This window comes from Microbacterium ureisolvens (assembly GCF_015278315.1).
In the GTDB taxonomy this organism is placed as follows: domain Bacteria; phylum Actinomycetota; class Actinomycetes; order Actinomycetales; family Microbacteriaceae; genus Microbacterium; species Microbacterium ureisolvens.
Genome location: NZ_JADIJE010000005.1, coordinates 228,839 through 286,509 on the forward strand (window position 1 = coordinate 228,839; position 57,671 = coordinate 286,509).

Sequence of the window (57,671 nt, forward strand, 5' to 3'; positions counted from 1 at the left end):
GCTCAGCGTGCCGGCCTGGTACACCGGCCCGAGCGGCGCGAGAAGCTCCATGAGCGCCGCGGAGCCGCCGAGCGCGGCGAGCGGCAGTCCGCCGCCGACCACCTTGCCGAAAGTGATCAGGTCGGCGGAGAAGGGGACGGGGTCGATGCCGTACCAGCCCGCCGGACCGACGCGGAACCCGGTCAGCACCTCGTCCAGGATCAGGAGCGCGCCGTGCTCGTGCGCGATGTCGGCGAGGGCTGAGTTGAAGCCGTGCGCCGGGGGCACGATGCCCATGTTGGCGGGAGCCGCCTCGACGATCACCGCGGCGATGTCGTCGCCGCGTGCGGCGAAGACCTCCCGCACGGCGTCGAGGTCGTTGTAGGGGATGACGAGGGTCTGCGCGGCGATCGACGCGGGGACACCCGCGGAGCCCGGCATGGCGAGCGTGGCGACGCCGGACCCGGCCTCGGCCAGGAGGCCGTCGGAGTGGCCGTGGTAGTGGCCGGAGAATTTCACGACGAGGTCTCGCCTGGTCGCCCCCCGCGCGAGCCGGATGGCGGTCATCGTCGCCTCGGTGCCGGTCGAGACGAGCCGGACGCGCTCCACCGGGTTCGCCACGCCGTCGCGGGTCACGCGTGCGGCGATCAGCTCGGCCAGCTCGGTCTCGCCGGGCGTGCTCGCGCCGAAGCCGAGACCATGGGCCGCGGCATCCTGCACCGCCTTCACGACGGCGGGGTGGGCGTGCCCGAGGATCGCGGGACCCCACGAGCCGACCAGGTCGACGTACTCGCGCCCCTCGACATCGGTGACGTACGGCCCCGAGGCCGCGACGAAGAAGCGCGGCGTCTCGTGCACCGATCCGAAGGCGCGCACGGGCGAGTTCACGCCGCCCGGCATGGCGCCCCGGGCGCGGGCGAATTCCTGTTCGTTCGTCGTCATCGGATCCACTCCGCAAGCTCCAGGGCCCAATAGGTCAGCACGGCATCGGCGCCGGCGCGGCGGATGCCGATCACCGACTCCTCGATCGCACGGCGGCGGTCGATCCAGCCGTGGGCGGCGGCGGCCTCGATCATGGCGTACTCGCCCGAGACCTGGTACGCCCAGACGGGCACGGGGCTGGCGGCCGCGGCGTCGGCCAGCACATCGAGGTAGCTCATCGCCGGCTTCACCATCACGATGTCGGCGCCCTCGGCGATGTCGAGGTCGAGCTCGCGCGCGCCCTCGCGGCGGTTCGCGGGGTTCTGCTGGTAGGTGCGGCGGTCACCCTGGAGCGAGGACTGCACGGCCTCGCGGAACGGGCCGTAGAAGGCCGATGCGTATTTCGCCGCGTACGCCAGGATCGGCGTGTTGCCGAAGCCGGCGTCGTCGAGCGCGTCGCGCACCGCGGCGACCTGGCCGTCCATCATTCCGCTGAGGCCGAGCAGCTGGGAGCCCGCCTCGGCCTGCGCCACACCCATCTCGCGGTAGCGCTCGAGCGTCGCGTCGTTGTCGACGTAGCCGTTCGCGTCGAGCACGCCGCAGTGGCCGTGGTCGGTGAACTCGTCGAGGCAGAGATCCGTCTGCACCACGAGCGCGTCGCCGACCTCGGAGGCCGCGACGCGGGTGGCGACGTTCAGGATGCCGTCGGGATCGGTCGCACCGGAGCCCACCGCGTCCTTGTGCTCGGGCACGCCGAACAGCATGATGCCGCCGATGCCGGCGGTCGCGGCATCCGTCACCGCCTTCTTGAGGCTCTCGGTCGTGTGCTGCACCACGCCCGGCATGGACGAGATCGGCACGGGATCGCCGGCGCCTTCGCGCACGAACATCGGCAGGATCAGCTCGGCCGGGTGCAGGCGCGTCTCGGCGACGAGGCGCCGCATCGCGGGCGTCTGCCGCAGGCGGCGCGGACGGTCCACCGGGTTGTACGTCACGGGCGTTCTCCTGTCAGGCCGGCCGCGCCGGCGTCGAGCAGTTCACGGGCGACGGCCGCCGCGATCTCGCGCGCGGGGTCGCCGTCGTCGGGCCAGACGCCCGCGTGCGACGACGTGAGCTTCGTGGAGCCGTCGAGGCTGTACACGCTCGCCGAGAGCAGCAGGAGTCCGGCGTCGACGACCGCGCGCGCGCCGACGGGCGCCGAGCAGCCCGCTTCGAGCAGGGCGAGCACTTCGCGCTCCGCCTCGACGGCGACCCGGGTCTCGGCGTGGTCCAGCCGGTCGACGAGATGCTCCTCGCCGCGGCGCACCTCGACGGCCAGCGCGCCCTGCCCCGGCGCGGTCGGCCACCGGTCGGGGTCGAGGAACTCGGTGACGACGTCGGTGCGGCCGATCCGGGTGAGTCCGGCAGCCGCGAGGATGATGGCGTCCAGCTCTCCGCCGGTCACCTTCCCCAGGCGCGTGTCGACGTTGCCGCGGATGTCGACCACGTCGAGGTCGGGGCGGCGCGCACGCAGCTGCGCCATGCGGCGAGGCGATCCGGTGCCGACGCGGGCACCGGCCGGAAGCACGTCGAGCGTGAGGCCGTCGCGTGCGATCAGGGCGTCGCGCGGATCTTCGCGCACCGGGATCGCGCCGACCACGAGCTGGTCGTGAGGCGCCGTCGGAAGGTCCTTCAGGGAGTGGACGATGACATCGCACTGCCCGGCCAGCAGCGCGTCGCGCAACGCGCCCGTGAAGAGCCCGGTGCCACCGGCGCGCGACAGCGGCTCGTTGGAGCGGTCGCCGTCGGTCGTGATCGTGACGAGCTCGGTGGAGACGCCGTACGCGTCGGCGAGGTCGTCGGCGACCATGCCGGTCTGCGTCAGCGCGAGCGTGCTGCCGCGGGTTCCGATACGCAGGGTGGTCACGCCAGCACCTCGGCGAGCTCGTCGAGGGAGATGCGCCGCCCGGTGTAGAACGGCACCTCCTCGCGCACGTGGCGGCGAGCCTCGGTCTGTCGCAGGTCGCGCATGAGGTCGACCAGCTCGACGAGCTCGGGAGCTTCGAGCGCGAGGATCCACTCGTAGTCGCCGAGCGCGAACGACGCCACGGTGTTGCTCAGCACGCTGCGATGAGCGGCGCCCTTGCGGCCGTGGTCGGCGAGCATCTGGCGACGCTCGTCATCGGGGAGGATGTACCAGTCGTACGAGCGCACGAACGGGTAGACGGTGAGCCACGCCTCGGGATCCTTGTCGCGCATGAACGCGGGCAGGTGGCTGGCGGTGAACTCGGCGTCGCGGTGCACGCCCATCGCGTTCCAGACCGGGACGAGGGCGGCGAGCGGTTGGGCGCGGCGGAGCGTGCGCAGTGCCGACTGCAGCACCTCGGGGGCGATGCCGACTCCGGTGAGCCAGATCATGAGGTCGGCGTCGGCCCGCAGGCCCGACACGTCGTAGAACCCGCGGACGGTGACTCCGGATGCCTCGACCTCGGCGACCGCCGCGGCGAGGTCGCCGCTGGTCGCGGGCCGGGAGGCGTCCCGGCGGAACACGGCCCACAGGGTGTAGCCGAGGGTTTCAGTGGGAGAGCTCGCCGAGACGTCGGTCATAGCTCTATCTTTTCACCCCGTCCGTCCAAGGTTTCCCGGAAGGCCGTTTCAATCCACGGGTCAGCGGGCGAGGAGCTCGGCGGCAGTGCGCTCGGCGTGGGCCACGATCCCGGCGAGGCCGGATCCGGCGACGGTCTCACCGACCGCCGCCACATCGGAGGGAACGGATGCCGCGGCCGGCCGCACCCAGAACACGTGGGCGGCGTCCACCACGACGGGCAGTTCCACGCCGAGCAGCGTCCCGGCGTCGGCGACGGCCGCGGCCACCGGGTCGGCGGGGGTCTCGTCGTACGACAGGCGCACCACGTGGCGCCCGTCGGCGGCCTCGCGCAGCCACGCCCACTTGGCCGTGGCGTGCGTGAGTGCGCGGGCCCCCACCGGTGCGCCGGCTGCCACGAGGAGTCCGGTGCCGCGGGGTGCGGCATCCAGCTCGTCCTGCTCCACGACGAGGGTCACAAGATCTATGCGCCGACCCGGTGCGGCGGGAGCCGCCACTCCCGGCGCGGCGACGATCACGGTTCCGCCGAGTGCGCCGAGGTCGTCGATGCGCGTTCCGAGGCGCACGTCGCCGCCTCGCCGCACGAAGTCGTCGGCCAGGGCGGGCACCAGCCGGTTGATTCCGCCTCGGATGCCCGCCACCGCCGCGCCGGGAGGGGCGGCGGCCCGCAGTCGCGCGACCGCCCCGCCGAGCGACCCTGCGCTCACGACCGCGTCGGCGAGCCCCGGGTGTGCGCGGGCGACGGCGAGCTCGTCGGGGTGCTGCGAGTGGACGCCGTGCACGATGGGCGCGACGAGGAGGTCGACCATGTCGTCGCCCATGCGCTGGCGCACCAGCGCGCCGAGGGTCGCCGGCACGTCGTCGACCGGCCGCGCATCGAGCAGTGCAGCTTGCTCGGCAGCTGCGAGGCCGACAACACGCACCACGTCGTCGGCGAGCGGATCCGAGGGGATCCCGAGAAGAGCGGTGGCCGGCAGCGGCACGGCCGTGCCGGTCACGGGCTGCAACCACGCCGGTCCCGGAGCGGGCGCGACGATGTCCTCCTGCATGCCCAGCTCGCCCAGCAGGGCCGCGACCGCGCCGCCGCGGACGGCGAAGCTCTCGGCACCGGCATCCAATCCGATGCCGCCCACTTCATGCCGCGCCACCGTGCCGCCGAGGTGATCGGATGCCTCGAACAGCGTCACGGTCGCGCCGGAGTCGGCGAGCCGCCGGGCGACGACGAGCCCCCCGACGCCGCCGCCGACGACGGAGAAATCACTCATGCGCGTGGACGAACTCCACGATGCGGGTGAGGACCGCCGGATCGGTGTCGGGCGGCACGCCGTGGCCGAGGTTGAGCACGTGCGCGCGGGCCGACCGGCCGCGCTCGAGCACGTCGCGGATGTGAGCCTCGAGCACGGGCCAGGGCGCGCGCAGCAGTGCGGGGTCGATGTTGCCCTGGACGGACACGTCCGGGCCGAGACGGCGGACGGCCTCGTCGAGCGGGAGCCGCCAATCGACGCCGACGGTGTCGACGCCCACGTCTCGCATCGCGGCGAGGAGCTCGCCTGTTCCCACCCCGAAGTGCACGAGCGGCACGTCCAGATCGCGCACAGCATCGAGCGCCCGCGACGAGAAGGGCGCGACGTGCTGCGTGTAGTCGGCGAGGCTGAGCGAGCCCGCCCACGAGTCGAAGAGCTGTCCGGCCGAGGCACCGGCCTCGAGCTGGGCGCGCAGGAACGCGCCGGTGATCTCGGCGCACCAGGTCAGCAGCGCGGCCCACGTCTCAGGGTCGGAGTGCATGAGCGCCCGGGTCTTCAGCTGCTCCTTCGACGGACCGCCCTCGACGAGGTACGACGCGAGCGTGTAGGGGGCGCCGGCGAAGCCGATGAGCGGCGTCGTGCCGAGACCCGCGACCGTGAGCGCGACAGCTTCCCGGATCGGCGCGAGCGATGCGGGGTCGAGCGGCGGCAGCGCTGTGACGTCGGCTGCGGTGCGCACCGGGTTCTCGAGCACCGGCCCGCGTCCGGCGACGATCCGCACGTCCACGCCCGCAAGGCGCACCGGGATCACGATGTCGCTGAAGAAGATGCCCGCATCCACCCCGTGCCGCCGCACCGGCTGCAGGGTGATCTCGCTGGCCAGCTCGGGGTTCAGGCACGCGTCGAGCATGTCGGTGCCGACCCGCAGCTCTCGGTACTCCGGCAGCGACCGGCCTGCCTGCCGCATGAACCACACGGGCGTGCGCGACGGCCGTTCGCCGCGGTAGGCGCGTATCAGCGCGGGCGGATCGTTTCTCTGGAGAACGGAAGGGTGAGAGTCATGCAAAGACACACGTTAAGATTAGAGTCGTGCTCCTCTGTCTGACCGCGAACCATCGGAACGCGAGCCTCGACGTCCTGGAGCGCCTCTCCGTGGGAGCGCCCACGGCGACGCGCGCTCTGGTCGAGGACGAGTTCTTCGTCTCGGGTGCCGTCGTGCTCGCGACGTGCAACCGGTTCGAGGCGTACCTCGACATCGACGAGCCGCTCACCGGCGGCGAGGCTGTCGCCGTCGAGTCGGTGGTCGAGGCGATGGCCGAAGCCTCCGGGGTGGCCGTCGATCTCCTGCGCGCGTCCGTCGCGGTGCATCAGGGGGCGGATGCCGCAGCCCACCTCTTCGCGGTCACCAGTGGTCTCGAGTCGATGTCTGTCGGCGAAGACGAGATCTCCGGCCAGGTGCGTCGCGCTCTCGACGCCGCCCGCGCCGACGGCCTGACCTCGAGCGAGCTGGAGCGCCTGTTCCAGAAGGCCACCCACACCAGCCGTGGCGTGCGCAACCGCACCCAGCTGCGCGGAGCGCACCGCTCGCTCGTGCGCCTCGCCCTCGAACTGGCATCGAGCCGCGTCGCCGACTGGGCCGCCGCGAACGTCGTGGTCGTCGGCACCGGCAAGTACGCCGTCCGCACCGTCGAGGCCCTGCGTGCCCGCGGCGCCGGTGACATCCACGTCTTCTCCCCGTCCGGCCGCGCTGAGGCTTTCGCCGCGCAGCACGGGCTGATCCCCGTGTCGGACTTCGCCGCAGCGGCGGCCGAAGCCGACGTCGTCATCACCTGCACCGCGGAGGCCGTCGTCCACGCGGAAGCGTTCGTGCCCGGACACCGCGTGCTCGTGATCGACCTGGGCCTGCCCCGCAACGTCGATCCCGCCGTCGGGGCCGTCGAGGCTGTGGAGCTGCTCGACCTCGAGACCATCCGACTGCACGCGCCGCTTCAGGAGTTCAACGCGCACGCCGACGCGCGCGCGATCGTGGGCGATGCGGCGACCGAGTTCCACGCTGACCGCGAGGCCGGCCCGGCCATCACGGCGCTGCGCAGCGACGTGCTCAAGATCGTCGAGGACGAGATCGCTCGGGCCCGCTCCCGCGGCGCCGGCGACGAGGTCGAGGCCGCTCTGCGTCACCTGGCCGGCGTGCTCCTGCACCGCCCCTCGGTGCGCATCAAGGAACTGGCCGTCGAGGGCCGCATCGATGACGCGCGCGCCGCGCTCGAGCTGCTCCACGGCCTCTCGGTCGATGCCCCCGGCCCTGCGGACGCCGACGACGACGGGCTCTGGGCCACCGCCTGACCCCACCGCGCATCCAGCGACGGTCTTCGATCGACGTCGGGCGTTCCTTCGCTGCGGTGTCGACTGCCACCCGCTGCGCCCTCGTGCATCTCGGATGCGGCGGCGGTGCCGGGCCCAAAGTGCAAGCTGGCGCAAGTCTTGCGGATATCGAGCGTGATCCTGCAAGCCATCAACACATCCACGCAAGAAGCGAACATGTTGTTGAGAACGCGCGCATCACGCCCCTAGGGTGAAGCACGAGCGGGCAGGGCGGCCCGTCCCGACCCCGGATGAAGCGAGTCGACGATGACACGACCCCGAACCCTCGCCGCGGCTGTGGCCGCGGCATCCGTCGCCCTCGGCGCATTGGTCGCCCCACCCGCGGCCATGGCAGCGCCCCCGGGATGGAACACGCCGGCGCCGATCGTGACGCGCGCCGGCCTCGATCCGGCGCTCGTCGCGGGCCGCGGTGCCGACGTCGCCTTCCTCGAGCAGGAGGCCGAGAATGCCGTCACGAACGGCACCGTCATCGGCTCGGGTCGGGAGGCTTACACGATCGAAGCGGAGGCTTCGGGTCGCAAGGCGGTTCGTCTCGCGCCCGGGCAGTACGTCGAGTTCACGCTTCCTGCGGCGGCCAACGCGATCACCGTGCGCTACAGCATCCCGGACGCCCCGGGCGGCGGGGGCTTGACGGCGCCACTCGCCGTCAAGGCGGGTTCGCAGACAACGTCTCTCACGATGACCTCGGAGTACGCGTACCTCTACAACCAGTACCCCTTCACGAACGACCCGGACGCGGGGCTGCTGCACCCGGACTGGTGGCTCGCAGAGTGCGCCTGCGTGCCGCAGTTCGACCAGCCGGGCTTCGAGCCGGCGAAGCCGTTTCGCACGATGAAGTTCTACGACGAGGAGCGGCTGCTCCTGCCGAAGACCTACAAGGCCGGCGACAAGGTGCGCCTCACCGCGCCCCACCAGGTCGCCTGGACCGTGATCGACCTCATCGACACCGAGCTCGTCGGACGGCCTTACGTGAAGATCAAGGCGTCGAACGTGCTGGCGTTCGGAGCGGACCCGACGGGGCGCAAGGACTCCGCCCCGGCGATCGAGAAGGCCATCGCGTTCGCGAAGAGGGCCGGTCTGACGGTGTATCTCCCGCCGGGGACGTACCGCGTCGACCGTCACATCGAAGTCGACGACATCACCATCGAGGGGGCGGGTCACTGGTACACCAAGGTCAAGGGATCGGAGGTGGCGCTGGCAGCGCCCGCCGCCGACGGCTCGACGCACACGGGAGTGGGCTTCTACGGGAAGGATGCCGCCGCCGGCGGCAGCCATGACGTGCACCTGCGCGGATTCGCGATCGAAGGCGATGTGCGTGAGCGCATCGACACCGATCAGGTCAACGCGATCGGCGGCGCCTTCCACGACTCCTCGTTCGAGGATCTGCACATCCAGCACTCCAAGGTCGGGCTGTGGTTCGACGGCCCGATGTCGAACGTCGTGGTGTCGGGCAACATCATCGTCGATCAGATCGCCGATGCGCTGAACTTCCACATCGGGGTCACCGACTCCGTCGCGCGCCACAACTTCGTGCGCAACTCGGGCGACGACGCCCTGGCGATGTGGGCGGAGTCGAAGGGCGGCACGACCTCGACGAACGCCCGCAACGTCTTCGAGCACAACACCGTGCAGACCCCGACGCTGGCCAACGGGATCGCGATCTACGGCGGCACCGACAACGTCGTCTCGGGCAACCTTGTCGCCGACACGATCCGTGAGGGGAGCGCCCTGCACGCCGGCTCGCGATTCGGGGCACACCCGTTCAGCGGGACGCTCACTTTCCAGGACAACACCACCGTCCGCGCCGGGACGCGCGAGCTCAACTGGAACATCGGCCTGGGCTCGCTGTGGGTGTACGCCCTCGAGGGCTCGATCTCGGGGATCCGGGTCTCGGGCGACCACTACCTCGACAGCACGTACAACGCGATCCTGCTGGTGTCGGAGTGGGGCGTGAAAGACCTCTACTCGATCGACGGCGTGTCGTTCGCCGACGTCCGGGTCGACAGCACGGGGACGTCGGTGCTGAGCGCCCGGGCGAAGGGCGGAGCTTCCTTCGAGGACGTCGACGCCCGCGGCGTCGGGGCGGTGGGCATCAACAACTGCGGGTCGTTCGGGTTCACGCCGGCCGGGTCGGAGTTCTCGGTGACCGACCTCGGCGGCAACGACGGCGGCGGCACCGCAGGACCATGGATGGCCGCGTGGCAGCTCCCGAACACGATCACGTGCGACGACCGTCCGCCTGTGGTCCCGCCTGCCGCGCCGTCGCCGTGGGTCCAGCCTTGAGGTGGTGCGGCTGAAGGCCGGTCTTCAGCCCGGCGCGCAGCGGTGACGGATGCCGCGTCCCGAGGACGCGGCATCCGTCACCGTGCTCGCTGTCAGGTGAGTTCGTGGAGCAGGAAGGCGCCGAGGAAGCCGATCGTCGCCCAGAGGCCGGTGAGCGCGTGCTGCTCGTCGAAGGCCTCGGGGATCATGGTGTTGCACACCATGGCGAGGAGACCGCCGGCGGCGATCGTCGTGATCAGGGCGATGAGGCTCGGTGACGCCGACTGGAAAGCGACATAGCCGAGCACCGACGCGATGACGGTGATCAGCGCGATGCCGCTCCACAGGAGCGCGACATAGCGCCCGCCGGTGCCGCCGCGCTTGAGGGCGGCGGTGGATCCGAGACCCTCGGGGAAGTTGCTGATCGCGATCGCCGCGACGATCGGGATGCTGATCCCGCCTTGCAGCACCGACAGACCCATGACGATGGACTCCGGGATGCCGTCGATCAGGGCGCCGACGGCGATCACCAGGCCTGCGCCGCCGATGGCGCCGGTGCCGGCGCGGCGGGCGACGATGCTGGCGGGCACGTCCTGGACGTCGGGTGCGTCGACCGCTCCCACGCCGCCGGCAGGGGAGCCCGAACCTTTCGGCTTCTTCCTTCGGCGCGAGATCAGCTGGTCGGCCACGATGTAGAGGATCGCGCCGCCGAGGAACCCGAACGTGGTGGGGATGAGCCCGCCGTCGTCGGCGGCCTCCTCCACCAGCTCGAAGGCCAGCGTGGAGATGAGCACGCCCGCGCCGACGGCCATGATCCCCGCGACGATCCGCTGCGGGATGTCGACGAACCACGCCACTGCCGCTCCCACGAGCAGCGTGCCGCCGCCGATCAGACCGCTCAGCGCCGCGAGCCAGAGTCCGTCCATTGCGCCAACCTAGTGGCCCGGACAGCGGATGCCTCGGCGAAACGCGTTCGCCGAGGCATCCGTCCGTTTGTCAGTCACGGGGATCAGACGGTCGCCGCCTCCCGCGCGCGCAGGTCCTTGCGCAGGATCTTGCCGGCGCTGGACTTCGGGATCGCGTCGATGAACTCGACGCGGCGCACCTTCTTGTGCGGTGCGACCTGATCGGCGACGAACGCCATGACCTCGTCCTCGGTGAGTCCGGAGTCGGGTGCCGGCACGATGAAGGCCTTCGGGATCTCCTGCTTGTCGTCGTCGAGCACGCCGATGACCGCGGCATCCATCACCTTCGGGTGACCCAGGAGCAGCGCCTCGAGCTCGGCCGGCGCGATCTGATAGCCCTTGTACTTGATGAGCTCCTTCACCCGATCGACGATCGAGAAGTAACCGCCCTCGTGGTAGACGGCGATGTCGCCGGTGTGGAGGAAGCCGTCGGCGTCGAGCGTCGCGGCCGTCGCCTCGGGCTGGTTCAGGTAGCCGAGCATGACGTTCGGTCCCTTGACCCACAGCTCGCCGGCCTTGGTGACGCCGTCCGGGCCCACCTCGGTGATCTCCTCGCCCGTCTCGGTGTCGACGAGCTTGTTCTGGCTGTTCGGCAGCATCACGCCGACCGAGCTCACCGGGATGTCGAAGCGGTCGTTCGGCATGGCGTGCGAGACGGGGCTGAGCTCGCTCATGCCGTACCCCTGCATCATCCGCGCGTTGATCCGGCGGCCGGCCGTCTCAGCCGTCTCGCCGTCCAGCGGCGCCGCGCCGGAGAACACCGTGTGCACGCTCGAGATGTCGAACTGGTCGACGACCGGGTGCTTCGCGAGGGCGACGGCGATGGGCGGCGCGATGTACAGATACGTGCACTGGAACTTCTGGATGTTCGTCAGGAACTCGACGAGGTCGAACTTCGGCATCGTCACGAGGCTGGCCCGCTGGCGGAGCGCCAGGTTCAGCAGCACCGTCATGCCGTAGATGTGGAAGAACGGCAGCACCGCCAGCACGCGATCTGTCTCGGCCAGGTCGAGGGCGACGCGGCACTGTGCGACGTTGGCGACGAGGTTGCGGTGCGACAGCATGACGCCCTTGGGTACGCCGGTCGTTCCGGACGAGTACGGGAGCACCGCTACGTGCGTCGCCGGGTCGAACGACACGTCCGGCGCGGGGGACCCCTCCGTGAGCAGCTGCCGCAGGTTCGGGTGCCCGGAGGCGCCGTCCAGCACGATCACGCGCTCGTGCGGGATGCCGACGGCCTCGGCGGCGGTGGATGCCTGGGCGAGGAGCGGGCTCACGGTCACCAGCCATGTGGCTCCGGCATCCCGCAGCTGCTTCTCGATCTCGCCCGCGGTGTACAGCGAGTTGACGGTCGTGACGGTCGCCCCGGCGCGGAGGATGCCGTGGAACACGGTGGCGAACGCGGGAACGTTCGGGCACAGCAGGCCCACGACGGTCTCGACCCCCACGCCGCGGGCAGCAAGCGCACCGGCGAAGAGGTCGATCTGCGTGCGCAGCGCGCCGTAGGTGGTCTCGGCGCCGGTGGCGGGATCGATGAGCGCGACGCGCCCCAGATCCTCCTCCGTCAGGCTCGCGAACAGGTAGTCGTAGATGCTGAGCTCGGGGATCTCGACATCGGGATGCGGACTGGTGAACACCGGATCTCCTTCGATCGGGCGGCAGGGCGGTCGATCGGCGCGCCCGGGGCGCGCCGTGCGACCATCATGCCATCGCGCTGCCGGATTTTGGCACGGGATTCCGCGACCTGTGGAACGCAGTCTCAGTGCTCGCGCCTTCGAAGCGTGCTGCCCGGCGGACACCGGTCTCGCCGGACGCCCGGTCACCGAGAGGGTGACCGGGCGTCCGGGCGCTGCGAGCGGTCTGTCGGTCAGTGGGTGAGAGCGGGCTGACGGCCGCCGGCGGCCAGCCGTTCGGCGGCGAGGCCCTCTGCAGCCTCGAGCGGCGTCACACTCCGCGCCTCGGCCTCGTCGAAGATGCGGCGGACGGTGTCGCCGATGTGGCCGACGCGCTCCATGATCTCGGCGCGCGTGCCGAGCTTCTTCGCCTCGAGGTCGAGGTAGATCACGCCGCCGGCGTTCACCACGAAGTCGGGGGCGTACAGGATGCCGCGCCCGGCCAGCCGGTCCGCGCCGCTGTGATCGGCGAGCGGGTTGTTGGCGGGACCGCAGACCGCCTTCGCATCGAGGGCGTCGATCACCTCGTCGGTGAGGAGCCCGCCGATGCCGGCCGGAACGAACACGTCCGCCGGGACGAGGTGCTCCGATCCCGGGGCCACCCAGTCGGCGCCGAGCTCGGTCGCCAGGTCGCGCTTGGCGGGGTTGACGTCAGTCACGGTGAGCCGCGCGCCCTCGGCCGAGAGTCGCACCGCGAGGCGGCTGCCGACCTGACCGAGGCCCGAGATCGTGATGTGGCGGCCCTGGACGTCTGCGGCGCCGGCGACCCGCTCCAGCGTGGCGCGCAGGGACTCGTAGACGCCGAGGCTCGTCGGGCCGGCGGGCTCACCCGATCCGCCGACGGCGTCGGGGAGCCCGACGACGTGTTCGGTGCGCTCGCTCACGACGAGCATGTCCTCGGTCGTCGAGCCGACGTCCTCCGCGGTGCGGTACAGGCCGTGGAGCGACTCGACGGCATCGCCCAGGTCGAGGAAGGCGGCGCGACGGCGGTCGGCGTCGAGCATCGTGCCCGGAGGCAGGGCGATCACGGACTTGCCGCCGCCCGCATCGAGGCCTGCCGCCGCGTTCTTGAGGGTCATGGCGGCGGAGAGCCGCAGCGCGTCGCCGAGGGCATCGCTCCAGTGGGGGTACGTCCACAGGCGCGCGCCGCCGAGGGCGGAGCCGAGGACGGAGGAATGCAGCGCCACAGCGATGAACAGGCCGCTGCGCCGCCCGGTGATCACCTCCACCCGCTCATGCTGGAAATCGGGCAGGGGCAGGGAGGGCACAGTGTGCGTCATCGCGATACTTCCTTCGGCGGGCCTCGTGGGCGGTGCGCTGCGGATGGCGCGGCTTTGCGGCATCCGTCTCCCATTGCACACCGGTTCGGCGGATTGTTCAACCGCGTCCACGGCGAGTGCGCACATTGCATCGCGCGCGCCGCGGCGCCTGCGCAGTCGTCAGCACAGTGCGCGCCGTCGATAGCATCGGGGGATGCCCGACGCCTACACCCACGGTCATCACGAGAGCGTGCTGCGCTCGCACCGCTGGCGCACCGCCGAGAACTCCGCCGCCTACCTGCTTCCGCACCTGCGTCCCGGCGTCTCGATCCTCGATGTGGGGAGCGGTCCCGGCACGATCACCGCGGATCTCGCGGCCGTCGCGCTGCCGGGTCGCGTGGTGGGGACGGATGCCTCCGCCGACGTCGTCGCCCAGGCCGCGGCCGACCACTCCGCGTCGAACCTCTCGTTCGAGGTCGGCGACGCTTATGCCCTGGCCTACGGTGACGGCGAGTTCGACGTCGTGCACGCGCATCAGGTGCTGCAGCACGTGGACCGGCCGGTCGACATGCTGCGGGAGCTCGGCCGGGTCGCCGGGCCCGACGGCCTGGTCGCCGCGCGCGACGTCGACTACGAGGGCGTCATCTGGTATCCGCTGATCCCCGCCCTCGACGAGTGGCTCGCCCTCTATCTCGCCACGCACCGCAGCGTCGCCGGCGAGCCCGCCGCCGGACGCCGGCTCAAGGCCTGGGCTCGCGAGGCCGGCCTCGCCGACATCCGCGCCACGGCGTCGCTGTGGCTGTTCGAGGGCGAGGCCGACCGGTCGTGGTGGGGAGGCATGTGGGCCGACCGCGTGCTGCAGTCCGCGTTCGCCGATTCGGCCCGCGCGACGGGCGCCGATGACGCGCTGCTCGAGCGCATCTCGGAGGGATGGCGCGAGTGGGCTGCGGCCGAGGACGGCTGGCTGCTCATGCCCCACGGCGAGATCCTCGCGCGCGGACCGCGTCGTTAGGCTGAGCCGGTGACCACGCCCGCCTCGCTTCCCGCCCGCAGTCGTCTCGTGCACGACGCCATCCGCGCCGCCGGCATCACCGGCGACATCGTGGTGCTGCCGGATGCCGCCTCCACCGCGGCGCTCGCCGCTGAGGCGCTGGGGGTCGAGGTGGGTGCGATCGCCAACAGCCTGGTGTTCTTCAGCGACGGCGAGCCGCTTCTGGTCATGACCAGCGGCGCGCACCGCGTCGACACGGCAGCGCTCGCCGCGCGGCTCGGCCGCGCGAAGATCCAGCGCGCGACGCCGGAGCAGGTCAGGGAGGCGACCGGCCAGGCGATCGGCGGCGTCGCACCGACGGGGCATCCGTCACCGCTCGCGACAGTCGTCGACGAGGACCTCGCTGCGTTCCCCGAGATCTGGGCCGCCGGCGGCACGCCGCACACCGTGTTCCCGATGACCTACGACGAGCTCGTGCGGCTCACCGGCGGCGCTGTAGCCAAGGTGGACTGAGGCGAGGCGCAGCGCCGTCCATCGCAGCGACCTCCCTTGACGGCCCGTCCGTCGAGGGGTAGAAGTTGACCGTTCGTGTCGCGCCGAGCGGGATTCCGACGCGACCCGGGTCTTCGCGCATGCGTGACAAGGGGAAGCACATGATCCGTAAGCTCGCCGTCGCCACCACCGCAGCCCTCGTGCTCACCGGTCTGGCGGTGACGCCGGCTTTCGCCAGCCCCGAACCTCCGCCCCCCGCCGACGACGTGCTCGCGGTCTACACCGGAACCGTGGATGCCGCCGGGATGGGCGCGATCGTCGGGCTGGGCGTGGACCGGCACGAGATCGTCACCACCGAGAGCGAGACGCCCGGCCAGATCGGCGTGCAGGTGATCCTCAGTCCCGATCAGGCGGCGGCGCTCGCCGAGGAGGGCGAGCCACTCGAGCGCAAACAGCCTGGCGCGCAGCGCCGGTCGCTGGCTGCGGGCGATGGTGTCTTCCGTCGGTACAGCGGTGACGGCGGTCTGCTGGAGGAACTCCAGGGCGTCGCTGCGGCCTATCCGAAGATCGCACAGTTCCGCGTCATCGGGCGGACCGTGCAGGGGCAGGACATCGGAGCCGTCCGGCTGACGGGCAACGTCGCCCGGCAGAAGCGAGATGGTAAGCGCCCGACCACGGTCTACGTCGGAGCCCAGCACGCGCGGGAGTGGATCACCCCCGAGATGGTGCGCCGTCTGCTCGACCACATCGCGACGTCGTACGGCAGCGACGGCCGCATCACCGACATCGTGAACACCACCGAACTGTGGTTCGTGCCCGTCGCCAACCCGGACGGGTACGATTTCACGTTCGAGGAGGGCCGGCGGCTCTGGCGCAAGAACCTGAGCGACAACAACGGCGACGGGCAGATCACGGCGGGCGACGGCGTCGATCTCAACCGCAACTTCCCGACGCGCTGGGGCTACGACAACGAAGGATCGTCGCCGTCGCCGTCATCGGACACGTATCGTGGCCCGGCGCCTGCGTCCGAGCCGGAGACGCAGGCGCTCGACGGACTCTTCGCCGACGTCACGCCGGAGTTCCTCGTCAACTATCACTCCGCGGCCGAACTGCTCCTGCACGGCATCGGCTGGCAGGTCGCAACGCCCTCGCCGGACGACGTCATCTACGAGGCCATGGTCGGCGACGACGCCGACCCTGCCGTCCCCGGCTACGACCCGGACCTCTCGGCCGAGCTCTACACGACGAACGGCGACACCGACTCGCACGCGCAGGAGGCATACGGCACGCTGGGGTTCACGCCCGAGATGGCGACCTGCGAGTCGGCCTCGAACTCCGTGCCCGACGACGAGTGGGAGGCGGACGCCTGTGAGAGCGGGTTCAACTTCCCCGACGACGAGGAGCTGATCCAGGCGGAGTTCGAGAAGAACATCCCGTTCGCGCTCGCCGTGGCCGAGTCGGCGAAGGATCCGAACGACCCGGTCTCCGTCGTCGGTCGCGACGCCGAGGACTTCCGCGTCGACTCGTTCTCGGTGTCATACGGCGATCCGCAGACGGTCGCCGTATGGGCGAAGCGCGACATGCTGCTGAAGATCGCGAACTACCGCATCAACGGCGGACCCACGAGGTACGCGCTCCTCAGGGAATGGGACGGCGGCGAGCGCTACGGCGACGAGAACGTCGATTATTACGGCGAGTACCGCGCCACGGTGACCGGCGCCGAGCCGGGCGATTCGGTCGAGGTCTGGTTCACCGCGCGACCCTCACCACGCGACATCCTCGCCAATCGATCGATCAAGAAGATCGAAAGCGAGCACTTCACGTACGAGGTGGTGCAGGACACCGGAAGCTCGGTGCTGGTGATCGCCAATGAGGACTACAGCGGTGCCCGCAATGACGGCGAACCGCCGCAGGCGGACGGACCGAAGTACCTCGACGCGCATGTCGCCGCCCTCGAAGCCAACGGCGTCACGCCCGACGTCTGGGATGTCGACGCCGACGGCGTGCCCCACGACCTCGGCGTGCTCAGTCACTACGACGCGGTGCTGTGGTACCTGGGCGACAACAGGCTCACTCAGGACGAGGAGGACCTGCTCACCGACACCTACCTCTTCGGCGAGGTCACCGATCTGTCGGTCGCGGAGCGCCAGCAGTACCTCACGATCGCCGTGCGCGACTTCCTCAACGAAGGCGGCAAGCTGGCCTTCGCGGGGGAGACCGCCGGCTACTACGGTCAGCTCGGTGCGGCTCTCGGCGGCATCTACTACGGCCTCGACGGTGCGCCGGACGAAGACTGCGTGGTGACCTCGGACTTCTTCGCAGACTGTCTGCTGCTGGCCGACGACTTCACCCAGTACTGGCTCGGCGCCTACGACCGCACCCCGGTCTCGGGCGCGGGCATCTCGGGAATCGCCGAGCCGCTGACGGGCCTCGAAGCGCTGTTCGGCGGTCCCGCCGTCGCCGACAACCCCGTCGACGAGGCCGGCCAGCTCACGGTGACCAGCGACGTGCTCCCGGTCGAGGAGTTCCCGCAGTTCGAGAGCTGGGCCGCGGCCGAGTACCTTTCGCCATCGGGACCGTTCATCCCGGTCGGCGGTGAGTGGGCGATGTTCGCCTCGCACATCGACGACGGCTATCAGCGGCTGTCGCGCACCTACTCGGTGCCCGCGCTCGGGGCCGGCGAAACGGCGATGTTCGACGCGAAGATGTCGTACTGGACCGAGCTCGGCTACGACCACGTGATCGTCGAGGCGCGCGCGGTCGGAACCGACGAGTGGACGACGCTGGCAGACGAGAACGGCGCCACCTCGAGCGATCCGCCCGCGGAGTGCGAGGTCGGGTTCCTCCTCGAGGAGCACCCGCAGCTGGCGAACTACCTCACGCTCGGCAACCCGTGTCTGCCGACCGGGGCCACCGGTGAGTGGAACTCGTTCACCGGCAACTCCGGTGGCTGGATCCCCGTCTCGTTCGATCTCTCCGCGTACGCGGGGTCCGAGGTCGAGATCGTCGTGAGCTACGTGACAGATCCGTTCACCGGTGAGGTGGGGCTCATGCTCGACGACACGGCGCTCGTCGTCGGCGGCGCAGCCACCGAGGTCGAGGGCTTCGAGACCGGCACCGGGGCTTGGCAGGTGCTGACCGCACCGGAGTCGAGCCCGGGCAACGCGGCGGAGTTCTTCCGCTACGACGCGGTCGGCCCGTTCTACAGCACGACGGCCACGCCCGACACCCTGATGTTCGGCTTCGGTCTCGAGCAGCTCGAGTCCGACGAGGCACGCGCGGAGGTGGCAGCCCGGATCCTGGCGCACTTCGCAGGCTAGCGAGCGAGGCGCCCGGCCGACCCGGCCGGGCGCCTCAGCCGCGAAGGATCTCGCGGCAGGTCACCGCCGCGGCGGCCGACCACGCCTGCGGACGGCACGCGGCCGGGTAGGCGGTCGGTCGCGAGGTGACGGATGCCGCATCCCCGGCGTGCAGCTCGGGCACGCGGTAGTCGAAGCCCTCGGCCGCGCTCAGGAGCTCGTCCACGACTCGCAGCGCCGGCCCGCGGAGGCCCGCGCGCGCCATGCCGTGGGCGCAGATCGCGGTGTCGTGGGTCCAGACACTGCCCCCGTGGTACGACAGCGGCCAGTATCCGGCGGACTCGGTCGACATCGTGCGGATGCCGAAGCCGCTCGACATCGTCGGCCCGACGAGCAGCTCCGCGACATGCGCCTCGTCGTCCGCGTCGAGCAGGCCGGTGCCGATCAGATGCCCGATGTTGCTCGTGAGCGTGTCGACCGGCCGCTTGTCGCGGTCCAGCGCGATGGCGGGATAGCGACCCTCCGGCGTCTGCACCCAGAACTCGTCCGCGAAGCGCCGCCGCAGTTGCGCCGCCCATGTCCGCAGCTCGGCGGGCGTCGGGACGCCGAGCGCGGGATCCAGGTCGGCGTCCCCGAAGGCCTCGAGGATCTCGGCTCCGGCGCTCACGGCCTCGTAGGCGTACGCCTGCACCTCGCACAGCGCGATCGGTCCCTGCGCGAGCCGGCCGTCGCGCCATTGGATCGAGTCGCCGGAATCCTTCCAGCCCTGATTCGCGAGGCCCCGGCCGGTGCGGTCGACGTAATCGAGGAAGCCGTCGCCGTCGCTGTCGCCGTGATCGAGGATCCATCGCAGTGCGCGGACGAGCGGCGGGAGCAGGTCGCGCACCTCGGGCTCCGGCATCCCCGCCCGCCACGCATCGGCGAGGAGGCACACCCACAGCGGCGTCGAATCGACGCTCCCGTAGTACAGGGGCGGCAGCACGATGCCCTCGCCGGGCATCGCGAGCGCGGTCGCGCGCAGCTCGTGGAGGATCTTTCCCGGGTCCTGCGCGGTCTCAGCATCGTCCTTCGTGCCCTGCAGCCGCGCGAGGACGCGCAGCGTGGAGGCGGCGATCCCCGGATCGAGGGGGAGAGCCAGACGTGCGGCCCACAGCGAGTCGCGCCCGAAGAGCGTGAAGAACCAGGGAGCACCGGCGGCGAAGAACTCGTCGCCGGGGTCGTCGGGAAGGCTGAGGCGCAGGGCTCCGAGGTCGCCGAGGGCGACCTCGAGCCACCGTCCGAGCCGGGGGTGCTCGTCGCGCACCTCCGCGGCGATCCCTCTCGCCTCCCACGGCTCGGGGCCAGAGGCCCCCCGCACCACCAGGGAGTCGTCCTCCAGCTCGATCGACCAGGCGACCTCGGTGAGACCGTCGGCGGGAACCTTCACCGGCCAGGTGGCGACGACGTCTTCGCCGTCGACGTCGACCGCGGCGCCGGGCGTGCGCAGGACGAACCGCTGAGCGCCGGCCACGACTCGGGTCGCGGCATCCGTCCCGGAATCGCCCTCGGCCGCGATCTCGAGCGCGCGCGTGCGGGGGATGCCCGCCTTCACGTCCTGCAGCGGCGCGAATTCGGGTGTGAGGCGCACGGACAGCCGCGTCGTGATGGGCGTGTCGAGGCGGGATGCCACGCGGAGCGTCTCGGTGAGGCGCCCGGCCGAGACCCGGCGATCGCGCATCAGCCGCACCTTGGGATCGGGCGTGGGGTCGTCGAGGCCACGAAGGACGCCGCCGAACACGACGCGGTCCGGCCCTTCGGCGGACGCCGAGATCCACTCGATGCGGGAGCCCGCACACGACAGCCTCAGCGCCCGCACGTGACGCACGTCGCCGTGATACACGCCGTGGATCGCCGCGTCGCCGAGATCCCCTTCCGGACCGGACCACGTCTGGGTCGGCGCGCGGAAGACGATCGTCGCCTCGTTCAGCAGCGGCTGCAGCGGCGGCGCTGACGTGTCGCCGGAGACCTGGCTCATTCCTTCACCGCTCCTTGGCTCGAGTTCATGATTCTGCGCTGGAAGATGAAGAACAGCACGGCGACCGGGATCGTCATGATCAGTGCCGCGGCCAGCTTCAGGGGATACTGCGTCCCCTGGCTGAGCTGGCCGGACGCGAGCCCCGCCACACCCTTGGTGAGAGTCGTCAGCTCGGGCGACTGCGTCGAGACGATGAAGTGCGACAGCTCGTTCCACGACCCCTGGAACGACAGGATGATGATCGTGATCAGCGCCGGTCTCGCCATGGGGAGGACGACCGACCAGAAGATCCGGAAGGTGCCCGCACCGTCGATCCGCGCCTGCTCCTCGACCGAGACCGGTATCGACTCGAAGAAGTTCTTCATGATGAACACGCCGGCCGCGTCGACCAGCAGCGGCAGGATCATCCCCGCATACGAGTCGTAGATGCCGAGCTGGTTGATGACGAGGAACCGCGGGATGAGGAGCACGACGCTCGGCACAGCCATCACGGCGATGACGGCGGCGAACACGACGCCGCGCCCGCGGAAGTTCAGCCGTGCCAGGGCGTAGCCCGCGAGCGACACGAAGAACACCCGCAGGATCGTCACGCTGATCGTCACGATCGCCGAGTTGCGGAACCACACCGGGAAGTCGCTGCGCAGGAACAGGCGTTCGTACGCCGCCGTCGACCAGACCTGGGGGATGAGCGACACCGGGTTGACGGCCGCTTCGGCGTCCGTCTTGAACGAGGTCGAGAGCTGCACCAGGAACGGATAGATGTAGACGAGCGAGATGAGGATGAGCACGGCGTACAGGACGATCTGCCATCCCAGTCCCGAGGTGCGGCGTCGCCGCTTCGGAGAATCCGCTCGGGGGCCGGGCTGACCGGCCGCGGCTGTCCGCGTCGCGCCGACAGTTGTCTCGGTCATCATCGGCCTCCGTTCTCGCGTTCGCGGTCCGCGCCGCCCGGAGCCTGCGACGGATCAGGCGGACTGGGCACCTGGCCGGCCGCGACGGTCGCGGGGGTCGCGGTCGCCGGACGGGCCGGCAGCTCGTACTGGCGGGCTCGGCGACGCGACACCGGCCGCTCGCGCAGCACCCACCGCTGGAGCAGCGTGAACAGGACGATGATCGCGAACAGGATGAAGGCGATCGCCGCGCCCTGCCCCCAGTCCTGGTCGAGGAAACTGGCGTCGTAGGAGAGATACGCGGGGGTCAGGGTGGTCTTGGCCGGCGCGCCACGCGTGCCGGTGTAGATCTGATCGAACACCTGCCAGCAGCCGATCAGGCCCAGGGTCAGCACGGTGAACAGCGCCGGGCGCAGCTGTGGAAGGGTGACGCGCCAGAACCGCTGCCAGGCATCGGCCCCGTCGACCATCGCGGCCTCCTGGATCTCAGGGCCGATGTTCTGCAGTGCGGCGAGGAACAGCAGCATGAAGGTGCCGCTCGTCGTGAAGATCGCCATGAGGATGAAGGCCGACATCGCGACGGACGGCCCGGCCAGCCAGTTCCACCACGACACGGCGATGAAGCCGCTGTCGGTGAGGAAGGCGGGTCCTTCCCGCACGCCGACACCCGACAGCAGCACGTGGAAGATGCCTCTCGGGTCGGCGAACCAGTTCGGGCCGTCGACGCCCACCACGCCGAGCACCGCGTTCACGACGCCCCGGGGGTTGAAGAGGAACAGCCACAGCACCGTGATCGCCACGGTCGCCGTCACGGACGGGAAGTAGAAGGCGGTGCGGAAGAACCCGCGACCGCGCAGGATGGCGCCGTTGACGAGCAGGGCGAGGAACAGCGACAGCGCCGTCTGCAGCGGCACCACCAGCAGCACGTACCAGGTGTTGTTGCGCATCGCGATCCCGAAGTCGCGCGCGGTCAGTCCGTCGCCGGTCGTCACGTCGCCGTAGTTCTGCAGGCCGACGAAGTTGACGTTGCCCGAGAAGGGGCTTCCGCGTCCGCTCCAGTCCGAGACGCTCACCCACAGCGCCATCAGCACCGGGATGAGCAGGAAGATTCCGAGGATGATGATGACGGGCAGGGTGAAGACCCAGCCCGCCAGCGTCTCGCCGCGACGGATGCCCGAGCGGGCGTTCCGTGCGCGACGAGGCGCCGGGGCGGTGGCAGTCATCGCGGTCTCCTCAGCCCACGATCGCCTCGAAGTTGGACTGCACGGTGTCGAGGATCTGCTGCGGGTCGCCGTCCTTCAGCCCCTGAAGCTGGGAGTTGAAGTCGGTGATCGCGTCAGAGCTGCCGTCGTAGGTCGGGAAGCCTTGCGCGTAATCGGCTCCGGCGAGGAAGGCGGCGAGTGTCGGATTCGCACTCGTCCACTGGTCCGCGGCCGATTGCGCCGACGGCATGGGCCCGAACGCCTCCGAGAAGGCCAGCTGCTGGTCGGCGCTGGTCATGTACTCGACCAGGTCGAGCGCCGCCTGCTGGTTGGGGCTGTCGGCTGCCATGCCCCAGCAGTTCGTGAACTGCAGGGTTCCCTTTCCGCCCGGTCCTTCCGGCAGCTCGGCGACGACGTACTCGACATCGGGATAGTCGTTCGTCATGGCGCCCGTGATCCAGTTGCCTTCGATCGTCATCGCGCTCAGCTGCTTGCCGAACGCCTCGCCGCCCCAGCCCGCGCCGAGGTCCTGGGCGTACGCGAACGTGCCCGCGACCATCTGCTCCTGGACGTAGGTCAGCGCGTCGACGTTCTCCTGGCTGTTGGCGATGACCTCGCCGTCCTCGACGAGGCCGCCCCCCGCCTGGGCCATGAACGTTCCGATGCGCTGCCACTCCCAGCCGAAGCTGAGGCCGACGACGCCGTCCTTCGTCAGCGTCTGGGCCACCGTCGACAGCTCGTCCCACGTGGTCGGGATGTCGTCGTCCGTCAGGCCTGCGGCATCCCACAGCCCCTTGTTGATGATGAGGGCGAGCGTGGAGAAGTCCTTCGGCGCGCAGTAGAACTGGTCGTCGTAGGTGAAGTTCTCGACCAGGGAGGGGTAGAAGTCGTCCTTGTTCTCGAGCTGGTCGCCGTACGCCACGAGGGAGCCGTTGTCGGCGTAGCCCGCGAGGAACTCCGGGGCCAGGTAGAACAGGTCAGGCGGGTCGCCCGCGGCGAATCCCTGCGAGAGCTCCTGGGCCTGGTCGGTGGCGACCTTCACCTCGACCTCGACGCCCGACTCCTCCGACCACGCCTGTGCCGCCTCCGTCACGGCGTCGGTCTCGGCGTCGCCGCTGGAGCCGAAGAGGATCGTCAGGCCTTCGTCGGAGCTCGTGAGCTCGCCGTCGGCTGCGCCGCCGCCGGTGCCCTCGGAATCGTCGAAACCTGAGCCGCAGCCCGTGAGGGCCAGCGCCCCGGTGACGAGGAGCGCCCCGGCCGCGAGGCCGGCGCGCGGGATGTGCCGTGTCATGTCTCTCTCCTTTGATGAGTCAGGCGTGACGGCCGGCGAGGGGAGGTCTTCGTGTGCGCTCGTCCAATTTGAACGATCAAAGTCCGCCGTCAAGGGTCACGGTAAGACCGGGGAGGATCTACTGTCAACCCGTTTGACGGGGTCGTAGGATAACGATTTGAACGCTCAACGGCCGCCGGGAGGTGCCATGGCGAAGTCGCCGACCGTCGAGGACGTGGCCCGCGCGGCGGGGGTGTCGCGGCAGACCGTCTCGAACGTTCTCAACAGCCCCGAGATCGTCCGAGAGGTCACCCGCGAGCGGGTCCGCGCGGCGATCACGCAACTCGGCTACGCGCCCTCGATGGCGGCGCGACGGCTGCGCACCCAGCGCAGCGCGACGATCGGCATCCACCTGGATCCCTACGCCGGAGGGATCTCCGGCATCGTCCTGGACCGGTTCATCCACGCCCTCACCGACCGGGCGACACCTCGAGGACTCCGCATCCTCGTCTACGCCGCGAACGATGCCGAGGAAGAGCTGCGCCGCGTGCGGCAGCTGCGCGAAGGGGGAGAGATCGACCGGATCGTGCTGACGGGCACCTACCAGGGCGATCCCCGAGCGGACTGGCTCTCGGAGCACGGGATCCCGTTCGTCGCGTTCGGGCGCCCCTGGGGCGAGCCCGGGGCGGGGGCGGCGATGGGGAACCCCGATCGGCCATGGGTCGACGTCGACGGCGCCGCCGGAACCCGCGCCGCCACCGTGCACGCGCTCGACCATGGCCCGCGAGTGGCATTCCTCGGCTGGCCGACGGGATCCGGCACCGGCGACGACCGCGAGCGCGGCTGGCGCGAGGCGATGTCCATCGATTCCGACGAGCACTCGGATCTGCGCTGGACGGCGGTCGATACCGTGGCCGCTGCGCGCGACGTGGTGGAGCACGAGCTGTCCGCCGGCGCCGTAGACGCCATCGTGTGCGTGAGCGACACCCTGGCGGTCGGCGCGCACCTCGCCGCATTGCACGCCGGTCGCGCCGACATGCCGGTGGTCGGGTTCGACAACACACCGGTCGCCGAAGCGCTGGGAATCTCGAGCGTGGAGCAGCGACCCGAGCACGTTGCGGAGGCCGTGCTCGACCTTCTCGTCGCCGAAAGCGGGACGCACGACGGCGACTGGCATCGGCTGATCGAGCCCGAGTTGATCGTTCGCACCCGCGAGGCGTCGTAGCGCTCTCCGCGTCCGCTCAGCCCGGACGCACCCGGCCGATCCGGCGTTCGAGCTCTCGCGCCGCCGCACCCGTCGCGACGCTGAGGTCGGGTTCGGCCTCGTCCGCGTCGGCGGGCCAGGTCAGCGCGATGGCGGCCGCCGGCCATCCGGCATGGTCGCGCACGACGACGCCGATCGACCGCATGCCGAGAGTGACCGCGCCGTCCTCCACGGCGTACCCGCGCTCGCGCACCTCGCGCAGCAGTTCGCGGAGCTCTCCCGGGCGCCGCGGCCCGCGGCCCGTGCGGTCGGCGAAGGCTGCGGCATCCGGGAACAGCGCCCGCACCTGCTCGCGGGGAAGTGCCGCCAGCATCGCGCGACCCGTGGCGGTGAGGTGCGACGGCAGACGTACGCCGACATCCGTGACGAGAGCGGGCCGGCGGGGCGCGCGCTCCTCGACGATGTAGAGGACGTCGCGTCCGTGCATGACGGCGAGGTGCGCGCTCTCGCCGGCGCGATCGACGAGGTCGGCCAGCACGGGCCGGCCGAGGCGCGCGAGCGGCTCCTGCCGCGAGTAGCCGCCGGCCAGCTCGAATGCGGCGATGCCGAGACCCCACCGCTGCTCCTCCGGGAGGTGGACCACGAACTGGTGCTCCTGGAGAGTCGCCAGGAGGTGGTAGACGCTCGAGCGCGGGATGCCGAGGCCCGTGGCGACGGTCCGCGCGGGCACCGGTCCACGCTGACGCGCCAGGAACGAGAGGATCCGCAGGGTCTGATCCGCCGCCGGCACTTGCGGGCGCAGCGGCGGCGTGGGCGTGGTGTCTGGCATGGCAGACACAGGATCGCACGACGGCCTGCCGCCCGGTAGCCCGCCGAGGTGGAATCGGAGCATGACCGTATCGACCGAGACCGTCGTGAGCGTCGGTGCCGCCCCGCTCGAGCCCGCGGACGTCGTCGCCGTCGCCCGCCATGGCGTCCGCGTCGAGATCGCGCCCGAGGCGATCGAACGCGTCGCCCGGACGCGCGCCCTCGTCGAAGGGCTCGCCGATGACCCCGAGCCGCATTACGGCATCTCGACCGGCTTCGGCGCACTCGCCACGACCTTCATCGCGCCCGAGCGCCGGGTGCAGCTGCAGGCGAGTCTCATCCGCTCGCACGCCGCCGGCACCGGCCCCGAGGTCGAGCGCGAGGTCGTCCGGGCGCTGATGCTGCTGCGACTGCAGACCCTCGCGAGCGGCCACACGGGCGTACGACCCGTGGTCGTGGAGACCTACGCGGCCATGCTCAACGCGGGCATCACCCCGATCGTGCGGGAGTACGGCTCGCTGGGATGCTCCGGCGACCTCGCGCCGCTCTCGCACGTCGCGCTCGCCGCGATGGGGGAGGGCCGGGTGCGCGACGCCTCCGGCGAGGAGCTCGATGCCGCCGAGGCGCTGGCCGCGGCATCCGTCTCTCCTCTCGTCCTTCGCGAGAAGGAGGGGCTCGCGCTCATCAACGGCACCGACGGGATGCTCGGGATGCTGCTGCTGGCGCTGCACGACCTGTCGGTGCTGCTCGATACGGCCGACGTCGCCGCAGCCATGTCGGTCGAGTCGCAGCTCGGCACGGATGCCGTCTTCGCCGCGGATCTGCACGCGCTGCGGCCGCAGGTCGGACAGGCGGCGTCGGCGGCGAACCTTCGCGCGATGCTGACCGGGTCGCCCATCGTGGCCTCTCACCGCGATCCGTCGGTGTGCACGCGCGTGCAGGACGCGTACTCGCTGCGATGCTCGCCGCAGGTGCACGGGGCCGCGCGCGACACCGCCGATCACGCGCGCCTCATCGCCGTGCGCGAGCTCGCCTCGGCCGTCGACAACCCCGTGATCACCGACGACGGGCGCATCGAGTCCAACGGCAACTTCCACGGCGCGCCCGTCGCCTACGTGCTGGACTTCCTCGCGATCGCCGTCGCCGACGTCGCCTCGATCTCGGAGCGCCGCACCGACCGCGCGCTCGACCCCGCCCGCAGCAACGGGCTGCCGCCGTTCCTCGCGCATGAGGTGGGCGTCGACTCCGGCCTGATGATCGCGCAGTACGCCGCCGCGGGGATCGTGTCGGAGCTCAAGCGCCTGGCGGTGCCGGCATCGGTCGACTCGATCCCGTCTTCGGCGATGCAGGAGGATCACGTCTCAATGGGATGGGCGGCGGCGCGCAAACTGCGCCGTGCGCTCGACGGGCTCTCCCGCGTGCTCGCGATCGAGGTGCTCACGGCCGCGCGCGCCCTCGACCTGCGCGCGCCGCTCGAGCCGGCAGCCGCCACCGGCGCCGTGCGCGAGCTCGTGCGCACGGTCGCCGGCGGGCCGGGACCTGACCGCTTCCTGTCGCCCGACATGGAGGCCGTGGCGGAGCTGGTCGCTTCGGGCGCGATCGCGGACGCGGCGCTCGGACACGCCGGGCGCTGAACGAGGCGGCGCGGGGTAGCGCGCCGCTCCCGGGCGCCGAGCCAGGTGGCAGCCCTTCGGGAGCCGGCACCCCGGCCGCGTCAGGCGAGGTGCCGGTTCGCCACCTTCAGCCACGGCACCGACGCGTGCCGCGTCAGGCGAGGTGCCGGTTCGCCACCTTCAACCACGGCACCGGAACGCCGGCCGCGTCAGGCCAGGTGCCGGTTCGCCACCTTCAGCCACGGCACCGACGCGTCCGGCCGCGCCGCCGAGCCGCGCGCATCGCCGTCGCATCGCACCACCACGGCCCAGTCCTCGATCGACGTGCCCGCCTCGGCCAGGCGATGCTCGAGGCGCCGCACCGCCTTCGCGCTCGGCGCGCCCTGGAGCCCGACGTGCGCCATGTGGGTCGCGACGATCTCGGCGACCGCGCGCACGAGCGCGGGCGGCAGCTCGAGCCGCGCACCGAGGTCGCGTGCGATCTCCGCGCCGCGCTCGGCATGACGGTAGGAGGTGATGCGGCCGTTGCGCGGGCGCGTGGTGTCGGGCTTGCCGATGTCGTGCCACAGCGCCGCGAGCACGAGTCGCTCGCGGAGGTCTGGTGAGGCATCCGTCCGCTCCGCGTGCTCCGCGGCGAGATCGGCGGTCCACAGCGAGTGCACGAGCACATCGCCTTCGGGGTGCCACGCGGGATCCTGCGGTGTGCGGGCGAGCGCGGCGTGCTCCGGGATCTGGTCGATGAGGCCCTCGGCGCGCAGCGCCTCGGACGGCACGGGGTGCTCGCGCAGGATCGCGCGCAGCCGGCGCCCCCGCTCCGGGTCCGTGCGTGCGGCGGCGGCGCTCATGGTCCCATTGCACCAACAGGAGGGGTGCCGGGCAAGGCCGATGTGTCTGCCATGCCAGACACCACGGGCTCGAGGGCCGTTGTCGCGGGCGAGCGGGGCGTGTGGAATCTCCTCATGACCACGATCGACACGCCCACGGGCACGGCGCGGCCGGCCGTCCGCGCACCGCGCGGGCCGGAGCGGACCGCCAAGAGCTGGGGCGCCGAGGCCGCCAAGCGGATGCTGATGAACAACCTCGACCCCGAGGTCGCCGAGCACCCCGAAGCCCTCGTCGTCTATGGCGGCACAGGCCGGGCGGCGCGCAGCTGGGAGGCCTTCGACGCGATCGTGCGCACGCTCGACGAGCTGGAGCCCGACGAGACCCTTCTCGTGCAGTCCGGCAAGCCCGTCGGCGTCTTCCGCACGCACGAGTGGGCACCGCGCGTGCTGATCGCCAACTCCAACCTCGTGGGGGATTGGGCGACGTGGCCCGAGTTCCGCCGACTCGAGGAGCTCGGTCTCACGATGTACGGCCAGATGACGGCCGGGTCGTGGATCTACATCGGCACGCAGGGCATCCTCCAGGGAACCTACGAGACGTTCGCCGCCGTCGCCCGCTCGCTCGGGCGCGACGACCTGGCGGGAACCCTCACGCTCACCGGCGGCGCGGGCGGCATGGGCGGCGCGCAGCCGCTCGCGGTCACCCTCAACGGCGGTGCGGTGCTGATCGTCGATGTCGACGAGTCGCGCCTGGCCCGCCGCGTCGAGCACGGCTATCTCGACGAGTACACGACCGACCTCGAGGCCGCGCTCGCACGCGTCGTCGCGGCGAAAGCGGCCGGCGAGGCGCTGTCGGTCGGCGTGGTCGGCAACGCCGCCGAGGTCTTCGGCGACGTGCTGCTCCGCCATCGCGCGAATGAGCTCACCGTCGACATCGTGACCGATCAGACGAGCGCGCACGACCCGCTGGCCTACCTCCCGGTGGGCATCGCGTTCGAGGATTGGAAGGCCGAGGCATCCGGCGATCCCGAGGGCTTCACCGCGCGGGCACGGGGCAGCATGGCCAAGCACGTGGCAGCGATGGTCGGATTCCAGGATGCCGGCGCCGAGGTCTTCGACTACGGCAACTCGATCCGCGCTGAGGCGCAGCTCGGCGGCTTCGAGCGCGCGTTCGCGTTCCCCGGCTTCGTGCCGGCGTACATCCGTCCGCAGTTCGCGGAAGGCCGCGGACCCTTCCGCTGGGTCGCGCTCTCGGGTGACCCCGAAGACATCCGCAAGACCGACCGGGCCGTCAAGGAGCTCTTCCCCGACAACGCCGGTCTCGTGCGGTGGCTCGACAAGGCCGGCGACGCCGTGCACTTCGCAGGCCTGCCGGCGCGCATCTGCTGGCTCGGCTACAAGGAGCGCCACCTCGCCGGGCTGAGGTTCAACGAGATGGTCGCATCCGGCGAGCTGTCGGGTCCGATCGTCATCGGACGCGATCACCTCGACGCCGGGTCGGTCGCGAGCCCCTACCGCGAGACCGAGGCCATGGCCGACGGCTCCGACGCGATCGCGGACTGGCCGCTGCTGAACGCGCTGCTGAACACCGCGTCGGGGGCGGCGTGGGTGTCGATCCACCACGGCGGCGGCGTGGGCATCGGCCGCAGCATCCATGCCGGTCAGGTCACCGTGGCCGACGGCACGCCGCTGGCCGCCGAGAAGCTCGAGCGCGTGCTCACCAATGACCCGGGTACCGGCGTCATGCGCCACGTCGACGCCGGCTACGACCGCGCGAAGGAGGTCGCGCGCGAGCGCGGCCTGAACGTTCCGATGCTCGAGCGGTGACCGGCGCCCGCGTGTCCCGGAACCTTCCGTTCCCAGGTCGCGGAGTGGACGCTATCGGGACACGGCAGCGAGAGATCGGGACATGAAAGGACGGATGCCGTGGCCACGACGCTCCTCACGAACATCGGCGAGCTGACCACCAACGTCGGCCGCGACGGCGACCGTCTCGGCACGCTCCACGACGCCGCCGTGCTCATCGAGGGTGACCGGATCGCCTGGGTCGGCCCCGCCGCCGATGCCCCCGGGGCCCTCGCTGCCGGAGCCGCGGCGCCGAACCGCGAGAGTACAGCTGGTCGCCGAGAGGGAGGGAACCACCCCGCATCTCGTCGACCAGCTGTTCTCTCGCCGGAAGGGAACGGGGTGGAGGTCGTCGACGCCGGCGGACGCGCGGTCATCCCGGGCTTCGTGGACAGCCACACGCACCTCGTGTTCGGCGGCGACCGCGCCGACGAGTTCGAGGCCCGCATGACCGGTGCGCCGTATGCCGCAGGGGGCATACGGCGCACCGTCGCCGCCACCCGCGCGGCGACCGACGAGGAGCTGCGCGAACGGCTCGCCGGATTCGTCGCCGAGCTGCACCGCCAGGGCACCACGACGTTCGAGGTCAAGACCGGGTACGGGCTCTCCGTCGCCGACGAGGAGCGGCTCGCGCGCTTGGCCGCCGAGGTCACCCCCGAGGTCACCTTCCTCGGCGCTCACGTCGTGCCTGCCGAGTTCGCGGACCACCGTGACGACTACGTCGACCTGGTGTGCGACGAGATGATGCGCGCCGTCGTGCCGCACAGCCGCTGGGTCGATGTGTTCTGCGAGCGCGGGGCGTTCACGCCGGAGGAGTCGCGTCGCATCCTCGCCGCCGGCGTTGCCCACGGCCTGCGGCCGCGCGTGCACGGGAATCAGCTGGGTCCGGGCGAAGGCGTGCGCCTCGCGGTCGAGCTGGGTGCAGCATCCGTCGACCACTGCACGTACCTCGATGACGCCGACATCGCCGCGCTCGCCGGGTCGGACACGGTGGCGACGCTGCTGCCGGGGGTCGAGTTCTCGACGCGGCAGCCGTACCCCGATGCACGCCGCCTGCTCGACGCGGGTGTGACCGTCGCGCTCGCGAGCGACTGCAATCCGGGCTCGAGCTTCACGAGCTCGATGCCGCTCATGATCGCGCTCGCGGTGCGCGAGATGGGGATGACGCCGGCCGAGGCGGTCTGGGCCGCCACCGCCGGCGGCGCTCGCGCTCTGCGTCGCGACGACGTCGGCGTCATCGCGGCGGGCCGGCGCGCCGACCTCGTGCTGCTCGACGCGCCGACGCGTGTGCACCTGGCCTACCGCCCCGGCGTGCCGCTCGTGCGCACGGTGTGGATCGGCGGCGAGCGCCACGAGTGACGGCGGCGCCCGGCGCCAGCGCCGGGCGGCGCGGGCCCCGGGATCGACAGGGCCGCCCGACGCGAGAGTCAGGCGTGACAGGGCCCGCCCGGCGAGAGCCCCGCGAGCGACAGGAGCCGCCCGGCGCGATGCCGGGCGGCTCCTTGTGCCTGAGCGGCTCAGCGCGTCGCGAGCTCCGCGACGTCGTCGGGCGACAGCGCCGAGCTCCACACGCTGAGCTCGTCCACGTCGCCCCGGAAAGGCGTGTCCCACCAGTTGACGCCGAGCGCGAAGACGTTGCCCGGGCCCGAGAGCACGTCGGGGAAGCCCGTGCCCTGGAACCGCAGCTCGCCGTCCACGTACACCGAGGCCGCCCCGCCGTCGACGACGAAGGCCACGTGCGACCACTCGCCGACCGGCAGGCTGCGACCGGTGCCGGCGTCGTACCACTGCGCCCCCGACCACAGCATCGTCGAGCCGCCGACGCCGTCGTGACCGCGCGGCACCAGGCTCACCCACGACGACGGGCTCGCCGCCGCGAAGAACGCCGTGGTGTACGGCGTGAGCGCCTCGGGTCGCAGCCACAGGCTCACCGAGTACGAGGATCCCTGCACCAGGCCGTCGGGCAGCCTCACACCGCCGGCTCCGTCGAGGTGCAGGGCGCTTCCGGCGACGCCGTCGGCCGCGAACGACGCCGGTCCGCCCGCAGGGGCGTCGATCCGGGCGCCGGTGGGTGCGGCGTCGGCGAAGGTGCCGGCCGCGTCGGCGAGCGTTTCGTCGAACGACCACGCGCCGGCCAGGACGCCGGGCGTGCGCGCGGGGACGGTGATCTCGAACGACACGGATGCCGATGCCGACCCGTTCGCCACGACCGCGGTCAGCGTCGCCTGCGCATCGGGCTGGCCGATCCCCGGCCGGGTCACGGCGCCGTCCGCGGCCACGACCGACGGGGCCGACGACGACCAGGTGATCGTCGTCCCGCCGGTGCCGGAGGTCGGCAGATCGAGGTCGACCGTCACCGCCGACGTGTCGCCGAGCGACAGGTCTGCGACGACGGCGTCGACGGCTGCGGCATCCGTCAGCTCCACCGTCTTGCGTGCCCACAACGTGACGCCCGCGTCCGACACCGCGGTGAAAGCGGTAGACCAGGCCTCGAGGTCGGGATCCCACGCCGGCGCGAAGACGCCGCGGTAGGCGACGCCGTCGACGGTGAGCGTCGCCGTGTGCTGTCCGGTGAGCGTGAACCGACCCTCGACGCCACCCGAGATGCGGCCCGTCTTGTCGAGCGAGACATCGGATGCCACAGCCGCCGTCGCCGTGATGTCCTTGCCCAGGTCGACCAGCTGCCACGCGCCGACGACGTCAGCGCGCTTGACCTTGCCGGCGGTCTCGCCCGCGTAGCGCATCGGCGAGACGACGGGCCAGCCGTCCTCGTTCATCCACATCTGGTGCACCCGCACCTCGTGCAGCTCGCCGGTGCCCGGGAACCTGGCGTGGAACACCATGAACATGCGTCCGGTGTCGGGGTCCTGGTACCACGAGGTGTGGCCGGGGGAGACGTAGCCCGTGCCGACGCCGGTGCCCGGGTCGCCGAGCTCTCGGCCGAACAGGTGGCCCCCCATCAGCTTGACGCCGTACGGCTGGATCGACGCGTCGTCGAACAGCGGCAGCGCCGGGTCGGCCTTCACCTCGCGCATGTCGTTGCCCTGCGCGTCGAGGTAGGGGCCTGCGACGTCCTTCGAGCGAGCGACGCGCACGTCGTAGCCGCCGGTCACGCCGAGCCCGCCGAACGACAGGTAGAGGTAGTAGTACCCGGTTTCGGCGTCGTACTGGATCGTCGGCGCCTCGATGCGGCTGTGGTTGCCGCCGACGAGGTGGGTGCCGTAGCCCTGGCCGGGGAGCGGCTCGCCGGTCGCGGCATCCATCTCCAGCAGGAAGATCCCGCCCGAGTACGAGCCGTAGACCATCCACAGGCGCCCGTCGGCGTCGTAGAACGCGTCGGGGTCGACGGCGTTCGGGTGGATGCGCGCGTCGTAGATCTCGCCGGGGTTCTCGGATTCCTCATCCCACATGCCGCTCTTGAGCAGGATGCCCTGGTTCTCGTACGGTCCGTCGACCTCGTCCGAGACGGCCAGGCCCAGCGCCGACCGGGGTGACGAGCCCTCGCAGGCGTTGTAGTACATCGCGTACCGGCCATCGGGCAGCTGGATGACGTCGGCCGCCCACAGCGTCGAGGTCTGCGCCCACTGGAAGGTCTCGGCGAGCTCGGTGTAGATGTCGTCGAAGAGCGCATTGTCGGCGTTCTGCGAGAGGTCGACGGTGTGCTGCTGCCACGACATGAGGTCGGTGGTGTGCGCGGAGGCGCCGTGGGATCCGAACACCCAGATGTCGTCACCGGAGGTGACGACGGAAGGGTCGTGCACCGTGACATCGTCGAAGACGGGTGCCGGTGGGGCGGCGCGGTCGGGACCGGCCCAGGCCGGGGTCGCGCAGAGCGCGCCCGCGACGAGGATTCCGGCGGTGGTGAGCGCGATCGCGGTGCGTGCGCGGCGCGGCATGGAGTCTCCTGTTCGACGGTGGACGGGATGGGACGGATGTCGCGACTCGGCGTCGAGCCGTCGTTCCGTCGACAGGAATCTACAACGATGTAGACAAGAAGTACAACGATGTAGAGAAAGATCGCCTCGAGGTCTCAGCGCGGGGTGTCGACCGTCCAGTCGTCGGGATCGAGCGACGACGCGACGTCCCAGTCGCCCTCGGTCCACGTGAACGTCGCCACCGCGCAGGTCGGCATGTGCCCGATCCTGCCGTCGGACAGCCGGCCGGCGAGCGCGCTCATCCCCGGATCGTGCGCGACCACCATGACCGACCCTGCGCCGCTGGCCGCGGCCGCTGCCAGCAGTGACGAGGCTGGGGCACCGTACAGCTCGGGATCCAGCGACACCGCGACGCCGAGCGCGGCGGCGAACGCCTCGGCGGTCGTCCGGGCGCGCAGCGCGGTGCTCGAGAGGATCACGTCGGGGCGGAACCCGGTCGCCGCGAGCCGCCGCGCCATGCGCGGGGCGTCGCGCGCGCCGCGGTCGTTGAGCGGCCGGTCGTGGTCGTCGAGGCCCGGGTCGCCCCAGTCCGATTTCGCGTGGCGCACCAGTGCCAGGGTGATCATCGTCCGACCGCCTTTCCTGCGAGGAGCTCGAGCACGCACAGCGCGGCGAGCCGCACGGTGCGTCCATCCAAGGCGTCGGCTGTCGCATCTACCTCGGCGATGTCGGCGCTGCGCACGCGCGCGTCGGCGGCCACGGCCCGCACGAGCGCCCGGAGTTCCCACGCCGCGAGCCCGCCGGGGACGGATGCCGGGCAGCCGGGCGCGACGGATCGATCGCACACGTCCACGTCGATGTCGAGATGGACGGCGCCGCCGTCGGCGCCGGCGATCTCGAGGGCCTGCGCGGCCACGTCGGCCGCGCCGCGGCGCCGCAGGTCGTCCATCGTGACGACCGTGATGCCGAGATCGGCGGCGCGCCGGGCGTAGTGGGCGGAGTTGGCGAAGTCCGCGATCCCGAGCTGCACGATCCGGCGCGGGTCGAGCCCGTCCTCGACGAGGCGGCGCACCGGCGATCCGTTCGAGATGCCATCGCGCAGGTCGAAGTGGGCGTCGATGGTGATGAGTCCCGCCGCCCCCGCGCCCTGCGTCACCGCGTAGGTGAGGGAGTTGTCCCCGCCGAGTGCGACGACGAGGTCGGTCCGCTCCCGCAGCGCTCGGACGGCGGCACGGACGGATGCCTCGCCCGCCGGCCCGTCCGGCTCGTCGACGTCGCCCGCGTCGGCGACGCGCAGCACCTCGTTCAGGTCCACGGGCGGGGGTCCGAGCAGGGTCGGGCTGTAGCGGCGGAGCGCCTCGCGGACGGCGGCGGGCGTCGCGTGCGCCCCGGTGGGGGAGAGCGAGGTGCGGAATGCCGGAACGCCCAGGATGACGGCATCCCACCGCCCGTCGTCGATGGCGGGCCACGCGCCGGCGCGCGGCCACAGGGGATCGTGCGTAAGCGTCACGTGCCGACGCTACCCGAGCCGCCGCCCGGGCGTCAGGCCGCGACGTAAACCCAGGCGGAGCGACCGCTCGCGAGCACCACCGAGATGCGCCGGTACAGCGACACCTCGTACTCGTCGGCCGCGTCGAGCTCGTCGTCGGTCACGCGCAGCGCGCGCCCGACGATCTTGTCGAGCGGGTTGCCGGTGTGCCGGACGATCGGGTGCACCGACTGTCCGGAGAGATCGACGACGCGGGTGTCCTCGATCTCGGTGTAGTCCACGGTGTAGCCCGGCAGCGCGTCGTCGTCGCCTTCGAGCAGGCGCCCGAAGGTGTCGAGCTGCACCTCCGGCTGCTGCAGCGTGCCGTAGCTGAACAGGAGGTGGGTGGGCAGGTCCTCGGACACGCCACCAGTAAACCCGCTGCGCCGTCACCCGTGCGCAGCTGTCATCGATTCTTAACACGCCCGGCCGCGCGGCCGCCTCAGCCCAGCAGCGCGTGAGCGATCGTGAAGATCGCCAGGCCCGCGAGCGCGCCGACGATCGTGCCGTTGAGGCGGATGTACTGGAGGTCGCGCCCCACCATGAGCTCGATCTTCTCGGTTGTCTCCGCCGGGTCCCAGCGCTCGACCGTGTCGGTGATGATCGACGCGATGTCGTGGCGATAACGGTCGACGAGGAACACCGCGGCGTCGGTGACCCACGAGTCCACGCGGCGCTGCAGCGCGGCCTCCGTGGTCAACCGCGCACCGATCTCGGCGAGGGCCTGCGCCGCCCGCCGCCGCAGGCCGCTGTCGGGATCGCCGAGCGAGCGCAGCAGTCCCGCCTTCGCCGTGCTCCATGCCTCGCCGGCCAGGTCGCGCACCCGCGGGCTGTCGAACACGGCGAGCTTGGCGTCCTCGAAGCGGCCGATGGTCGCCGGGTCATGCTGCAGATTGTCCGCGAGCCGCTCCAGATACCCGTCGATCGCGACGCGCGCCGGATGGTTCGGGTCGCTGCGCACCGCCGCCACGAACTTGACGGCCTCGTTGTACACGGTGTCGTCGACGAAGCGGTGCGCGACCGACGGCAGCCATCCAGGCAGCCGGCGGGAGATGACGCCGCTGAAGGACGCCTGGTTCGCCGCGAGCCACGCCGACACGGTGTCGGCGGCGAGATCGACGGCGCCGTGGTGCGCGCCGGCGTCGACGATGCGACCGAGCCAGACGCCCAGCGGCGGTCCCCACTCCGGTTCGATGAGGTGCTCGCGGGCGAGCTCCTCGATGACGTCGCGCACGTCGTCGTCGCTGAGGGCGCGGAGGATGCTGGCCGCCATGACCGATCCCTCCGCCGCGATCCGCTCCGCGTGCTCGGGCGCGCTGAGCCACTCACCCAGCCGCGCCGCCATCGGCGTCTGCTCGAGCTTGGTGCGCACCACGTCGCCGCGCAGGAACTCGGTCTCGACGAACTCGCCGAGGGTACGGCCGATCTCGTCCTTTCGGCTCGGGATGATCGCCGTGTGCGGGATCGGGATGCCCAGCGGATGCCGGAACAGCGCGGTCACCGCGAACCAGTCGGCCAGCGCGCCCACCATGCCGCCTTCGGCCGCCGCGCGGACGTAGGCGAGGGCCGGCACCTGCTGCTGGAACGCGAACGAGAACGCGAACAGCACCGCCATGAAGACGAGCGCCCCGAGGGCGACTCCCTTCATGGTGCGCAACGCCCTCCTGCGCTCCTGATCGGCAGGGCTCAGCAGCCGGGTGGGCGTGCGGGTCATTGTCATCGGAGGTCCTCCAGCCAGTCTCTGGCGAGGCGATGGGAGCGGATGCCGTAATCCAGCGTCGCACGCTGGAACCGGAACACGTCGGCATACTGTGCCGGGATCTCACCGGCGTCGATCGATCGGGCCACCGTTTCGAGCTCGGCGAGGTCGGTGTCGATGCGGGACCGGAGCGCGTCGAGGACCGGGCCGCGCTCTTGCGGATGGAGCAGCCCGAGGAAGAACACCCGGGCGAGCATCGTCGTCTCGGCGTCTGCTCCTGCCACCGGGGAGACCATCCAGTCTCGCCACGCCTGGCGCCCGGCGTCGGTCACGGTGTACGGCTTGGTGCCGCGGGCGTCGGACGCGGCATCCGTCACCGTCGCATACCCCAGCGCGGCCAGCTGCTTCAGCGCACGCTGGATGCTGCCGAAGCTGGCGCTGTAGAAGAGCGAGACCCCCTGCTGGAAGTGCCGCTGCACCGCGTACAGCGAGAGCGGGCCGTGCAGGATGAGCAGCCCGAGGATGACCTGTTGCACCACACCTCCCGGTGCTATATATCTAGGAGTTATATCTAGGGGGTATGTCCATGAGTGAGGTTGTGACCGATCTTCGCACGGTCGTCGAGCCCGAGCGCCTCGGCGCGGCGATGCGCCGTGCGGTCGACGCCGCCGGCCGGCGCCGGCCGCAGCTGCCTGCCCCTCAGGTGCTGGTGAAGGCGCCCGGGTTCGAGTTCGTCTCGGGGGAGCGCTCGCGCCGCTTCCACGCTGCGAGCGTGGGCAAGACCATGACGGCGACCCGGGCGTTCCAGCTCGCGGCAACCGGAAGACTCGATCTCGATGCACCGCTCACCGCGCTGCTGCCCGCGGACGACTGGCGCGGTCTGTTCGTCCGCGACGGTCACGATCACGCCGCTCGCGTGACGCCCCGGCACCTCATCGAGCACACGAGCGGTGTCGCCGACTACTTCTCCGGCCGCACGAGCGGGTCGCCGTCGTTTGCACGGCTGCTCGACGCAGAGCCCGACCGGCTGTGGACCCCGCGCGACCTGCTGGCCTTCACCCGCGACCATCAGCGACCGGTCGCCGAGCCCGGACGCCGGTTCTCGTACTCCGACACCGGCTACGTGCTCTTGGGGCGCGTGATCGAGGTGACGGGCGGCGCGCCCCTCGGCGCGCAGCTGCACGGCACGGGCGGTGAGGGCGTCTTCGCTCCCGCGGGCATGGCCGACTCGTGCCTGCTGTTCCATACCCTGCCCGGGGGTGAGCCTTCGACCGATCCCGATCCCGGTGTCGCGCTCGACATCGCCCCCATCCGGCTGGGCTCGCTCGACCTCGCCCACCGGCGGGCGCTCAGCTGCGACTGGGGTGGCGGGGGAGTCGTGACGACACTCGACGACCTCGTGCGATTCACCACGGCATGGACCGACGGTGGCCTGCTGAGCTCCGCGGATCGCGCGGTCATGACCGACGCGCGGCACCGGTTCCGTCCCGGCATCCGCTACGGCGCCGGCGCGATGCAGCTGCGCTACCAGGGCTTCTCGCCGTTCCTGCGCGGCCTGCCCCGCCCGGTCGGTCACCTCGGTGTGACGGCGGTCCACGCCTTCACGGCACCCGAGCTCGGCATCCATCTGGCGATCAACATGCACTCGACCCGCGAGATGGTCCGCAGCTTCCGCCTGCACATCCGTCTCATGCAGCTGCTCGTGCGGGCGCTGCGCGGCTGATGTTCCTGGTCGCCTCAGTCCTCGATCGGGCCGAGCCACGCGGTCGCGACGGTCGAGTGCGCCGACTCGGGGTCGGAGGGGTGGAAGAGGCCGGCGAGCACGTCGCGGTAGAGGCGGCTGAGCTCGTTCGCTGAGAAGTACGACGAGCCGCCCGCGACGAGCACGGCGTCGTCGACGATCGTCTTGGCCGCAGTGACGGCGCGATGCTTGACGCCCGCGAGGAGCGAGAACCAGCGGGCGCCGTGGTCTGTGAGCGCGTCGACGTCGCGAGCGAGCGCGTCGATCTGCGGGGGGAGCGCGTCGTAGGCGAGCGCCATGTCGGCGATGCGCCAGCGGATGTCGGGGTCCTGGCTGTACGCCTTGCCGGTGCGCTTGGACGTGCGCCGGGCGGCCGCGGCGACCGCGAGGTCGAGCGCGCGCCGCGCGATGCCGGTGTACACCGAGGCCAGCAGCAGCTCGAAGACGCTGAAGATGCCGAACACGAGCGGATCGGGGTTGGGGCCCGGCGCGAGTCGCCGCACCACCCGGTCGGCCGGTGCCACCGCGTCCTGCAGCACCGTCGTGCGCGACTGCGTGCCGCGCATGCCGAGGGTGTCCCAGTCGTCGCGGACCACGACGCGCCCCGTCTGCACCTCCGAGCGCGGGACGAAGGCGTAGACCATCCGCGGCGCGTCCTCTGACGAGGTGTCGAGGCCGTGCAGCCCCAGCTGCGTCCACACCGGCGCGAGCGACGTGAAGATCTTGGTGCCGGTGAACGCGTAGCCGCCGTCGGGGAGGGGCGCGGCATCCGTCCCGCTCCCGAACAGCACGAGGTCGTTGCCCGCCTCGCTGATCCCGAAGGCGAAGACCTCGCCGGCGGCCGCACCCTCCTGCACGAAGCGCAGCGCGTCGATCCCTCGATCGGCGAGCACCTTGGCCACGCCGGTCCAGACCAGGTGCATGTTGATCGAGAGGGCCGTCGCGGGAGCGGCGCCCGCGAGCCGCTGCTGGAGGACGGATGCCTCGGCCAGGCCGAGCCCCCGCCCGCCGAGGCTCTCGGGCACGAGGATGGCGAGGTAGCCGGCGGCCTTCAGGTCGGCCAGGTCGTCGTCGGGGAAGGTGTTCTCCCGGTCGTGGACGGTTGCGCGGCTGCGGAAGCGTTCGAGCAGCTCGTCGGGGAGGATCTCGGCTGGATCGAAGGGGGTCACCCCGCCATTCTTGCGCGCCGGTGCGAGCATCGCGCTCTGGAATTCTGCACGTGCTCGCCGGCGACGGCGACGGACCGGAAGCGGCGGTCAGTCCAGCGCGGCCAGCAGGGCGTCGATCGTCGCTTCGGGCTTGTCACGGTGCGGGGAGTGCCCGGCGCCCGTGATGACCGACAGTGTGAAGGCCGGGTTGGGTGCGACCGCGGCTTCGGCGGGCTTCCCACGGAAGATCGAGTACACCGCAGGGTCGGACGCGATGACGTGGGTGGGAACGGAGAGGCGGAGCGCGGCATCCGTCACGTCCCAGCGCAGGTTCTGCGCACTCGTCTGCTCCACCGCCCAACGGCTCGCCTGCTGCGCCGACAGCGCCTTGAGCTCGACGTCCTGCGGGTGCCAGTGCGGGTGCTCGGCCCGCACGGCGCCCTGCGAAGGGTCGTCGAACGAGCGCGTCTGGCTGTCGCGGACGATGTCGCGGTCGCGTTCGGTGAGCGCGATGGCCGGGTCGATGAGGATGAGGCGACGGGTCCACGCCGCATCGCCTGCGGCGGCGAGGACGGATGCCGCGCCCCCGAGCGAGTGGCCGATCACGAGGTCCCACGTGCCGCCGTCGTCGGGCCGGGTCGCCGCCACGTCGCCCGCGTACGCCGCCAAGGTGTAGTCCAGCGTTCGCGGAGCGGTTCCGTGCCCGCGCAGATCCACGGCATCCGCCCGCCAGTCGGCGTCGGCGAGGGCGACGCCGTAGCGCCACATCAGTGCGCCGTTGGAGCCGAGGCCGTGGATGAGGAGCGCGCGACGGCCGGCGTCGGCAGCGCCCCACGACAGGCGGGGAAGGGTCACGGGGGAGGGCATGCGCTCAGCCTAGGTGCGATGGGCTGGGCCTCGCGGCGGCCTGCGGCGCACGGCAGGATGTGCGCGGCGGTTGGCGCGATCCCGACGGGGGCGACCGTGGCGCGGCAGGCCGGCCTCAGCCGACGGCGGTGGGGTGCGTGGCGGGCTGGTTCGTCGACGGCGGTGGGGGTGCGCGGCGGGCTGGTTCACCCGACGGTGTCGAGAGCGTCGGCGATCTTGCCCAGGACTGTCGCGGCGCACTCGGCCTCGTCGTCGGGGAGGCCGTCGATCACGCCGACGATGGCGGAGTGGTGGGCGCCGAACGCGTCGTCGATCCGGCGGACGGCCTCGGCCGTAGGCACGAGGAAGTGGGCGCGTCGATCCGTCGGGTGCTGCGTGCGTGTCACGTAGCCGCGGGCGACGAGCCGCTCGACGACGTTCGTGACGGTCGCGCTGGAGGTGTCGAGCATGACGATGAGGTCCTTCGGGCCCAGGTCGCGTTCGTCGCGAAGGCCCTGTACGAGGTAGCGCAGCGCGGTGAGGTCCATGCTCGACAGGCCCGACGTGCGCAGAGCCCGCTCGGACTGGCTGCGCTCCGCGCGCCGGAGGTGGAGGATGGCCTCGCTCAGCTGCCTGCCGGCCTCCGATCGTGGCTGCGCGGCGTACAGGTGCTCGCCTTCGTGTCGTACGACGTTCTGGGGCATTCGTCCCTCCCCGGTCTTCATTCCATGAGTGCTCGCTCGGCGACGGCTCGGCGTGCGTACCCGAGTCCGGCGTACTCGCCCACGATCCGATTCAGCGCGTCTCGAGCGAGGAAGCGTCCGCGCGCGAGCCGTTCGATCGAGCCGAGGAACGCCCCGTCCGTGTTGCCCACCCAGAAGCCGCTGTCGACTTCGTGCCAGATCGCGAGAGTCTCGCTCGCCCTGGTGCGTTCCGCGACGCCTTCGATCATCGTCATTGCCTTCTCCCTACCCTACTCCGCAACATGATGTGACGGCTAGTGGATTACACAACAGCTGTGATACATATTCACTGGGATTGACAGATGTTGGCCTATATGCCAACCCTGAGCATGGAGGAGGAACAGAGATGGCCTACCTGTACTACGGAGCGGACCCCCGGCCGGCCGAGATCCCCGACCACGTGCTCGCGCACGTGAAGGTGGTCGCGGCGACGAAGCTTCGCCGAGGGGAGTGCTTCATGCTGACCTGGCGTCACAGCGGCGAGGGGGCGGAAGAGGCGCGTACGTCGGTGTGGATGCAGCCCTCCATCCCGCTGCGTTTCGTCTTCGACGGCCCCGAGCCCGAGGCGCTCGACCGCCAGTACCTTCGCGACCTCGCCGACGAGGCCATGTCGAGCCGCGGCATCGTGCTCGAGTGGGGCGACCAGGAGGCGCGCGAGGCGCACTCGGGCGAGGCTCCGCCGATCACCGCGGTCGCCGCCTGACGCTCCCGGCGGGGGAAGATGGACTGGTGATCTCGACGGAGCTGGCCCTCGCCCTGCGTGAAGCCGGCCTGGTGTGGCATCCACGCTCGGGCGACCGGTTCCAGCTCGATGAGCCGGAATTCGAAGCGGATGTCTTCACGGTGAGCGAGATGACCATCGAGCCGCGCGAATACCCCACCGGACGCATCCTGGCCTTCAACGGCACGACGGAGTGGGCCCTGGACTCAGTCGCGCTGGAGGATGCGCTGTGGCTGCCCCACGAGCACCAGCTGCGGGAGCTGCTCCGGGGTGCGTTCCGGGCGCTCCGGCGGCTTCCTGACACGCACGAGGTCGAGATCGTCGTGGGCGGCGAGCGGAAGGTCTTCGAGCACCCCGAGCCCGCCGACGCGTACGCCCTGGGTCTGCTGGAGCTGCTGCGCCGCCTATCGTGACGCGTGGCGGCGGTCCGCCGCTCCGGCTCGGCTGATCCTCGTGCCGACGCTCCGGCGTCGGCTGATCGCGGTGCTGCTGCTCCGGCGTCGGCTGATCGCGGTGCTGCTGCTCCGGCGTCGGCTGATCCTGGGTCAGCCGATCGTGGGCACCGGCTCGGTGTCGGGGATCGGGCTCGCTCCCCGCACCCGGAGGTCGGGCAGGCCGCGCGCGAACACGACCGCCACCACGAGCCCCAGACCGCAGAACACCGCGGCCGAGGCGTACGCCGCGGTGACGCCGCCCGGGCCGTCGATGAGGAATCCGGCGACCGCCGAGCCGACGGCCGCGCCGATGAGCTGGCCTGTTCCCACCCATCCGAACGCCTCGGCGGTGTCGCTGAACTTGACGCTCGCGGTCGTGACCGCCGACAGCACCGCCAGGGCCGGAGCGATCCCGATGCCGGCGACGAAGAGCGTCGCGCCGATCCACCAGACGTTGATCCAGAGGGCGGTGAGTGCGAGCCCCAGCGCCACCACGGTCAGCCGTCGCGCCATCGCCCAGCGGCCCATCGGCAGGTGCCCGAAGGTGAGGCCGCCGGCGAGGCTGCCGATCGAGAAGACCGCGAGCACGAGCCCTGCCTCGAGGCCGCCGTGGTCGAAGGTCGCCACGACGCTGGCCTCGACGGCGGCGAACGACCCGATGAGCAGGAACCCGATCACCGTCGCCAGCAGGATCGGCGGCCGCGTGAGCACCTTCCCGAACGAGCGCTTGCTGCGCGGGATGCGCACGCGCCCCACCTCGGGCGACAGGATGAACCATGCGCCGCCGCCCACCAGGATCACCACGACGAGCATCAGTCCCACGACGGTGCCGGCCTGGGTCGCGACGAAGGTGATGAGCACCGGCGCCAGGATCCAGATGAACTCCTGCAATGAGGCGTCCAGCGAGTACAGCGCCGTCAGCTGGGTGGAGTTGACCATCTTCGCGTAGATGGTGCGCACCGCCGCCACGATCGGCGGCGTCGCGGCGCCGGCGATGAAGCCGAGCACGATGTAGACGGGTACCGGAGCCACGAGCAGGGCGATCGCCGAGAGGGATGCCGCGGCCACGGCGGTCGTCAGGGTCAGCACCCTGCGCATGCCCCACCGGCCCATCCAGCGGCTCGTCACGGGCCCGGCGAGAGCCTGGCCGATCGAGACCGCCGCGAGGACGACGCCGGCCGCGCCATAGGAGCCGGTGATCCCCTCGATGTGGAGGAGGATCACCAGGCTGATCATCCCGTTCGGGAAGCGTGCGGTCAGCTGCGCCGCGATGATGCGGGCGACACCGGGGGTGCGCAGAAGTTCCCGGTAGCCGGCCACGCGACAACGTTACGTCACCGCTCGATGCGCCCCGCACGACGCCCTTCCGCACGACACGCCGACGACACGCCGAAGGCGTTGTCCACAGGCGAATCCGATGTCGACGGCCCCGAGTACCGTGCCGGCTGTGGACGGACGCGGCCGTGGCGTCTGAAAGCGGCGCGATTCAGGTGTTTTCCAGGGTTCGCCGGCTGTGGATGAATCGGTGGAGAACCTGTGTTGTACATGGGGAGAGCGGTGGAAAATCACACCGATGTAACTACTAGCCCTTGTGGTGCTAACGAATGTCGGTACCCATATGTAGTATTGGACTCCCGGTGGGGGGACTGCCGGAAAACACACCGGATGCCACCGGGGGAAGCACTGAGGAGACGGAATCGACATGGCGATCACGGTTTACACGAAGCCCGCGTGCGTGCAGTGCACGGCGACGTATCGAGCACTCGACTCCAAGGGGATCGAGTACGAGATCCACGACCTCTCGCAGGACCCCGCGGCCCTCGAGCAGGTGAAGGCCCTGGGCTACCTCCAGGCGCCGGTCGTCATCACCGATGAGGACCACTGGTCGGGCTTCCGTCCCGACAAGATCGACGAGCTCGCGTCGCGTCTGGCCTGACCATGTCGGCGGTCGTGACGCAGCGCGTCGCGACGGACGCGCCGCTGCTGGTCTACTTCTCGAGCGTGTCGGGCAACACCGCACGGTTCATCGAGAAGCTCGGCGCCCGAGCGGTCCGGATTCCGCTTCATTCGACGGATCCGGCGCTCGTGGTCGACGAGCCGTACGTCCTTGTGACACCCACCTATGGCGGAGGCCAGGGCAAGGGAGTCGAGAAGGGCGCCGTTCCGAAGCAGGTCATCCGGTTCCTCAACGACGAGCGCAACCGCAGCCTCATCCGCGGAGTCATCTCCGCGGGGAACACCAACTTCGGCGAGCACTTCTGCATCGCCGGCGACATCATCAGCCGCAAGTGTCACGTGCCGCACTTGTACCGGCTAGAGGTATTCGGCACGCCTGAAGATGTGGAACGCGTGAGCGCGGGATTGGAACGATGGTGGGAACTCTGACGGAGACCGATTTCAAGACGGAGGCGCGCTTCGAGGGCATGGACTACCACGCCCTCAACGCGATGCTCAACCTCTACGACGCGAACGGCAAGATCCAGTTCGACGCCGACAAGCGCGCGGCGCGGGAGTACTTCCTGCAGCACGTCAACCAGAACACGGTGTTCTTCCACTCCCTCAAGGAGCGCCTGGACTACCTCGTCGAGAAGGAGTACTACGAGGGCGCCGTGCTCGAGAAGTACTCGTTCGAGTACATCCAGAAGCTCAACGACCTCGCCTACTCGAAGAAGTTCCGCTTCGAGACGTTCCTCGGCGCGTTCAAGTACTACACGAGCTACACGCTCAAGACCTTCGACGGCAAGCGCTACCTCGAGCGCTTCGAGGACCGCGTCGTCATGACCGCCCTCGCGCTCGCCGACGGCGACGAGAAGCTCGCCACCGCGCTGGTGGAGGAGATCATCTCGGGCCGCTTCCAGCCTGCGACGCCCACGTTCCTCAACGCGGGCAAGGCGCAGCGCGGTGAACTCGTCTCGTGCTTCCTGCTGCGCATCGAAGACAACATGGAGTCCATCGCTCGCGGCATCAACTCCGCGCTGCAGCTGTCCAAGCGCGGCGGCGGCGTGGCCCTGCTGCTGTCGAACATCCGCGAGTCGGGTGCGCCGATCAAGCAGATCGAGAACCAGTCCAGCGGCATCATCCCCGTGATGAAGCTCCTCGAAGACTCCTTCTCGTACGCCAACCAGCTCGGCGCGCGTCAGGGTGCCGGCGCGGTGTACCTCAACGCCCACCACCCCGACATCATGCGGTTCCTCGACACCAAGCGCGAGAACGCCGACGAGAAGATCCGCATCAAGACGCTGTCGCTGGGCGTCGTCGTCCCCGACATCACGTTCGAGCTCGCCAAGAACGGCGAGGACATGTACCTGTTCTCCCCGTACGACGTCGAGCGCGTCTACGGCGTGCCGTTCGGCGACATCTCGGTCACCGAGAAGTACCGCGAGATGGTCGACGACCCGCGCATCAAGAAGACGAAGATCAACGCGCGCGAGTTCTTCCAGACCCTCGCCGAGATCCAGTTCGAGTCGGGCTACCCGTACATCATGTTCGAGGACACGGTGAACAAGGCCAACCCGATCAAGGGCCGGATCAACATGTCCAACCTGTGCTCGGAGATCCTGCAGGTCAACACGCCCACCACGTTCAACGAGGACCTGTCGTACAACCAGATCGGCAAGGACATCTCGTGCAACCTGGGCTCGCTCAACATCGCCCTGGCGATGGACGGCGGCGATCTCGCGAAGACGGTGGACACCAGCATCCGCGCGCTCACCGCGGTCAGCGACCAGAGCCACATCCGCTCGGTCCGCTCGATCGAGGACGGCAACGACCGCTCCCACGCGATCGGCCTCGGGCAGATGAACCTCCACGGCTACCTGGCGCGCGAGCACGTCTACTACGGGTCGGAAGAGGGCGTCGACTTCACGAACATCTACTTCTACTCGGTGCTGTTCCACGCGCTGACGGCGTCGAACAAGATCGCGATCGAGCGCGGTGAGACGTTCGACGGCTTCGCCGACTCGACCTACGCGTCGGGGGAGTTCTTCGACAAGTACATCGACCAGGAGTGGGCGCCGGCGACCGACAAGGTCAAGGAGATGTTCGCCGGTCACCACATCCCCACCCAGGACGACTGGCGCGCGCTGAAGGCCTCGATCCAGCAGCACGGCATCTACAACCAGAACCTGCAGGCGGTGCCGCCGACCGGCTCGATCTCGTACATCAACAACTCGACGTCGTCGATCCACCCGATCGCGGCGAAGATCGAGATCCGCAAGGAAGGCAAGCTCGGCCGCGTCTACTACCCGGCGGCGTTCATGACGAACGACAACCTGGAGTACTACCAGGACGCGTACGAGATCGGCTACGAGAAGGTCATCGACACGTACGCTGCCGCCACGCAGCACGTCGACCAGGGTCTGTCGCTGACGCTGTTCTTCAAGGACACCGCCACCACGCGCGACATCAACAAGGCCCAGATCTACGCCTGGCGCAAGGGCATCAAGACGATCTACTACATCCGCCTCCGCCAGATGGCGCTGGAGGGCACGGACATGACCGAGTGCGTCAGCTGCACTCTGTGATCACCGGTCCTTGAGCGAGCGCGGCGAGACGAAACGCGAAGAGAGAGAACGATGAGCGAGAAGCTCCAGCTCCTGGACCACGTCCAGGCCATCAACTGGAACCGCATCCAGGACGATAAGGACCTCGAGGTGTGGAACCGCCTCGTGAACAATTTCTGGCTGCCCGAGAAGGTGCCGCTGTCCAACGACATCCAGTCGTGGAACACGCTCACCCCCGAGGAGCAGACCCTCACGATGCGCGTGTTCACGGGGCTGACGCTCCTCGACACGATCCAGGGCACGGTGGGGGCGGTGTCGCTCATCCCCGACGCGATCACGCCCCACGAGGAGGCCGTCTACACCAACATCGCGTTCATGGAGTCGGTGCACGCGAAGTCGTACTCGTCGATCTTCTCGACGCTGTGCTCGACGAAGGAGATCGACGAGGCGTTCCGCTGGTCGGTCGAGAATCCGAACCTTCAGAAGAAGGCTCAGATCGTCATGGAGTACTACCGCGGCGACGAGCCCCTCAAGCGCAAGGTCGCCTCGACCCTGCTCGAGTCGTTCCTGTTCTACTCGGGCTTCTACCTGCCGATGCACTGGTCGAGCCGCGCCAAGCTCACCAACACGGCCGACCTCATCCGCCTCATCATCCGTGACGAGGCCGTGCACGGGTACTACATCGGCTACAAGTTCCAGCGCGGACTCGAGACGGTCGACCAGGCCAAGCGCGACGAGATCAAGGACTACACCTTCTCGCTGCTGTACGAGCTCTACGACAACGAGGTGCAGTACACGCAGGACCTCTACGACGGCGTCGGCCTCACCGAGGACGTCAAGAAGTTCCTGCACTACAACGCCAACAAGGCCCTCATGAACCTGGGCTACGAGGCGATGTTCCCCTCGACCGTGACCGACGTGAACCCGGCGATCCTGTCGGCCCTGTCGCCGAACGCCGACGAGAACCACGACTTCTTCTCGGGCTCGGGCTCGTCCTACGTGATCGGCAAGGCCGAGGCCACCGAGGACGAGGACTGGGACTTCTGAGAAAAATCCCTGATCAGAGCCAATATTTACTCAGGATCTCTGGTGTAGGAGAACCCGATTAGGCGCTCCTGCAGTGCGGGTCGCGCAGAATCGAGAGATTTGACCCGACTTCCCTCGGCGTCTGTCGGCGACGATTGAAAGCGAGGCCGAAGCGCGCGCGCATTTGGCCGGAACTTCGAACGTCGCCGACAGCGCCGTTGCGACCGTTAGCGAAGCCGTCGAGGCGGACGACCCAAGGTCGAGGTCTCGGAGCGGTCTCCCGGGAGTAGGGACCGCGGCGCCGCCTCAAGCAAGGAGCATCGGCCGGGTGCTCGGTCAGATCGGGGGCGGGATCATGCCGGCACGCTCACGACGGCCGTCGGGCGATTCGCCACGGATGCTGCGGCCTGTTCGAAGATGCCGCGCATCCAGGCGTGCTCGGGGTCGCGGCCGTGGACGGGGTGCCACCACAAAGCGTTTACGACGGGCGTCGCGTCGAAGGGGGCTTCCAGCGTGCGCACGCCCGGGACGGATTCGGCGACGTGGGAGAGGCCCGCCTGGATCAGGCCGAGGCGGTTGGTGCCGGCGATGAAGTGCGGCAGCGCGAGGAAGCTCTCGACGACCGCCTCGATGTGCGGCTCGATGCCCAGCTGCTGCAGCTGGCGGGCCGCCGAGGTGAAGGCCGTGCGCGACTGGTAGGTGAAGACCCACGGCAGGGCGCCCAGCACGTCCATCGTGAGCTCGTCTCCCACCTGCTCGTTCGACTCGGAGGCCACGACCACCCAGCCGTCCCGCCAGAGATCGGCGTACGGGAGGTCGACGAGGTAGCCGTGCGGGATCACCATGCCGTCGGCGGAGCGCAGCCGGTTGAGGGCGTCGTCGACGATGGCCGGGTTGTGCAGCATGAAGCGGAAGCGCACGCCGGGTGCGGCCTCCGCCGCGAGGCGCGACACCTCGCTGCCGATGGTGGCGAAGCCATAGTCGGAGCCGTAGATCGAGAATTCGCGGGTCGAGTCCCGCGGACTCCACGTCGCCTGGCTCTCGAACACGCGGCGCGCGGCCTCGAGCGCCGTCGTCGTGTGCTCGGTGAGGCGCAGGGCGAGCGGAGTGAGCTCGTAGGTGTTGCCGCGGCGGGCGAGGATCTGGTCGTTGAAGTGCGTACGCAGCCGCGCGAGCGAGGCGCTGAGCGCGGGCTGGCTCAGGTGCAGTCGCTCGGCCGCGCGCGTCACGCTCCGCTCGGTGAGCAGCGCGTCGAGGGCGACCAGGAGGTTCAGATCGAGGCGGGAGAGCAGCGGTTGATCGGACACGACGGTGTGCTCCTCCGGGTTCGGGATGCCTCGGCCCAGTGTATCCGTGCAATCTATGTGGCGGGGAGGTGGCATCGTTCGCAACGATGCGCGGACGGTGTCGCGATTATGCGCGCATCAGACTTACTTATGTCTAAATCACGCCTAACGCTGATACTCTCGAAGGGACTCCCGGCCCGCGACAGCGCGGTCCCGACCCAGAGAGCGAGCATCGATGCTTCTCGAGAGAGATCTCATCCAGTCCGTCGGCTTCCGCAATGTGCGCGAAGGGGGTGAGACCACCGGCTTCCAGTTCCGTCTGCGCATGCCGTCGTACCGCGGCATGGCCGCATCCCTCATCGACGGCGTCGCAGTCCGCGTAGGGAACCTCGTCGACGTCCCCGCCGACGTGCCGCTGTGGACCTTCGCCGGTCGCACGTACTCGCTGCAGGAGCTGTGGGACTCGGAGGGCGTGCGCTGGCCCCTCGAGGAAGCGGCGATCGTCACGGTGCCGCACCCGGGCGGGCTTCCCGAGGGCACGCACGAGGTCTCGATCCAGCTGCGCCTGCGCATGTCGTACATCCCCCAGGAGCACCAGCCCTCGACGTACGAGGTCTCGCGGCACATCACCCTCACCTCCTCGGAGGACGGCGGCCCCTTCAAGTACGGCGTCAGCCTCTACAGCTTCATGACCGACTTCGGCACGGTGATGGACCTCGAGACGGCGCTCGCCGCCGTGGCCGACGTCGGAGCGACCGGTGTCGAGATCCTCGGCGAGGGCCACATCGAGCGGTACCCCGAGCCCACGACCGAGTGGATCGACCGCTGGTTCGCGCTGCTCGAGAAGTACTCCCTCGAGCCGACGAACTACGGCTCGTGGATCGACACACGCCTGCACTCCAGCGGCGCGAACGCGCGTGACCTCACGGCAGCCGAGGGAGCCGCGATGCTGCAGCGGGACCTCCGTCTCGCGAAGCGGCTGGGGTTCCGCTTCGTGCGGCCCAAGATCGGCGTCGTCTCGAGCGACCTCATCCCGCACCCCATCTGGACCGAGTCCGTCGAGCGCTCGCTCGACCTCGCGGCCGAACTCGATGTCGTCATCTGCCCCGAGATCCACTCGCCGACCCCCATCAAGCACGAGGTCGTCGACGACTACATCGGCCTCATCGAGCGCACCGGAACGAAGCACTTCGGGCTGCTGCTCGACACCGGCATCTTCCAGGACCGGCCCATCCCGCTGAAGCCCGGAGAGCTGCCCGGCCGCCGCCCGGCGTTCCTCGACGGCATCGCGGTCGACCCCGCCGACATCGCCGACATCGCGAAGTACGTCGTCTTCATCCAGGCGAAGTTCCACGACATCGACGAGAACCTCGAAGACCAGCAGATCCCGTGGGAGCCGGTGCTCCGCGCCCTGAAGGACGCCGGCTACACCGGCTACCTCTCGAGCGAGTACGAGGGTGACCGCATCCCCTGGCGCTCGATCGAGCAGGTGCGCCGACAGCACTCCCTCATCCGCTCCATCGCCTCCACCCTCTGACGAGCCGCCCGAAACCGGAGAGAACCATGCCCAACGGATTCATCGCTGAAGACAGCCTCCGCCCGCACCCGGACGGCCTCGCGCTGAAGCTCACCATCCCCTGGTACCGGAGCCTGTGGCTCTCGTCCGTCTCGACGCTCCGCCTCACCGTCGACGGCGTCGAGATCGCCACGGACGACCTGGCCTTCGAGATCGACGGCACGCGCTACGCCATCGCCGAGCTGTCGCAGCAGAGCGAGACGCTCTGGTTCCTGCAGCAGCATCCGCTCCTCGTCGCACGTCTCGACCAGCCCGTCGCGCTCGGCGAGCAGCACCAGGTCGAGATCTTCGGTGAGCTGCGCCTGCCATACATGCAGATCATGCCCGGCCAGGACGGCGGGCCCGGCATGTACGTGCCGAACATCGTGCGCCAGTCCTTCACGCTGATGGTGACGGACACGGATGCTGCGCCCCTGGCGACCGCGACCTACATCGCGCCTCCGCCGCCGGCGTCGGAGGACGACCCCTTCAAGCTCGGCCTCACGCTGTACTCGGCGAGTGCCGAGTTCCGCGCGGGCTGGTACGACTTCGACGGCCTGCTCGACCGCGTGGCCGAGCTCGGCATCGGTCCCGGCATCGAGATCGTCGCCTCGCAGGTGCTGCCGACGTACCCGGTGGTGTCGGACGACTTCGTCGAGCAGTGGCGCGCCGCGTTCGACAAGCACGGCTTCGACGCGAGCTCGTTCGGCGCGAACCTCGACATGGGCCGTCGGCGCGACCGCGACATGACGCCGGACGAGGAGTTCGAGTTCAGCGAGCTCATGTTCCAGGGGGCGAAGAAGCTCGGGTTCCCACTGGTGCGCATCCAGTCTGCGAAGCCCGAGCTGCTGCGCCGGCTGCTGCCGGTGGCGGAGCGCCTCGACCTGCAGCTGGCGTACGAGATCCACGCGCCGATGGGGCCGAACGCCGAGCCGATCCTGAAGGTGCGCGACACCTACGCCGAGCTCGACTCGCCGCTGCTCGGGTTCGTCGCGGACTTCTCGTCGACGATGCACAGCATGTCGCCGACGCTGCTGCGCGCCGTGCAGCGCGCGGGCCTGGATGACGACGCGCTCGCCGAGCTGCAGCGCATCTGGGCGACCGACGCGACCATGCAGGAGCGGCAGCAGGAGTTCATCGGCTACCTGAAGGGCCGCGACTTCGACCCGGGCCGCCTCGGCTCGTTCGCGCACCTCGCCTTCAACATGCACGGCCACGTCGACCCGCGCGAGTGGGCCGACATCATGCCGCAGATCAAGCACGTGCACGCGAAGTTCTACGACATCGACGAGAACGGCCAGGAGCCGGCCATCGACTACCCCGAGCTCGTGCGGGTCTTCGTCGAGGGCGGCTACCGCGGCTACTGGTCGAGCGAGTGGGAGGGTCACGCGTTCGCCGAGCTCGGCGAGGTCGACCCGCTGCTGCTCGTGCGCCGCCAGCACGACCTCATCCGCGCCTCGATGCGCGCCGTGCAGGCGGCCCATGTCTGACACCGAAATCGACTTCCGCACGCTGCCGCTCTCCGAGGTGCTGCGGATGTTCCGTGCGCAGGGCGAGCCGGCCGACCCGCGCCCCGACATCGACACGGAGTCGCTGAAGCGCCGCTTCCCCCGCCTCGCGAACGTCGAGACGCGCCACGTCTCGATCGACGGGGACGCCCGCGCGGTGCCGGCGCGGCTGTACACGGATGCCTCGGCCGAGGCATCGGGTCGTGCCCTCGTCTGGGTGCACGGCGGCGCGTTCATCGGCGGCCACCTCGACATGCCGGAGTCGAACTGGGTCGCGCTCGAGCTCGCGGCGCGCGGCATCCCGGTGCTCGCGGTCGACTACGTCAAGTGCCTCGGTGAGGTGCACTTCCCCGCGCCCTCGGACGACGTGCTCGCCGCCTGGCGTCACGCGGTCGCGCACGCGGGGGAGCTGTTCGGCACCGTCAGCCTGTATCTCGGTGGAGCCAGCGCGGGCGGCAATCTGACCGCCGGAGCGGTCGCGCGACTGCGGGACGCCGGCGACCGGGTGCCCGCCGGGCTCGTGCTCGTCTACCCGGTCGTGCACCCCAACGGCCCGGCGGCCTCGGCGGAACTCGATCCCGACTCTCCGCACGGTGCCCTCGCACTGAACTTCGCGGGCTCCGTCGAGGCGCTCGGCGATCCGCACGCTTTCGCCGCTCTCGGGCCGGTCGACGGCTTCCCGCGGACGTTCGTGCTGGTGTGCGAATCCGACGATCTGCGTCCGTCGGGTGAGGCTTTCGCACGGCAGTTGGATAGTGCCGGGATCGACGTCACCCTCCGCCTGGAGGCCGGCGCCGACCACGGCCACATCAACGAGCCCGCCGATCCGACCGCGCTGCCGACCGTCGAGGCGATCGCGGACTGGATGCGGTCACGCGGATGAAGGTCGTCGTGGTCGGCGGCACGGGCAACATCAGCACAAGCATCGTGCGGCGGCTCCTCGACGAAGGACACGACGTCACCTGCGTCAATCGCGGCACGACTGCCGTCGCCCCAGAGGGCGTCGAGACGATCGTCGTCGACCGCCACGACGAGGAGCGGTTCGAGTCCGCGGTCCAGGCGGGCCGGTTCGACGCGGCGATCGACGTGATCGCGTTCACGCCGGCCGACGTGCGGTCGAGCATCCGCGCGTTCCGTGACGTCGGGCACGTCGTCCACACCTCGACGGTGACCGTGCTCGGCGAGCGTTTCGACTGGCTGCCCGTGACCGAAGACCACCCCGCGAGGCCGTCCGTGCCCTACGCCGCGGCGAAGGCCGACGCCGAGCGCGTGCTGCTCGAGGCCCACTACGGTTCGGGGTTCCCCGTGACGATCATGCGCCCCTCGACGACGTACGGCCCACGCCGCGCGCTGCGTCAGATCGGGATCGACAGCACCTGGGTGTCACGGATGCGCGCCGGCAAGCCCATCATCAAAGTCGGCGACGGGCGTGCGACGCACCACCTCCTCCACGTCGACGACGCCGCGCTCGCGTTCGTCGGAGCGCTGGGCAAGGAACACTGCGTCGGTCAGACGTACCACCTCGTGCACCCGCAGCACACGACGTGGGAGGAGTTCCACGCGGCCGCGATGCGCGTCGTGGGACGCGAGGTCGAGCAGGTCGGCGTTCCCGCGCAGGTGCTTGAGACTGTCGACCGGCAGCGTTTCCTCTTCGCGACGAGCGTGTTCGCCCACAACATGCTCTTCAGCGCGGAGAAGGTGCAGCGCGACATCCCCGAGTTCGTCCCATCGGTGACGGTCGAGCAGGGTCTGGCCGCGACCGTCGAGTACATCGACGCCCACGGCCTGGGTGAGGAGACCGACGACCTCGAAGACAGGATCATCGCGGCGCAGCGCGACGTGGCGAGGAGTGCGACCCATGGCTGAGCGGCCCACCTTCATCAACCCCGTCCTCGGCGGAGACCGCCCCGACCCCGCCGTCATCAAAGTGGGCGACGAGTACTGGATGACGTACTCGTCGTTCGAGTCGGCGCCGGGGCTCCTGCTCTATCGATCGCCCGACCTCGTGAACTGGACCTACGCGGGCTCGGCGCTCGCCGAGCCGCTCGGCAGCACGTTCGCGGTCGACATCGCCGAGGTGGACGGACGCTTCTTCATCTACATCCCGTTCATCCCCGCGCCCTGGTCGGCACTCGACGCGCCCGCGATCTTCGTCATCCACGCCGACTCGATGGAAGGCCCCTGGTCGGACCCGATCGACCTGGGCATCCGGTGGGCGATCGACCCGGGCCACGTCGTGGGCGAGGACGGCAAGCGGTACCTCTTCGTCAACGGCATCCGCCGCATCGCCCTGACGGACGATGGCCTCGCGACCGTCGGTGAGCTGGAGCAGGTCTACGACGGCTGGCGCTACCCCGACGAGTGGATCACTGAGGCGTACGCACTCGAAGGTCCGAAGCTCTTCCGCCGCGGTGAGTGGTTCTATCTCGTGAGCGCCGTCGGCGGTACCGGCGGTCCGCCGACCGGGCACATGGTCATCGTGGCGCGCTCCCGCTCGGTCCACGGGCCCTGGGAGAACAGTCCCCATAACCCCGTCGCGCGCACGCACGACGCCGCCGAGAAGTGGTGGTCGCGCGGGCACGCGACGATCCTCCCCGCCGGCGACGGCCGCTGGTGGATGGTGTCGCACGGCTACGAGAACGGGTATCGCACGCTCGGTCGCCAGATCCTGCTCGAGCCCATCGCGTGGACCGAGGACGGCTGGCCGGCCGCCGCTCTGGATGACATCGGAGGCGAGTTGGATGCCCCGGCCGCGGCATCCGTCCCCTCCCCGTCCCGCGGGTTCGACGACGACTTCGCCGATCTGCGTCTCGGTGAGCGGTGGACCTTCCATGCCCCCTCGCCCCGGGAGGCCGCGCGCCTCACGCTGGACGACGGTCTCGTGCTCGCGGGCAAGGGGGCGGGGCCCGGGGACACGTCGCCGCTCGCCCTCGTCGTCGGCGACCACTCGTACGAGGTCGAGGTCGACGTCGAGATCGACGGGGCCGAAGGTGGCCTGCTGCTGTTCTTCAACGACCGGCTGTTCTGCGGGATGGGGATCGACGGGGAACGGATGCGGAGCTACTCGGGCGGGCACGTCACGCACTGGCGCGAGCCGGCGCCTGCCGTAGGTCGTCTGCAGCTGCGGATCCGCAACGACGAGCACATCGTCACGGGCTGGTACCGAGAGCCCGGCGGGGAGTGGGTGCGTCATGCGATCCGCTACGAGACATCGGGATACCACGCCAACACCATGGGCGACCTGCTGAGCCTGCGCCCGGCGCTCTACGCGGCCGGCGCGGGGACGGTGCGGTTCCGCGACTTCCGCTACCGGCCCCTGCGCTGACTCAGACGACCCGCAGCTCGACGGCCTGGGTCGAGGCGAGCGTCGCACCGATGTGCAGGCGGAAGAGGCCGGGCTCCACGACGAACGCCGGGGGCGCAGCATCCACAGCCCAGAAGCCGAGCTGTTCGCGGCCGATCCCGAATTCGAACACCGCGGTGCGGCCGGGCTCGATGGTCCGGCGCTCGAAAGCGACGAGCCGGCGGACCGGAGGCGCGACGCTCGCGACGACATCCTCGACGTAGACCTGGACGACCTCGTCGCCAGTGCGCGCCGAGGTGTTAGCGACCTCGAGCGACAGTGACAGCGTCGCGCCGGCGTCGAGCTCGGCGCCGCTGATCGAGGAAGCGGACAGCGTCGCCGGAGCGTGCGCGACGGTCGCATAGCCCGAGCCGTGGCCGAAGGGGAACTGCGGACCGAGCTCGAGATCGAGGTATTTCGAGGTGTACTTGTCCTGCACGTTCGCGGGGCCGTGCAGGCCGATGTCGGCCGTCTCGGTGGTGAGCGACCCTCCCGTCGTCGCTGGGCGCCCGGTCTTCTCGTGCGCGTAGTGGATCGGGATCTGCCCGACGGACCGCGGCCACGACATCGGCAGACGTCCGGCGGGATCGGCGTCGCCCAGCAGCACGTCGACGATCGCGGCGGCGGCCTCGGTGCCGCCGTGCCAGGCGACGACGACCGTTCCCGCGAGGTCGATCCAGTCCGAGACGACCAGCGGGCGTCCCGTCTCGAGGACAACGGCGAACGGGACGCCGGTGGCGGCGATCTCGCGGATCAGCTGCTCCTGGCGGCCCGGCAGGCGCAGGTCGCTGCGGGAGGCGGCCTCGCCCGACAGCGCGCTGGGCTCACCGGCGAGCACCACGACGACGTCGCTGGCCCGGGCGGCTGCGACGGCGTCCGCGATGCCGGATGCGTCCTCTCCGAGGAAGTCGACGCCGGGGACGACCCGCAGATCGACGTCGGGGCGTCGTGCGGCGAACTCACCGGCGACGGTCCCTGCATCCGCGCCGAAGGACTGCGTCCAGGCGCCGAGGTGATCGGTCGAGTCGGCGTAAGGGCCCGTCAGCAACACGCGCGCGGGTGCGCCGAGCGGCAGCGTCCCGTCGTTCTTGAGCAGCACCGACGACCGCGCGGCGGCGCGCCGTACGAGCGCTCGCCCCGCGTCGGCCGGGGCGGTCAGCTCGTCCCCGTCGCTCCCGTATGGAGAGTCGAAGAGACCGAGCGACTCCTTGAGCGCGAGCACGCGTGCGACGGCGTCGTCGAGGCGCGCGGGGTCGATCGCTGAGAGCAGGGCGTCGGCGACCTCCGAAGGGGCGCCGCCCATCTCGACGTCGAGCCCGGCTCGGAACGCCTGGGACGCGGCATCCGTCAGATCCTCGGCGATGCCGTGCGGAAGCAGATTGCGCACGCCCTCGGCATCGCCCACGACGATGCCGGGGAACCTCCACTCGTCCTTGAGCACCCCGGTCATCAGCCGCCGGTTGGCGTGCATCGGCACACCGGCGACGGTGTTGAACGACGCCATCACCGAGGCCGCGCCTTCGTCGACGACCGCGCGGAACGGCTCGAGATACGTATTGCGCAGGCGGTGCTCCGAGACGTCGACCGTGTTGTAGTCGCGGCCGCCCTCGGGCTGACCGTAGGCGACGAAGTGCTTCGCGGTCGCGGCGATCGCTTGTGGGGTGGCGAGGTCATCGCCCTGGTAGCCGCGCACCATCGCGCGGCCCATGACCGAAGTGAGATGGACGTCCTCGCCGAATCCCTCGACCACGCGGCCCCAGCGCGGATCGCGTGACACGTCGACCATGGGGGAGAAGGTCCACGTGACACCGCCCGAGCGCGCTTCGGCAGCCGCGAGCGCGGCGAGCTCCTCGACGAGCGAAGGGTCGAAGCTCGCGGCCTGCGCGAGCGGGACGGGCGCGATCGTGCGCTGCCCGTGGATGACGTCGAGCCCGACGAGCACGGGGATGCCGAGACGGGTCTCTTCGACCGCGACCCGCTGCAGCGCGTTGGTCGC

General features: G+C 70.5%; 49 protein-coding genes (2 of these 49 running past the window's edge). 21 read left to right on the forward strand and 28 right to left on the reverse strand.

Features of this window, described 5'->3' with window-relative positions:
* The 6 genes in view from hemL to hemE are tightly spaced (at most 60 nt apart) and all read right to left on the reverse strand, a layout consistent with a single transcriptional unit that may run on beyond the window.
* Positions 1-921, reverse strand: partial view of a glutamate-1-semialdehyde 2,1-aminomutase gene (hemL, locus tag IM767_RS10310; RefSeq protein WP_109210269.1) — the 5' portion only. 396 nt of this gene lie to the left of the window's left edge; 921 of the gene's 1,317 nt are visible here — the first part of the coding sequence; its start codon is at positions 919-921; its stop codon lies beyond the left edge, outside the window.
* A complete protein-coding gene (gene hemB / locus IM767_RS10315) occupies positions 918-1,895 on the reverse strand; it encodes a porphobilinogen synthase (protein ID WP_194398856.1) in 978 nt (325 codons plus the stop codon). The genes hemL and hemB overlap by 4 nt, the downstream gene beginning before the upstream one ends.
* A complete protein-coding gene (gene hemC / locus IM767_RS10320) occupies positions 1,892-2,806 on the reverse strand; it encodes a hydroxymethylbilane synthase (RefSeq protein WP_109210270.1) in 915 nt (304 codons plus the stop codon). The genes hemB and hemC overlap by 4 nt, the downstream gene beginning before the upstream one ends.
* Positions 2,803-3,486 (reverse strand): hydrogen peroxide-dependent heme synthase, encoded by a 684-nt coding sequence (hemQ, locus tag IM767_RS10325; RefSeq protein ID WP_109210271.1) that lies wholly within the window; start codon positions 3,484-3,486, stop codon positions 2,803-2,805. The genes hemC and hemQ overlap by 4 nt, the downstream gene beginning before the upstream one ends.
* A 60-nt stretch (positions 3,487-3,546) precedes the next feature.
* Positions 3,547-4,749, reverse strand: a complete 1,203-nt coding sequence (locus IM767_RS10330; RefSeq protein WP_109210272.1) for a protoporphyrinogen/coproporphyrinogen oxidase — start codon at positions 4,747-4,749, stop codon at positions 3,547-3,549.
* Positions 4,742-5,800 (reverse strand): uroporphyrinogen decarboxylase, encoded by a 1,059-nt coding sequence (hemE, locus tag IM767_RS10335; RefSeq protein ID WP_109210273.1) that lies wholly within the window; start codon positions 5,798-5,800, stop codon positions 4,742-4,744. The genes IM767_RS10330 and hemE overlap by 8 nt, the downstream gene beginning before the upstream one ends.
* A 17-nt stretch (positions 5,801-5,817) precedes the next feature.
* On the opposite strand from hemE, the gene IM767_RS10340 reads away from it, so the two are divergent.
* On the forward strand, positions 5,818-7,071 hold the full coding sequence (locus IM767_RS10340) for a glutamyl-tRNA reductase (protein WP_109210274.1): 1,254 nt from the start codon (positions 5,818-5,820) through the stop codon (positions 7,069-7,071).
* A 285-nt stretch (positions 7,072-7,356) separates the two neighbouring features.
* Positions 7,357-9,393, forward strand: a complete 2,037-nt coding sequence (locus IM767_RS10345; protein ID WP_109210275.1) for a glycosyl hydrolase family 28-related protein — start codon at positions 7,357-7,359, stop codon at positions 9,391-9,393.
* Positions 9,394-9,485: 92 nt separating this feature from the next.
* On the opposite strand, the gene IM767_RS10350 is transcribed toward IM767_RS10345, so the two are convergent.
* The 3 genes from IM767_RS10350 to IM767_RS10360 form a co-directional block, all read right to left on the reverse strand.
* Entirely contained in the window at positions 9,486-10,298 is an 813-nt protein-coding gene (locus IM767_RS10350; protein WP_109210276.1) for a ZIP family metal transporter, read from the reverse strand.
* A gap of 83 nt (positions 10,299-10,381) precedes the next feature.
* On the reverse strand, positions 10,382-11,974 hold the full coding sequence (locus IM767_RS10355) for an AMP-binding protein (RefSeq protein WP_109210277.1): 1,593 nt from the start codon (positions 11,972-11,974) through the stop codon (positions 10,382-10,384).
* A gap of 230 nt (positions 11,975-12,204) precedes the next feature.
* On the reverse strand, positions 12,205-13,290 hold the full coding sequence (locus IM767_RS10360) for a Glu/Leu/Phe/Val dehydrogenase family protein (protein WP_109210278.1): 1,086 nt from the start codon (positions 13,288-13,290) through the stop codon (positions 12,205-12,207).
* A 193-nt stretch (positions 13,291-13,483) separates the two neighbouring features.
* Here IM767_RS10360 and IM767_RS10365 point away from each other — a divergent pair, with 193 nt between their 5' ends.
* From IM767_RS10365 to IM767_RS10375, 3 genes are all read left to right on the forward strand, one after another.
* Complete coding sequence (locus IM767_RS10365) at positions 13,484-14,281, forward strand: methyltransferase domain-containing protein (RefSeq protein WP_109210279.1); 798 nt, start codon at positions 13,484-13,486, stop codon at positions 14,279-14,281.
* Between the two features lie 9 nt (positions 14,282-14,290).
* The gene (locus tag IM767_RS10370; protein ID WP_109210280.1) at positions 14,291-14,773 is read left to right on the forward strand and encodes a YbaK/EbsC family protein; all 483 of its coding nucleotides are present in this window, start codon (positions 14,291-14,293) and stop codon (positions 14,771-14,773) included.
* A gap of 140 nt (positions 14,774-14,913) precedes the next feature.
* Entirely contained in the window at positions 14,914-18,072 is a 3,159-nt protein-coding gene (locus tag IM767_RS10375; protein WP_109210281.1) for a M14 family metallopeptidase, read from the forward strand.
* Between the two features lie 34 nt (positions 18,073-18,106).
* Here the strand turns inward: IM767_RS10375 and IM767_RS10380 are convergent, their stop codons facing one another.
* Genes IM767_RS10380 through IM767_RS10395 form a run of 4 tightly spaced genes read right to left on the reverse strand, consistent with a single transcriptional unit; the run spans position 18,107 to position 23,448 of the window.
* Positions 18,107-20,065, reverse strand: coding sequence for a glycogen debranching N-terminal domain-containing protein (locus IM767_RS10380; protein WP_109210282.1), 1,959 nt, complete (start codon positions 20,063-20,065; stop codon positions 18,107-18,109).
* A complete protein-coding gene (locus tag IM767_RS10385) occupies positions 20,062-20,976 on the reverse strand; it encodes a carbohydrate ABC transporter permease (RefSeq protein WP_109210283.1) in 915 nt (304 codons plus the stop codon). The genes IM767_RS10380 and IM767_RS10385 overlap by 4 nt, the downstream gene beginning before the upstream one ends.
* A complete protein-coding gene (locus tag IM767_RS10390; RefSeq protein WP_109210284.1) occupies positions 20,976-22,178 on the reverse strand; it encodes a carbohydrate ABC transporter permease in 1,203 nt (400 codons plus the stop codon). The genes IM767_RS10385 and IM767_RS10390 overlap by 1 nt, the downstream gene beginning before the upstream one ends.
* A 10-nt stretch (positions 22,179-22,188) precedes the next feature.
* Positions 22,189-23,448 carry a sugar ABC transporter substrate-binding protein gene (locus tag IM767_RS10395; RefSeq protein WP_109210285.1) on the reverse strand — a complete coding sequence of 420 codons (1,260 nt, stop codon included), beginning with the start codon at positions 23,446-23,448 and terminating at the stop codon, positions 22,189-22,191.
* A gap of 187 nt (positions 23,449-23,635) precedes the next feature.
* On the opposite strand from IM767_RS10395, the gene IM767_RS10400 reads away from it, so the two are divergent.
* On the forward strand, positions 23,636-24,652 hold the full coding sequence (locus IM767_RS10400) for a LacI family DNA-binding transcriptional regulator (RefSeq protein ID WP_109210286.1): 1,017 nt from the start codon (positions 23,636-23,638) through the stop codon (positions 24,650-24,652).
* A gap of 16 nt (positions 24,653-24,668) precedes the next feature.
* On the opposite strand, the gene IM767_RS10405 is transcribed toward IM767_RS10400, so the two are convergent.
* Entirely contained in the window at positions 24,669-25,460 is a 792-nt protein-coding gene (locus tag IM767_RS10405; RefSeq protein ID WP_239453276.1) for an IclR family transcriptional regulator, read from the reverse strand.
* Between the two features lie 61 nt (positions 25,461-25,521).
* Between IM767_RS10405 and hutH the strand changes: the two genes are divergently transcribed.
* Positions 25,522-27,072: a histidine ammonia-lyase gene (hutH, locus tag IM767_RS10410; RefSeq protein ID WP_109210288.1), complete on the forward strand. Its 1,551-nt coding sequence runs from the start codon at positions 25,522-25,524 to the stop codon at positions 27,070-27,072.
* 188 nt (positions 27,073-27,260) lie between these two features.
* On the opposite strand, the gene IM767_RS10415 is transcribed toward hutH, so the two are convergent.
* Positions 27,261-27,896, reverse strand: a complete 636-nt coding sequence (locus IM767_RS10415) for an HD domain-containing protein (RefSeq protein ID WP_109210289.1) — start codon at positions 27,894-27,896, stop codon at positions 27,261-27,263.
* A gap of 114 nt (positions 27,897-28,010) precedes the next feature.
* Between IM767_RS10415 and hutU the strand changes: the two genes are divergently transcribed.
* Positions 28,011-29,702 carry a urocanate hydratase gene (gene hutU / locus IM767_RS10420; protein WP_109210290.1) on the forward strand — a complete coding sequence of 564 codons (1,692 nt, stop codon included), beginning with the start codon at positions 28,011-28,013 and terminating at the stop codon, positions 29,700-29,702.
* A gap of 99 nt (positions 29,703-29,801) precedes the next feature.
* Positions 29,802-31,079 (forward strand): imidazolonepropionase, encoded by a 1,278-nt coding sequence (gene hutI, locus IM767_RS10425; protein ID WP_109210291.1) that lies wholly within the window; start codon positions 29,802-29,804, stop codon positions 31,077-31,079.
* 158 nt (positions 31,080-31,237) lie between these two features.
* Here hutI and IM767_RS10430 read toward each other — a convergent pair whose 3' ends face one another.
* The 6 genes from IM767_RS10430 to IM767_RS10455 form a co-directional block, all read right to left on the reverse strand.
* Positions 31,238-33,616 carry a LamG-like jellyroll fold domain-containing protein gene (locus IM767_RS10430; RefSeq protein WP_109210292.1) on the reverse strand — a complete coding sequence of 793 codons (2,379 nt, stop codon included), beginning with the start codon at positions 33,614-33,616 and terminating at the stop codon, positions 31,238-31,240.
* Between the two features lie 134 nt (positions 33,617-33,750).
* On the reverse strand, positions 33,751-34,221 hold the full coding sequence (locus tag IM767_RS10435) for a SixA phosphatase family protein (RefSeq protein WP_109210293.1): 471 nt from the start codon (positions 34,219-34,221) through the stop codon (positions 33,751-33,753).
* Positions 34,218-35,105, reverse strand: coding sequence for an agmatinase family protein (locus tag IM767_RS10440; protein ID WP_109210294.1), 888 nt, complete (start codon positions 35,103-35,105; stop codon positions 34,218-34,220). The genes IM767_RS10435 and IM767_RS10440 overlap by 4 nt, the downstream gene beginning before the upstream one ends.
* 32 nt (positions 35,106-35,137) lie before the next feature.
* Positions 35,138-35,488, reverse strand: coding sequence for a gamma-glutamylcyclotransferase family protein (locus IM767_RS10445; protein ID WP_239453277.1), 351 nt, complete (start codon positions 35,486-35,488; stop codon positions 35,138-35,140).
* Between the two features lie 77 nt (positions 35,489-35,565).
* Entirely contained in the window at positions 35,566-36,837 is a 1,272-nt protein-coding gene (locus tag IM767_RS10450) for a DUF445 domain-containing protein (RefSeq protein WP_109210295.1), read from the reverse strand.
* A 2-nt stretch (positions 36,838-36,839) separates the two neighbouring features.
* A complete protein-coding gene (locus tag IM767_RS10455; protein WP_109210378.1) occupies positions 36,840-37,358 on the reverse strand; it encodes a PadR family transcriptional regulator in 519 nt (172 codons plus the stop codon).
* A 50-nt stretch (positions 37,359-37,408) separates the two neighbouring features.
* Between IM767_RS10455 and IM767_RS10460 the strand changes: the two genes are divergently transcribed.
* On the forward strand, positions 37,409-38,545 hold the full coding sequence (locus tag IM767_RS10460) for a serine hydrolase domain-containing protein (RefSeq protein WP_162564267.1): 1,137 nt from the start codon (positions 37,409-37,411) through the stop codon (positions 38,543-38,545).
* Positions 38,546-38,559: 14 nt separating this feature from the next.
* On the opposite strand, the gene IM767_RS10465 is transcribed toward IM767_RS10460, so the two are convergent.
* The 4 genes from IM767_RS10465 to IM767_RS10480 form a co-directional block, all read right to left on the reverse strand.
* Positions 38,560-39,732: an acyl-CoA dehydrogenase family protein gene (locus IM767_RS10465; protein WP_239453278.1), complete on the reverse strand. Its 1,173-nt coding sequence runs from the start codon at positions 39,730-39,732 to the stop codon at positions 38,560-38,562.
* Between the two features lie 87 nt (positions 39,733-39,819).
* A complete protein-coding gene (locus tag IM767_RS10470) occupies positions 39,820-40,578 on the reverse strand; it encodes an alpha/beta fold hydrolase (RefSeq protein ID WP_109210298.1) in 759 nt (252 codons plus the stop codon).
* Positions 40,579-40,763: 185 nt separating this feature from the next.
* Positions 40,764-41,261 carry a MarR family winged helix-turn-helix transcriptional regulator gene (locus IM767_RS10475; protein WP_109210299.1) on the reverse strand — a complete coding sequence of 166 codons (498 nt, stop codon included), beginning with the start codon at positions 41,259-41,261 and terminating at the stop codon, positions 40,764-40,766.
* Between the two features lie 17 nt (positions 41,262-41,278).
* Positions 41,279-41,515, reverse strand: coding sequence for a hypothetical protein (locus IM767_RS10480; protein ID WP_109210300.1), 237 nt, complete (start codon positions 41,513-41,515; stop codon positions 41,279-41,281).
* A gap of 131 nt (positions 41,516-41,646) precedes the next feature.
* Here IM767_RS10480 and IM767_RS10485 point away from each other — a divergent pair, with 131 nt between their 5' ends.
* Both IM767_RS10485 and IM767_RS10490 read left to right on the forward strand, forming a co-directional pair.
* Positions 41,647-42,003 (forward strand): DUF7882 family protein, encoded by a 357-nt coding sequence (locus tag IM767_RS10485; protein WP_194398857.1) that lies wholly within the window; start codon positions 41,647-41,649, stop codon positions 42,001-42,003.
* 26 nt (positions 42,004-42,029) lie between these two features.
* On the forward strand, positions 42,030-42,434 hold the full coding sequence (locus tag IM767_RS10490) for a pilus assembly protein CpaE (protein WP_109210301.1): 405 nt from the start codon (positions 42,030-42,032) through the stop codon (positions 42,432-42,434).
* A gap of 132 nt (positions 42,435-42,566) precedes the next feature.
* On the opposite strand, the gene IM767_RS10495 is transcribed toward IM767_RS10490, so the two are convergent.
* Entirely contained in the window at positions 42,567-43,775 is a 1,209-nt protein-coding gene (locus IM767_RS10495) for an MFS transporter (RefSeq protein WP_109210302.1), read from the reverse strand.
* Between the two features lie 382 nt (positions 43,776-44,157).
* Here IM767_RS10495 and nrdH point away from each other — a divergent pair, with 382 nt between their 5' ends.
* The 4 genes from nrdH to nrdF are packed head-to-tail and all read left to right on the forward strand — an operon-like array spanning position 44,158 to position 48,004.
* On the forward strand, positions 44,158-44,391 hold the full coding sequence (nrdH, locus tag IM767_RS10500; RefSeq protein WP_109210303.1) for a glutaredoxin-like protein NrdH: 234 nt from the start codon (positions 44,158-44,160) through the stop codon (positions 44,389-44,391).
* Between the two features lie 2 nt (positions 44,392-44,393).
* Positions 44,394-44,840 (forward strand): class Ib ribonucleoside-diphosphate reductase assembly flavoprotein NrdI, encoded by a 447-nt coding sequence (gene nrdI, locus IM767_RS10505; protein WP_194398858.1) that lies wholly within the window; start codon positions 44,394-44,396, stop codon positions 44,838-44,840.
* A complete protein-coding gene (gene nrdE / locus IM767_RS10510) occupies positions 44,825-46,978 on the forward strand; it encodes a class 1b ribonucleoside-diphosphate reductase subunit alpha (RefSeq protein WP_109210304.1) in 2,154 nt (717 codons plus the stop codon). The genes nrdI and nrdE overlap by 16 nt, the downstream gene beginning before the upstream one ends.
* A gap of 51 nt (positions 46,979-47,029) precedes the next feature.
* Positions 47,030-48,004 (forward strand): class 1b ribonucleoside-diphosphate reductase subunit beta, encoded by a 975-nt coding sequence (gene nrdF / locus IM767_RS10515; protein ID WP_109210305.1) that lies wholly within the window; start codon positions 47,030-47,032, stop codon positions 48,002-48,004.
* Positions 48,005-48,336: 332 nt separating this feature from the next.
* Here the strand turns inward: nrdF and IM767_RS10520 are convergent, their stop codons facing one another.
* Positions 48,337-49,290, reverse strand: coding sequence for a LysR family transcriptional regulator (locus tag IM767_RS10520; RefSeq protein ID WP_109210306.1), 954 nt, complete (start codon positions 49,288-49,290; stop codon positions 48,337-48,339).
* Positions 49,291-49,504: 214 nt separating this feature from the next.
* On the opposite strand from IM767_RS10520, the gene IM767_RS10525 reads away from it, so the two are divergent.
* Genes IM767_RS10525 through IM767_RS10545 form a run of 5 tightly spaced genes read left to right on the forward strand, consistent with a single transcriptional unit; the run spans position 49,505 to position 55,657 of the window.
* Positions 49,505-50,806: a C-glycoside deglycosidase beta subunit domain-containing protein gene (locus IM767_RS10525; RefSeq protein ID WP_109210307.1), complete on the forward strand. Its 1,302-nt coding sequence runs from the start codon at positions 49,505-49,507 to the stop codon at positions 50,804-50,806.
* Between the two features lie 26 nt (positions 50,807-50,832).
* On the forward strand, positions 50,833-52,314 hold the full coding sequence (locus IM767_RS10530) for a C-glycoside deglycosidase beta subunit domain-containing protein (protein WP_109210308.1): 1,482 nt from the start codon (positions 50,833-50,835) through the stop codon (positions 52,312-52,314).
* Positions 52,307-53,215, forward strand: coding sequence for an alpha/beta hydrolase (locus IM767_RS10535; RefSeq protein ID WP_109210309.1), 909 nt, complete (start codon positions 52,307-52,309; stop codon positions 53,213-53,215). The genes IM767_RS10530 and IM767_RS10535 overlap by 8 nt, the downstream gene beginning before the upstream one ends.
* Complete coding sequence (locus IM767_RS10540; RefSeq protein ID WP_109210310.1) at positions 53,212-54,198, forward strand: NAD-dependent epimerase/dehydratase family protein; 987 nt, start codon at positions 53,212-53,214, stop codon at positions 54,196-54,198. The genes IM767_RS10535 and IM767_RS10540 overlap by 4 nt, the downstream gene beginning before the upstream one ends.
* Positions 54,191-55,657 carry a family 43 glycosylhydrolase gene (locus IM767_RS10545; RefSeq protein WP_109210311.1) on the forward strand — a complete coding sequence of 489 codons (1,467 nt, stop codon included), beginning with the start codon at positions 54,191-54,193 and terminating at the stop codon, positions 55,655-55,657. The genes IM767_RS10540 and IM767_RS10545 overlap by 8 nt, the downstream gene beginning before the upstream one ends.
* Before the next feature lies 1 nt (position 55,658).
* On the opposite strand, the gene IM767_RS10550 is transcribed toward IM767_RS10545, so the two are convergent.
* Positions 55,659-57,671: the 3' portion of a glycoside hydrolase family 3 N-terminal domain-containing protein gene (locus IM767_RS10550; protein WP_109210312.1), read on the reverse strand. 156 nt of this gene lie beyond the right edge of the window; the window shows 2,013 of its 2,169 coding nt (coding positions 157-2,169); its start codon lies off the right edge, out of view; the stop codon is at positions 55,659-55,661.

Excerpts from the sequence above, each read along its gene's own strand:
- hemQ (WP_109210271.1), bottom strand. The coding sequence starts at position 3,486 with ATGACCGACGTCTCGGCGAGCTCTCCCACTGAAACCCTCGGCTACACC.
- IM767_RS10330 (WP_109210272.1), bottom strand. The coding sequence starts at position 4,749 with ATGAGTGATTTCTCCGTCGTCGGCGGCGGCGTCGGGGGGCTCGTCGTC.
- IM767_RS10345 (WP_109210275.1), top strand. The coding sequence starts at position 7,357 with ATGACACGACCCCGAACCCTCGCCGCGGCTGTGGCCGCGGCATCCGTC.
- IM767_RS10350 (WP_109210276.1), bottom strand. The coding sequence starts at position 10,298 with ATGGACGGACTCTGGCTCGCGGCGCTGAGCGGTCTGATCGGCGGCGGC.
- IM767_RS10360 (WP_109210278.1), bottom strand. The coding sequence starts at position 13,290 with ATGACGCACACTGTGCCCTCCCTGCCCCTGCCCGATTTCCAGCATGAG.
- IM767_RS10365 (WP_109210279.1), top strand. The coding sequence starts at position 13,484 with ATGCCCGACGCCTACACCCACGGTCATCACGAGAGCGTGCTGCGCTCG.
- IM767_RS10375 (WP_109210281.1), top strand. The coding sequence starts at position 14,914 with ATGATCCGTAAGCTCGCCGTCGCCACCACCGCAGCCCTCGTGCTCACC.
- IM767_RS10380 (WP_109210282.1), bottom strand. The coding sequence starts at position 20,065 with ATGAGCCAGGTCTCCGGCGACACGTCAGCGCCGCCGCTGCAGCCGCTG.
- IM767_RS10385 (WP_109210283.1), bottom strand. The coding sequence starts at position 20,976 with ATGACCGAGACAACTGTCGGCGCGACGCGGACAGCCGCGGCCGGTCAG.
- IM767_RS10390 (WP_109210284.1), bottom strand. The coding sequence starts at position 22,178 with ATGACTGCCACCGCCCCGGCGCCTCGTCGCGCACGGAACGCCCGCTCG.
- IM767_RS10395 (WP_109210285.1), bottom strand. The coding sequence starts at position 23,448 with ATGACACGGCACATCCCGCGCGCCGGCCTCGCGGCCGGGGCGCTCCTC.
- IM767_RS10400 (WP_109210286.1), top strand. The coding sequence starts at position 23,636 with ATGGCGAAGTCGCCGACCGTCGAGGACGTGGCCCGCGCGGCGGGGGTG.
- IM767_RS10405 (WP_239453276.1), bottom strand. The coding sequence starts at position 25,460 with ATGCCAGACACCACGCCCACGCCGCCGCTGCGCCCGCAAGTGCCGGCG.
- hutH (WP_109210288.1), top strand. The coding sequence starts at position 25,522 with ATGACCGTATCGACCGAGACCGTCGTGAGCGTCGGTGCCGCCCCGCTC.
- IM767_RS10415 (WP_109210289.1), bottom strand. The coding sequence starts at position 27,896 with ATGAGCGCCGCCGCCGCACGCACGGACCCGGAGCGGGGGCGCCGGCTG.
- hutU (WP_109210290.1), top strand. The coding sequence starts at position 28,011 with ATGACCACGATCGACACGCCCACGGGCACGGCGCGGCCGGCCGTCCGC.
- IM767_RS10430 (WP_109210292.1), bottom strand. The coding sequence starts at position 33,616 with ATGCCGCGCCGCGCACGCACCGCGATCGCGCTCACCACCGCCGGAATC.
- IM767_RS10435 (WP_109210293.1), bottom strand. The coding sequence starts at position 34,221 with ATGATCACCCTGGCACTGGTGCGCCACGCGAAATCGGACTGGGGCGAC.
- IM767_RS10450 (WP_109210295.1), bottom strand. The coding sequence starts at position 36,837 with ATGACCCGCACGCCCACCCGGCTGCTGAGCCCTGCCGATCAGGAGCGC.
- IM767_RS10460 (WP_162564267.1), top strand. The coding sequence starts at position 37,409 with ATGAGTGAGGTTGTGACCGATCTTCGCACGGTCGTCGAGCCCGAGCGC.
- IM767_RS10470 (WP_109210298.1), bottom strand. The coding sequence starts at position 40,578 with ATGCCCTCCCCCGTGACCCTTCCCCGCCTGTCGTGGGGCGCTGCCGAC.
- IM767_RS10475 (WP_109210299.1), bottom strand. The coding sequence starts at position 41,261 with ATGCCCCAGAACGTCGTACGACACGAAGGCGAGCACCTGTACGCCGCG.
- IM767_RS10480 (WP_109210300.1), bottom strand. The coding sequence starts at position 41,515 with ATGACGATGATCGAAGGCGTCGCGGAACGCACCAGGGCGAGCGAGACT.
- IM767_RS10485 (WP_194398857.1), top strand. The coding sequence starts at position 41,647 with ATGGCCTACCTGTACTACGGAGCGGACCCCCGGCCGGCCGAGATCCCC.
- nrdH (WP_109210303.1), top strand. The coding sequence starts at position 44,158 with ATGGCGATCACGGTTTACACGAAGCCCGCGTGCGTGCAGTGCACGGCG.
- nrdI (WP_194398858.1), top strand. The coding sequence starts at position 44,394 with ATGTCGGCGGTCGTGACGCAGCGCGTCGCGACGGACGCGCCGCTGCTG.
- nrdE (WP_109210304.1), top strand. The coding sequence starts at position 44,825 with ATGGTGGGAACTCTGACGGAGACCGATTTCAAGACGGAGGCGCGCTTC.
- nrdF (WP_109210305.1), top strand. The coding sequence starts at position 47,030 with ATGAGCGAGAAGCTCCAGCTCCTGGACCACGTCCAGGCCATCAACTGG.
- IM767_RS10525 (WP_109210307.1), top strand. The coding sequence starts at position 49,505 with ATGCTTCTCGAGAGAGATCTCATCCAGTCCGTCGGCTTCCGCAATGTG.
- IM767_RS10530 (WP_109210308.1), top strand. The coding sequence starts at position 50,833 with ATGCCCAACGGATTCATCGCTGAAGACAGCCTCCGCCCGCACCCGGAC.
- IM767_RS10535 (WP_109210309.1), top strand. The coding sequence starts at position 52,307 with ATGTCTGACACCGAAATCGACTTCCGCACGCTGCCGCTCTCCGAGGTG.
- IM767_RS10540 (WP_109210310.1), top strand. The coding sequence starts at position 53,212 with ATGAAGGTCGTCGTGGTCGGCGGCACGGGCAACATCAGCACAAGCATC.
- IM767_RS10545 (WP_109210311.1), top strand. The coding sequence starts at position 54,191 with ATGGCTGAGCGGCCCACCTTCATCAACCCCGTCCTCGGCGGAGACCGC.